Source organism: Bradyrhizobium jicamae, from assembly GCF_018130215.1.
GTDB lineage: Bacteria > Pseudomonadota > Alphaproteobacteria > Rhizobiales > Xanthobacteraceae > Bradyrhizobium > Bradyrhizobium jicamae_A.
On record NZ_JAFCKQ010000018.1, the window covers coordinates 1 to 55,839 of the forward strand.

The 55,839-nt window shown below is 64.4% G+C and carries 58 protein-coding genes and 1 tRNA gene; 28 read left to right on the plus strand and 31 right to left on the minus strand.

Annotation, left to right across the window (positions count from 1 at the left end; translation table 11 throughout):
- Window positions 1–162: 162 nt before the first annotated feature.
- Window positions 163–933: a gamma-glutamyl-gamma-aminobutyrate hydrolase family protein gene (locus tag JQ586_RS20085; RefSeq protein ID WP_212396343.1), complete on the minus strand. Its 771-nt coding sequence runs from the start codon at window positions 931–933 to the stop codon at window positions 163–165.
- Between the two features lie 232 nt (window positions 934–1,165).
- Here JQ586_RS20085 and JQ586_RS20090 point away from each other — a divergent pair, with 232 nt between their 5' ends.
- Window positions 1,166–2,296, plus strand: a complete 1,131-nt coding sequence (locus JQ586_RS20090) for an AI-2E family transporter (RefSeq protein ID WP_212396344.1) — start codon at window positions 1,166–1,168, stop codon at window positions 2,294–2,296.
- Window positions 2,297–2,363: 67 nt separating this feature from the next.
- Here JQ586_RS20090 and JQ586_RS20095 read toward each other — a convergent pair whose 3' ends face one another.
- From JQ586_RS20095 to JQ586_RS20120, 6 genes are all read right to left on the minus strand, one after another.
- Window positions 2,364–2,660, minus strand: a complete 297-nt coding sequence (locus JQ586_RS20095) for an antibiotic biosynthesis monooxygenase (RefSeq protein WP_212396345.1) — start codon at window positions 2,658–2,660, stop codon at window positions 2,364–2,366.
- A gap of 104 nt (window positions 2,661–2,764) precedes the next feature.
- On the minus strand, window positions 2,765–3,001 hold the full coding sequence (locus JQ586_RS20100; RefSeq protein ID WP_212396457.1) for a hypothetical protein: 237 nt from the start codon (window positions 2,999–3,001) through the stop codon (window positions 2,765–2,767).
- 48 nt (window positions 3,002–3,049) lie between these two features.
- Window positions 3,050–4,264, minus strand: coding sequence for a GGDEF domain-containing protein (locus tag JQ586_RS20105; RefSeq protein WP_212396346.1), 1,215 nt, complete (start codon window positions 4,262–4,264; stop codon window positions 3,050–3,052).
- Between the two features lie 237 nt (window positions 4,265–4,501).
- The gene (rpsI, locus tag JQ586_RS20110; RefSeq protein ID WP_212396347.1) at window positions 4,502–4,978 is read right to left on the minus strand and encodes a 30S ribosomal protein S9; all 477 of its coding nucleotides are present in this window, start codon (window positions 4,976–4,978) and stop codon (window positions 4,502–4,504) included.
- Window positions 4,979–5,443, minus strand: a complete 465-nt coding sequence (gene rplM / locus JQ586_RS20115; RefSeq protein WP_212396348.1) for a 50S ribosomal protein L13 — start codon at window positions 5,441–5,443, stop codon at window positions 4,979–4,981. It abuts the gene before it with no gap.
- A gap of 153 nt (window positions 5,444–5,596) precedes the next feature.
- The gene (locus tag JQ586_RS20120) at window positions 5,597–6,025 is read right to left on the minus strand and encodes a PaaI family thioesterase (protein WP_212396349.1); all 429 of its coding nucleotides are present in this window, start codon (window positions 6,023–6,025) and stop codon (window positions 5,597–5,599) included.
- Between the two features lie 86 nt (window positions 6,026–6,111).
- Between JQ586_RS20120 and JQ586_RS20125 the strand changes: the two genes are divergently transcribed.
- The 8 genes from JQ586_RS20125 (at window position 6,112) to nadC (ending at window position 13,928) form a co-directional block, all read left to right on the plus strand.
- Window positions 6,112–6,936, plus strand: coding sequence for an enoyl-CoA hydratase (locus tag JQ586_RS20125; RefSeq protein ID WP_212396350.1), 825 nt, complete (start codon window positions 6,112–6,114; stop codon window positions 6,934–6,936).
- 64 nt (window positions 6,937–7,000) lie between these two features.
- Window positions 7,001–7,585 (plus strand): CoA-binding protein, encoded by a 585-nt coding sequence (locus JQ586_RS20130; RefSeq protein WP_212396351.1) that lies wholly within the window; start codon window positions 7,001–7,003, stop codon window positions 7,583–7,585.
- 149 nt (window positions 7,586–7,734) lie between these two features.
- Window positions 7,735–9,015: an O-acetylhomoserine aminocarboxypropyltransferase gene (locus tag JQ586_RS20135; RefSeq protein ID WP_212396352.1), complete on the plus strand. Its 1,281-nt coding sequence runs from the start codon at window positions 7,735–7,737 to the stop codon at window positions 9,013–9,015.
- Between the two features lie 128 nt (window positions 9,016–9,143).
- Window positions 9,144–9,521, plus strand: a complete 378-nt coding sequence (locus JQ586_RS20140) for a hypothetical protein (RefSeq protein ID WP_212396353.1) — start codon at window positions 9,144–9,146, stop codon at window positions 9,519–9,521.
- Window positions 9,522–9,535: 14 nt separating this feature from the next.
- Window positions 9,536–10,492: an NrtR DNA-binding winged helix domain-containing protein gene (locus tag JQ586_RS20145; protein ID WP_212396354.1), complete on the plus strand. Its 957-nt coding sequence runs from the start codon at window positions 9,536–9,538 to the stop codon at window positions 10,490–10,492.
- Between the two features lie 54 nt (window positions 10,493–10,546).
- The gene (gene nadA / locus JQ586_RS20150) at window positions 10,547–11,533 is read left to right on the plus strand and encodes a quinolinate synthase NadA (RefSeq protein ID WP_212396355.1); all 987 of its coding nucleotides are present in this window, start codon (window positions 10,547–10,549) and stop codon (window positions 11,531–11,533) included.
- Window positions 11,530–13,080: an L-aspartate oxidase gene (locus JQ586_RS20155; RefSeq protein WP_212396356.1), complete on the plus strand. Its 1,551-nt coding sequence runs from the start codon at window positions 11,530–11,532 to the stop codon at window positions 13,078–13,080. The genes nadA and JQ586_RS20155 overlap by 4 nt, the downstream gene beginning before the upstream one ends.
- Entirely contained in the window at window positions 13,077–13,928 is an 852-nt protein-coding gene (gene nadC, locus JQ586_RS20160; RefSeq protein ID WP_212396357.1) for a carboxylating nicotinate-nucleotide diphosphorylase, read from the plus strand. The genes JQ586_RS20155 and nadC overlap by 4 nt, the downstream gene beginning before the upstream one ends.
- A gap of 4 nt (window positions 13,929–13,932) precedes the next feature.
- On the opposite strand, the gene JQ586_RS20165 is transcribed toward nadC, so the two are convergent.
- Window positions 13,933–15,018 carry a COX15/CtaA family protein gene (locus tag JQ586_RS20165; RefSeq protein WP_212396358.1) on the minus strand — a complete coding sequence of 362 codons (1,086 nt, stop codon included), beginning with the start codon at window positions 15,016–15,018 and terminating at the stop codon, window positions 13,933–13,935.
- A gap of 93 nt (window positions 15,019–15,111) precedes the next feature.
- Here JQ586_RS20165 and JQ586_RS20170 point away from each other — a divergent pair, with 93 nt between their 5' ends.
- Window positions 15,112–15,327 carry a DUF2842 domain-containing protein gene (locus tag JQ586_RS20170; RefSeq protein ID WP_212396359.1) on the plus strand — a complete coding sequence of 72 codons (216 nt, stop codon included), beginning with the start codon at window positions 15,112–15,114 and terminating at the stop codon, window positions 15,325–15,327.
- A gap of 78 nt (window positions 15,328–15,405) precedes the next feature.
- Here JQ586_RS20170 and JQ586_RS20175 read toward each other — a convergent pair whose 3' ends face one another.
- Complete coding sequence (locus JQ586_RS20175; protein WP_212396360.1) at window positions 15,406–16,458, minus strand: polysaccharide deacetylase family protein; 1,053 nt, start codon at window positions 16,456–16,458, stop codon at window positions 15,406–15,408.
- A gap of 127 nt (window positions 16,459–16,585) precedes the next feature.
- Here JQ586_RS20175 and JQ586_RS20180 point away from each other — a divergent pair, with 127 nt between their 5' ends.
- The gene (locus JQ586_RS20180; protein WP_212396361.1) at window positions 16,586–17,782 is read left to right on the plus strand and encodes a GNAT family N-acetyltransferase; all 1,197 of its coding nucleotides are present in this window, start codon (window positions 16,586–16,588) and stop codon (window positions 17,780–17,782) included.
- Between the two features lie 4 nt (window positions 17,783–17,786).
- Here JQ586_RS20180 and JQ586_RS20185 read toward each other — a convergent pair whose 3' ends face one another.
- Window positions 17,787–18,722: a LysR family transcriptional regulator gene (locus JQ586_RS20185; RefSeq protein WP_212396362.1), complete on the minus strand. Its 936-nt coding sequence runs from the start codon at window positions 18,720–18,722 to the stop codon at window positions 17,787–17,789.
- On the minus strand, window positions 18,719–19,069 hold the full coding sequence (locus JQ586_RS20190) for a hypothetical protein (protein WP_212396470.1): 351 nt from the start codon (window positions 19,067–19,069) through the stop codon (window positions 18,719–18,721). Before JQ586_RS20190 ends, JQ586_RS20185 begins: the two co-directional genes overlap by 4 nt.
- Here JQ586_RS20190 and JQ586_RS20195 point away from each other — a divergent pair.
- A complete protein-coding gene (locus JQ586_RS20195) occupies window positions 19,068–20,357 on the plus strand; it encodes an MFS transporter (RefSeq protein WP_249147824.1) in 1,290 nt (429 codons plus the stop codon). The genes JQ586_RS20190 and JQ586_RS20195 overlap by 2 nt on opposite strands.
- Before the next feature lie 23 nt (window positions 20,358–20,380).
- Here JQ586_RS20195 and JQ586_RS20200 read toward each other — a convergent pair whose 3' ends face one another.
- Window positions 20,381–22,702: an exopolysaccharide transport family protein gene (locus JQ586_RS20200; RefSeq protein ID WP_212396364.1), complete on the minus strand. Its 2,322-nt coding sequence runs from the start codon at window positions 22,700–22,702 to the stop codon at window positions 20,381–20,383.
- Between the two features lie 182 nt (window positions 22,703–22,884).
- Between JQ586_RS20200 and JQ586_RS20205 the strand changes: the two genes are divergently transcribed.
- The 4 genes from JQ586_RS20205 (at window position 22,885) to JQ586_RS20220 (ending at window position 27,266) form a co-directional block, all read left to right on the plus strand.
- Window positions 22,885–23,112 carry a hypothetical protein gene (locus JQ586_RS20205; RefSeq protein WP_212396365.1) on the plus strand — a complete coding sequence of 76 codons (228 nt, stop codon included), beginning with the start codon at window positions 22,885–22,887 and terminating at the stop codon, window positions 23,110–23,112.
- Between the two features lie 3 nt (window positions 23,113–23,115).
- Window positions 23,116–24,255, plus strand: coding sequence for a glycosyltransferase family 4 protein (locus tag JQ586_RS20210; RefSeq protein ID WP_212396366.1), 1,140 nt, complete (start codon window positions 23,116–23,118; stop codon window positions 24,253–24,255).
- A gap of 117 nt (window positions 24,256–24,372) precedes the next feature.
- Window positions 24,373–25,926, plus strand: coding sequence for an undecaprenyl-phosphate glucose phosphotransferase (locus JQ586_RS20215; protein ID WP_212396367.1), 1,554 nt, complete (start codon window positions 24,373–24,375; stop codon window positions 25,924–25,926).
- A gap of 71 nt (window positions 25,927–25,997) precedes the next feature.
- On the plus strand, window positions 25,998–27,266 hold the full coding sequence (locus JQ586_RS20220; protein WP_212396368.1) for an O-antigen ligase: 1,269 nt from the start codon (window positions 25,998–26,000) through the stop codon (window positions 27,264–27,266).
- Here the strand turns inward: JQ586_RS20220 and JQ586_RS20225 are convergent.
- Complete coding sequence (locus tag JQ586_RS20225) at window positions 27,241–27,711, minus strand: MarR family winged helix-turn-helix transcriptional regulator (protein ID WP_212396458.1); 471 nt, start codon at window positions 27,709–27,711, stop codon at window positions 27,241–27,243. The genes JQ586_RS20220 and JQ586_RS20225 overlap by 26 nt on opposite strands.
- A gap of 144 nt (window positions 27,712–27,855) precedes the next feature.
- On the opposite strand from JQ586_RS20225, the gene JQ586_RS20230 reads away from it, so the two are divergent.
- Window positions 27,856–29,055: an NAD(P)/FAD-dependent oxidoreductase gene (locus JQ586_RS20230; protein ID WP_212396369.1), complete on the plus strand. Its 1,200-nt coding sequence runs from the start codon at window positions 27,856–27,858 to the stop codon at window positions 29,053–29,055.
- Window positions 29,056–29,208: 153 nt separating this feature from the next.
- On the opposite strand, the gene JQ586_RS20235 is transcribed toward JQ586_RS20230, so the two are convergent.
- The 3 genes from JQ586_RS20235 to JQ586_RS20245 all read right to left on the minus strand — a co-directional run bounded on the left by JQ586_RS20235 (window position 29,209) and on the right by JQ586_RS20245 (window position 32,155).
- A complete protein-coding gene (locus JQ586_RS20235) occupies window positions 29,209–30,387 on the minus strand; it encodes a trans-acting enoyl reductase family protein (protein WP_212396370.1) in 1,179 nt (392 codons plus the stop codon).
- Window positions 30,388–30,478: 91 nt separating this feature from the next.
- Window positions 30,479–31,264: a DUF169 domain-containing protein gene (locus tag JQ586_RS20240; protein WP_212396371.1), complete on the minus strand. Its 786-nt coding sequence runs from the start codon at window positions 31,262–31,264 to the stop codon at window positions 30,479–30,481.
- Between the two features lie 90 nt (window positions 31,265–31,354).
- The gene (locus JQ586_RS20245) at window positions 31,355–32,155 is read right to left on the minus strand and encodes a YdcF family protein (protein ID WP_212396372.1); all 801 of its coding nucleotides are present in this window, start codon (window positions 32,153–32,155) and stop codon (window positions 31,355–31,357) included.
- Window positions 32,156–32,221: 66 nt separating this feature from the next.
- Here JQ586_RS20245 and JQ586_RS20250 point away from each other — a divergent pair, with 66 nt between their 5' ends.
- From JQ586_RS20250 to JQ586_RS20265, 4 genes are all read left to right on the plus strand, one after another.
- The gene (locus JQ586_RS20250) at window positions 32,222–33,163 is read left to right on the plus strand and encodes an acetamidase/formamidase family protein (RefSeq protein ID WP_212396373.1); all 942 of its coding nucleotides are present in this window, start codon (window positions 32,222–32,224) and stop codon (window positions 33,161–33,163) included.
- Window positions 33,164–33,300: 137 nt separating this feature from the next.
- Window positions 33,301–35,124, plus strand: coding sequence for an AMP-binding protein (locus tag JQ586_RS20255; protein WP_212396374.1), 1,824 nt, complete (start codon window positions 33,301–33,303; stop codon window positions 35,122–35,124).
- A gap of 164 nt (window positions 35,125–35,288) precedes the next feature.
- Window positions 35,289–35,489, plus strand: a complete 201-nt coding sequence (locus tag JQ586_RS20260; RefSeq protein WP_066514059.1) for a hypothetical protein — start codon at window positions 35,289–35,291, stop codon at window positions 35,487–35,489.
- 51 nt (window positions 35,490–35,540) lie between these two features.
- Complete coding sequence (locus JQ586_RS20265; RefSeq protein ID WP_212396375.1) at window positions 35,541–36,017, plus strand: GcrA family cell cycle regulator; 477 nt, start codon at window positions 35,541–35,543, stop codon at window positions 36,015–36,017.
- Between the two features lie 62 nt (window positions 36,018–36,079).
- Here the strand turns inward: JQ586_RS20265 and JQ586_RS20270 are convergent, their stop codons facing one another.
- The 3 genes from JQ586_RS20270 to JQ586_RS20280 all read right to left on the minus strand — a co-directional run bounded on the left by JQ586_RS20270 (window position 36,080) and on the right by JQ586_RS20280 (window position 39,364).
- Window positions 36,080–37,042: an SDR family NAD(P)-dependent oxidoreductase gene (locus JQ586_RS20270; protein ID WP_212396459.1), complete on the minus strand. Its 963-nt coding sequence runs from the start codon at window positions 37,040–37,042 to the stop codon at window positions 36,080–36,082.
- 210 nt (window positions 37,043–37,252) lie between these two features.
- Complete coding sequence (locus JQ586_RS20275) at window positions 37,253–37,411, minus strand: hypothetical protein (protein WP_212396471.1); 159 nt, start codon at window positions 37,409–37,411, stop codon at window positions 37,253–37,255.
- A gap of 411 nt (window positions 37,412–37,822) precedes the next feature.
- A complete protein-coding gene (locus JQ586_RS20280) occupies window positions 37,823–39,364 on the minus strand; it encodes a porin (RefSeq protein ID WP_212396376.1) in 1,542 nt (513 codons plus the stop codon).
- 454 nt (window positions 39,365–39,818) lie between these two features.
- Between JQ586_RS20280 and JQ586_RS20285 the strand changes: the two genes are divergently transcribed.
- The 6 genes from JQ586_RS20285 to JQ586_RS20310 all read left to right on the plus strand — a co-directional run bounded on the left by JQ586_RS20285 (window position 39,819) and on the right by JQ586_RS20310 (window position 44,671).
- Window positions 39,819–40,331, plus strand: coding sequence for a MarR family transcriptional regulator (locus JQ586_RS20285; RefSeq protein WP_212396377.1), 513 nt, complete (start codon window positions 39,819–39,821; stop codon window positions 40,329–40,331).
- 533 nt (window positions 40,332–40,864) lie between these two features.
- Complete coding sequence (locus JQ586_RS20290) at window positions 40,865–41,050, plus strand: hypothetical protein (protein ID WP_212396378.1); 186 nt, start codon at window positions 40,865–40,867, stop codon at window positions 41,048–41,050.
- A 501-nt stretch (window positions 41,051–41,551) separates the two neighbouring features.
- Complete coding sequence (locus tag JQ586_RS20295) at window positions 41,552–41,740, plus strand: hypothetical protein (RefSeq protein ID WP_212396379.1); 189 nt, start codon at window positions 41,552–41,554, stop codon at window positions 41,738–41,740.
- Between the two features lie 493 nt (window positions 41,741–42,233).
- On the plus strand, window positions 42,234–42,491 hold the full coding sequence (locus JQ586_RS20300) for a hypothetical protein (RefSeq protein WP_212396380.1): 258 nt from the start codon (window positions 42,234–42,236) through the stop codon (window positions 42,489–42,491).
- A 244-nt stretch (window positions 42,492–42,735) separates the two neighbouring features.
- Window positions 42,736–43,020, plus strand: coding sequence for an HdeA/HdeB family chaperone (locus JQ586_RS20305; RefSeq protein WP_212396381.1), 285 nt, complete (start codon window positions 42,736–42,738; stop codon window positions 43,018–43,020).
- 208 nt (window positions 43,021–43,228) lie between these two features.
- Window positions 43,229–44,671 carry a DUF1254 domain-containing protein gene (locus JQ586_RS20310; RefSeq protein WP_212396382.1) on the plus strand — a complete coding sequence of 481 codons (1,443 nt, stop codon included), beginning with the start codon at window positions 43,229–43,231 and terminating at the stop codon, window positions 44,669–44,671.
- A 212-nt stretch (window positions 44,672–44,883) separates the two neighbouring features.
- Here JQ586_RS20310 and JQ586_RS20315 read toward each other — a convergent pair.
- The 7 genes from JQ586_RS20315 to JQ586_RS20345 form a co-directional block, all read right to left on the minus strand.
- Window positions 44,884–44,961, minus strand: a tRNA-Pro gene (locus JQ586_RS20315).
- Between the two features lie 185 nt (window positions 44,962–45,146).
- Window positions 45,147–45,737, minus strand: coding sequence for a MerR family transcriptional regulator (locus JQ586_RS20320; protein ID WP_212396383.1), 591 nt, complete (start codon window positions 45,735–45,737; stop codon window positions 45,147–45,149).
- Between the two features lie 129 nt (window positions 45,738–45,866).
- Entirely contained in the window at window positions 45,867–46,202 is a 336-nt protein-coding gene (locus JQ586_RS20325; RefSeq protein ID WP_212396384.1) for an integration host factor subunit alpha, read from the minus strand.
- 131 nt (window positions 46,203–46,333) lie between these two features.
- Window positions 46,334–47,311, minus strand: a complete 978-nt coding sequence (locus tag JQ586_RS20330; RefSeq protein WP_212396385.1) for a beta-ketoacyl-ACP synthase III — start codon at window positions 47,309–47,311, stop codon at window positions 46,334–46,336.
- Window positions 47,308–48,369, minus strand: a complete 1,062-nt coding sequence (gene plsX, locus JQ586_RS20335; protein ID WP_212396386.1) for a phosphate acyltransferase PlsX — start codon at window positions 48,367–48,369, stop codon at window positions 47,308–47,310. The genes JQ586_RS20330 and plsX overlap by 4 nt, the downstream gene beginning before the upstream one ends.
- 292 nt (window positions 48,370–48,661) lie before the next feature.
- Complete coding sequence (locus JQ586_RS20340; protein ID WP_212396387.1) at window positions 48,662–49,273, minus strand: DUF177 domain-containing protein; 612 nt, start codon at window positions 49,271–49,273, stop codon at window positions 48,662–48,664.
- A complete protein-coding gene (locus tag JQ586_RS20345; RefSeq protein ID WP_212396388.1) occupies window positions 49,270–49,821 on the minus strand; it encodes a ubiquinol-cytochrome C chaperone family protein in 552 nt (183 codons plus the stop codon). The genes JQ586_RS20340 and JQ586_RS20345 overlap by 4 nt, the downstream gene beginning before the upstream one ends.
- Before the next feature lie 134 nt (window positions 49,822–49,955).
- Here JQ586_RS20345 and JQ586_RS20350 point away from each other — a divergent pair, with 134 nt between their 5' ends.
- Window positions 49,956–50,432 (plus strand): outer membrane protein assembly factor BamE, encoded by a 477-nt coding sequence (locus JQ586_RS20350; protein WP_212396389.1) that lies wholly within the window; start codon window positions 49,956–49,958, stop codon window positions 50,430–50,432.
- A gap of 37 nt (window positions 50,433–50,469) precedes the next feature.
- On the opposite strand, the gene JQ586_RS20355 is transcribed toward JQ586_RS20350, so the two are convergent.
- From JQ586_RS20355 to ribH, 5 genes are all read right to left on the minus strand, one after another.
- Complete coding sequence (locus tag JQ586_RS20355) at window positions 50,470–51,132, minus strand: hypothetical protein (protein WP_212396390.1); 663 nt, start codon at window positions 51,130–51,132, stop codon at window positions 50,470–50,472.
- A 221-nt stretch (window positions 51,133–51,353) separates the two neighbouring features.
- Window positions 51,354–53,474 carry a sodium-translocating pyrophosphatase gene (locus JQ586_RS20360; protein WP_212396391.1) on the minus strand — a complete coding sequence of 707 codons (2,121 nt, stop codon included), beginning with the start codon at window positions 53,472–53,474 and terminating at the stop codon, window positions 51,354–51,356.
- A gap of 213 nt (window positions 53,475–53,687) precedes the next feature.
- Window positions 53,688–54,689, minus strand: coding sequence for a thiamine-phosphate kinase (thiL, locus tag JQ586_RS20365; RefSeq protein WP_212396392.1), 1,002 nt, complete (start codon window positions 54,687–54,689; stop codon window positions 53,688–53,690).
- 154 nt (window positions 54,690–54,843) lie between these two features.
- Complete coding sequence (gene nusB, locus JQ586_RS20370; protein ID WP_212396393.1) at window positions 54,844–55,338, minus strand: transcription antitermination factor NusB; 495 nt, start codon at window positions 55,336–55,338, stop codon at window positions 54,844–54,846.
- A gap of 2 nt (window positions 55,339–55,340) precedes the next feature.
- Complete coding sequence (ribH, locus tag JQ586_RS20375; RefSeq protein WP_212396394.1) at window positions 55,341–55,832, minus strand: 6,7-dimethyl-8-ribityllumazine synthase; 492 nt, start codon at window positions 55,830–55,832, stop codon at window positions 55,341–55,343.
- Window positions 55,833–55,839: the final 7 nt, after the last annotated feature.

Below are 55,839 nucleotides of genomic sequence, written 5' to 3' on the forward strand. Positions count from 1 at the left end.
GTGGTCCTACCCCCGTGCTTTCTACATTGCACGGGGCCCATGGGTGCGATCGGCACCCGGCTTTCCCTGCGCCCTCTTCACACAGAGCGGCGAAACGAGATGCAGGACTCGGACGATTCATGTCGCGAGAACGCTAGAGTGCGTCCCCCTCAACCGCGTGCGCTATGCCGCCCTGCGCCTTTCGCGGAGCGCATCACCGAACGCCTCGAACAGCGCGCGGTTGATCGGGTTGCGCTGCGGGTCGTATTCGGCATGCCACTGCACACCGAGCGCAAATCCCGGCGCATCGGCGATACGGATCGCCTCGATGGTGCCGTCCTCGGCAATTCCCTCGATCACGACCCGCTTGCCGGGTTGGAGGATGCCCTGCCCGTGCAGCGAATTGACGCGGATGGACTCGCGGCCGAGGATCGTCGCGAAGGCGCCGCCCGGCGTCAGGGTGACGTCGTGACGATCGGCGAACACGACCTTGGGGTCGGGATGGATCTCGCCGTTCTCGAGCCTCGGCATGCGATGGTTCATGCGGCCGGGAATCTCGCGGATCTCCGGATGCAGCGAGCCGCCGAAGGCCACGTTCATCTCCTGCAGGCCGCGGCAGATGCCGAAGATCGGCACGCCGCGCGCGACGCAGGCCTCCGACAGCGCGAGCGCGACGTCGTCGCGGTGCATGTCGTAAGGCTCATGCGCGGCACAAGGCTCGGTGTTGAACCGGGTCGGATGCACATTGGCGCGCGCGCCGGTCAGGACCACGCCGTCGACCACATCGAGCAAGGCTGCGATATCGGTGATTTCGGGGGTTCCCGCGAACATCAGCGGCACGGCACCCGAGACTTCGGCCACTGCGCGGAGATTGCGCTCTCCGACCATCTGGACCGTGAAACGATTCTCAATGCGATGGGCGTTTCCGATCACGCCGACCACGGGCCGTCTCATTATCTACGTCTCGCGCAATGATTCTTCTGAGTTTGCTACCGTTTGGAGACGATCTTGCCTCTGAGTTCCGCTCCGATCAACGTCAAAATCTGCACAGGTCGGCTTGCATCCCTGCACAATTCAGGGGCCAAGGTCGCTTTCCCCAAGGTATCTCCGGCCGCCCGCCAGCTTGATCCCGGTGGAATTTTCGCCAATGACTGGCTCGACACCTGCCCGACAGAGGGAATCACCCGTGACCGATTCGGCTGACGATCGCCTTCAGGCCCGCAACAACATGGCATGGGCGATTGCCGTCGGCGGCATCGGGATCGTGCTGTTCACTGCGCTGTTGGTGTTTGCCTGGACCTTCGCTGCGACCCTGTTCCTGCTGTTCGCGGGCATGCTGCTTGGCGTTGGCCTGAACGCGATGAGCACCCATCTCGGCCGGCTGGTCGCCCTGCCGCACGCGCTGCGGCTCGCCATCGTGTGCCTGGCGCTGGCGGGGCTGCTGTCCGGGATCGTCTTCCTCGGCGGCACCACGATCGCCGATCAGGCCAAGGTGCTGAGCAGCACCATCAAGTCGCAGCTCGGCACCGTGAAGGATTTCCTCGAGCAGCACGGCGTCGACACCAGCTATCTCGACTTCACCGATGCGAAGGGCGAAACGAAGCCGGAAGCCACCACAACGACGACGCCGGCGCAGGCTCCGTCGCACGGCCTGCCGGGCGCCGGCGCGCTGGCCTCGAGCGGCGGCGCCATCATCAGCCAGACCCTGAAGGTGCTGCTCGGCACCGTCAGCGTGGTCGGCAACTTCTTCATCGTGCTGTTCCTGGGGCTCGCCTTCGCCGCCCAGCCGAGCATCTACCGCGCCGGGCTGTTGTTCATCGCGCCGGCGAATTACCGCGGCCAGGCCACCATGATCGTCGACCGCATCGGCGAGACGCTGGAGCGCTGGCTGATCGCGCAGATCATCACGATGGCGGCGGTATTCCTCGTCACCTGGATCGGCCTGCTGATCATCGGCATCCCGAGCTCGTTCATCCTCGGCATCCAGGCCGGCCTGCTCGCCTTCATCCCGACGGTTGGTGCGATCCTCGGCGGGCTGATCGTGGTGCTGGCGAGCCTCGCCTCGGGGTGGATCCCCGCGCTCTCCGCCTTCGTCCTGTTCCTCGGCGTGCACGCGCTGGAGAGCTACGTGCTGACGCCGATCATCCAGCGCCAGGCGCTCGACATACCGCCGGCCACGCTGTTCGCGTTCCAGATCCTGCTCGGCGTCGTGTTCGGCATCTGGGGACTGGCGCTGGCGCTGCCGATGATGGCGATCGCCAAGGTGATGATCGACCACTTCAAGGCGGAGGATGCAGCGCCTGCGCATGCCGGATAAGGCGTTTTCGAGCGAAGCGGGCACCGGTTCGCGCGAGGAAAACGCGTCAAAACGACAATCGACCGTCTCAAGTCGACAGCACGGTCTCGGTGTGCTCGACCTCGGGGGGCGCCGCAAAGTACTGGCCGACGAGCGCGCGCCAGGCGGTAAAATCCTCCGAGCCGCGGAAATCGACCGTGTGGTTCTCGAGTGTCTCCCACTTCGCCATCAGCCGGTAGCGCGACGGCTTCTCGATCGAACGGTGCAGTTCAAACCCCTTGCCGCCCTTGGCGCGCAGGAACAGCGGCCGCGCCTTTGCCACTGCCGCTTCAAAATCCTTCTCGCTGCCCGGTTTGACGTCGATCAGTGCGATTTCCGTGATCATTGGGTTGGGACCTCCGCTGTCGAAGACACGTCTCTAGCGCATCCTGCCGCAACGAAAAAGGCGCCCCTGCGGGCGCCTCTTTCAATCGGGTGTTGCCGGTACTCTCAGCCGAAGATCGGACCGGCGCCGAAGACCACCACCATCGCGCCAATCAGCATCACCATCGGCCAACGGGTGCTGGATTGGTTGTAGCGGCCTTGCGCGCGTCGCTCGTCGATCAATGCCATTTCGTATTCATCCGAATTCGAGAACATGCAGGCAAATCCGCTTCGCGCCGAGGCTGCAGCAGCGTCAAGCGACATCAGGGCGGTCTGCGGATCGTGAATATGCGTCGACTCCATGCGCGCAAGCATGGAACCGCATGGCTAACGAGCGGTTACCGTGACCCGTCAGTGCACCGTCGCCGGCTTGTGGCGCGCCGCGGCCGGCAGGCCTGCGGTCTTGCGCCGCCAGTTCTCCAGCGACAGCGGCAGCTCCTCGGCGGCCTCGACGCGATTGCGACCGCTGCGCTTGGCCTGGTACAGCGCGGTGTCGGCCGAGGCGAGCAGCACCTCGAGCTCGGTGCCGGCCGGCCCGCCTGCGACGCCGATGCTGACGGTCGTGTCAACGGCGCCCTCCTCACAGACGATGCCGCTGGACTCGAAGGCCTCGCGCACGCGCTCGGCGACCAGGACGCCCTCTTCCAGCGAACACGGCAAAAGTGCTGCGAATTCCTCGCCGCCGATGCGACCGGACAGGTCGCTGATGCGGAGATTGCTGACCACGACGGTGGAGAACAGTTTCAGGACCTCATCGCCGGCCGGATGGCCGAAGCGGTCGTTGATCGACTTGAAATGGTCGATGTCGAAGATCATCACCGTGACCGGGCGGCCGGCATTGGCCTCGCGCTCGATCACCCGCATGCAGGCCTCGGTGAAGCCGCGCCGGTTGAGCATGCCGCTGAGCGGATCGATCGAGGCGGCCGTCTTGTGCACGGCCACCGCGCGGTCCGACACCATCATGAAGATCACGAACACCGTTCCGATTGCGTAGAGCACGAGCTCGACCGAGAACAACGTGACCCAGAAGCTGGTGGCGAAATTCTCGTCATGGGCGCGCAAGAGGTCGCCCACCAGGATCGGCAGCATCAGCACACAGCCGTGAACGACCGGCACGACGATCGCCGGCCAGCGCTTCTGCATGGCGCGGCGGCGCTCGTTCCACAGCTCGGCGGCGGTCAGCGCCGCGTAGATCGCGACGATCGCAGCGCCAAACGTCAGCCGCATCGCGGTGTCCTGCAGAATCGCCACGGCGCCGATCCAGGCGACCGGGCCGAGCATCAGGCCCGGCACATTGGGCTTGCGACCGTGGAAGACACGCGATGCGTTCCAGACCAGGCCGCAGGCGGCAAAGCCGACCGCGTTCAGCGCCAGCAGGATCGACGCACCGAGCGCGGCGCCTCCGACCGTGCACAGCGCGACCGACGCCGCGCCGAGCAGATAGGCGGTGCCCCACCATTTCAACGCGGGGATGTTCTCCTGCCTGCCGAAATACATCAGCATGGCACCGAGCATGCCCGCCACCATGGTTGCGAACAAATAAAGTGTCGACGTATCGAACGACATAAAGTCACCCCAGCCGGTGTAATGCAACGTTCGCAGGCGCGATTGTTCTATGGTGATGCAGCGCTTCTGCTGAAGTGCACGCTAGAGACCGCGAGTTCCAATTTCGTTTGCACGCATACGCAAGTTTTCGCGAAAAACTGCGTTAATTCAGCTCTAAACCGAACGCAAAAAGGGCGCCTCTCGGCGCCCTCTTTCGTTAGGTATTTGCGGCAATTGCCGCGAATTTTAGTTCGCGAATTAGCGCTTCGAGAACTGGAAGGACTTGCGGGCCTTCGCCTTGCCGTACTTCTTGCGCTCGACCGCGCGGGAGTCACGGGTGAGGAAGCCGCCCTTCTTGAGGACGCTGCGCAGTTCGGGTTCGAAGTTGGTCAGCGCCTTCGAGAGGCCGTGCCTGACAGCACCGGCCTGGCCCGACAGGCCGCCGCCGGCGACCGTGCAGATCACGTCGTACTGGCCGTTACGAGCGGCAGCGACCAGCGGCTGCTGGATCATCATGCGCAGCACCGGGCGGGCGAAGTAGACTTCGAACTCGCGGGTGTTGACCGAGATCTTGCCCGAGCCGGGCTTGACCCAGACGCGGGCGACCGCGTCCTTGCGCTTGCCGGTGGCATAGGCGCGGCCGTACTTGTCGACCTTCTTCACGTACTTCGGCGCTTCGGGAGCCGCCGGCTTGACCTGCGAGAGCTGGTCGAGGGACTGCAACGTGTCGGACATTTATGCGGCCCTCGTGTTCTTGCGGTTCAGCGCCGCGATATCGACCTTCTCGGGGTTCTGGGCTTCGTGCGGATGATCGGCACCCGCATAGACGCGCAGGTTGCCCATCTGCATGCGGCCGAGCGGGCCGCGCGGGATCATGCGCTCGATCGCCTTCTCGACGACGCGCTCGGGAAAGCGACCCTCGAGGATCTGCTTCGCGGTGCGCTCCTTGATGCCGCCGATGTAGCCGGTGTGCTTGTAGTAGGTCTTCTGGTCGCGCTTGCGGCCGGTCAGCACCACATGCGCGGCGTTGACGATGATGACATTGTCGCCGCAATCGACATGCGGGGTATAGGTGGGCAGATGTTTGCCGCGCAGGCGCATCGCAACGAGGGTGGCGAGACGGCCGACGACCAGACCCTTGGCGTCGATCAGCACCCACTTCTTCGTCACTTCGGCGGGCTTGGCCGAGAACGTGCTCATGTGAGAATCCGTGAAAATGGAAATCGGCGCCGTATGCGCCGAACTGGGCGGCTTTCTAGAGAAGCCGCGCGCACACGTCAACGTCCATGCGCTCAAATTACATTCATAAAAACAATGACTTATAAATATGGTGCAATAATACCAGAGAAAAGTTCATGTGTTTGGAATGGAATAGGTCGCCGTGACATGGGCGATCGGATCGGGCGACGTGCCGGACAACAGGTTTACCTCGCCGACGGCCAGCCGCTTGCCAAGCTTGAGCAGCCTCGCCACCGCAAGCACGTCCTGCCCCGGCTGGCCCTTGCGCAGGAAGTTGATGTTGAGATTGGCGGTCACGGCGAGACCGATCGGCCCGATCGCGGACAACAGCACGACATACATCGCGAAATCGGCCAGCCCCATCAGGGTCGGCCCGGACACCGTGCCGCCCGGCCGCAGCATGCGTTCGCTGTAGCGCTGCCGCAGCAGGCAGGTTTCGCCATCGGCGCTCTCGATCCTGATGTCGTCGCCGCTGAAAGCCTGCGGAAATTCGCGATGCAGGAACTCCTCCAGTTCAGCCACGCTCATTTTCGCAATAGCCATGCCGTCCCCACCCTCGCTTCACCCTGCCTGTTACATTAAGTTGTCATAGACACCCTAGTGGAATTTTCATCAGTGGAAACTTCGCCATGTCTGCCCAAGCCGCCCGCGCACGAGCACCGCAAGCCCCGATCCTGCTGCGCGAGACCGTGGGCAGTATCACGGTACTCACGCTCAACCGTCCCGCAGCACGCAACAGCCTGTCCGAGGGGCTGATTGCCGAGCTGCATGGTGCGCTGGACGAGATTCGTGACGACAACAATGTCCGAGGCGTCGTGATCGCCGCGAATGGTCCGGCCTTCTCTGCCGGCCACGACATGAAGGAGCTCACCGCGCGTCGCAGCGATGCCGATCGCGGCCGCGCATATTTCGCGCAGATCATGAACGCATGCAGCGCGATGATGCAGGCAGTCGTGAATTTGCCGAAGCCGGTGGTCGCTGCCGTCCCGGGCATTGCGACCGCCGCCGGCTGCCAACTCGTCGCCAGCTGCGATCTTGCTGTCGCGTCGGAGACCGCGACGTTCGCGACGCCGGGGGTCGACATCGGCCTGTTCTGTTCGACGCCGATGGTCGCGCTGTCGCGCAACGTGCCGCGCAAGCAGGCGATGGAGATGCTGCTGACGGGCGAGCCGATCACGGCTGTCGCCGCGCAGAACATCGGACTGATCAACCGCGTGGTGCCTGCGGGCACCGAGCGCGACGCTGCGATCGCGCTGGCACAAAAGGTCGCGCTGAAATCCGCATACACCGTCAAGCTCGGCAAGGAAGCATTCTATCGCCAGGCCGAGATGAGCCTCGCGGAGGCGTATCGCTATGCCGCCGAGGTGATGACCGAGAACATGATGGCGCGCGACGCCGAGGAAGGCATCGGCGCCTTCCTCGAGAAGCGCGATCCGAAGTGGCAGGACAAGTGACGTTCCTTCATTGCGAGGAGCGAAGCTTCGCTCCTCGCAATGACGCAATTGAAAAAGACGAGTGATGAACCACGACGCCTACGACGACAATTACATCCGCAGCATCCTCAACAACGTCAAATCGATCGCGATGGTTGGCGCCTCGCCGGTCAATGTGCGGCCGAGCTACTTCGCCTTCAAATATCTGGCGCAGCGCGGCTACGACATGATCCCGGTCAATCCCGGCCATGTCGGCAAAGAGCTGATGGGCAAGCCGTTCGTGGCTTCGCTCGCCGATATCGGCCGTCCGATCGACATGGTCGATATCTTCCGCAATTCGAGCCACATCATGCCGGTCGTGGACGAGGCGCTGAAGCTGTCGCCGCCGCCGAAGGTGATCTGGATGCAGCTCGGGGCGCGCGACGATGCCGCCGCCGAGAAGGCGGAAGCCGCGGGGCTGAAGGTCGTGATGAACCGCTGCCCGAAGATCGAGTATGGCCGGCTGTCGTCGGAGATCTCATGGATGGGCGTGAATTCGCGCACCTTGAGCTCCAAGCGGGCACCCGTACCGACGCAAGGCATGCGGCTGTCGCTCAATCGCTCGAGCTTCGGCGGCGGCCAGACCGCGGCCTCCGACCGCGCCGCGAAAAACAAAACCGAGACGACCTGAGGCCATTGCGGAATATTTGCGTCGATCACCAGACAATGTGCAGCACGGCATTTCAAACACGCGGGCGCTCGCCAGGCTGCCTTGACGGCGGAGCGCCGTGCCCCCAGCATGCCGCGCATTTCGAACAGGCCACAAACAGGACTTAGAGAATGACAGATCGCCTTCCGGGGTTTTCCACCCTCGCCGTGCATGCCGGTGCGCAGCCTGATCCCACCACCGGCGCGCGGGCGACGCCGATCTACCAGACCACGTCATTCGTGTTCAACGATGCCGACCATGCCGCCTCGCTGTTCGGCCTGCAGGCGTTCGGCAACATCTATACGCGCATCGGCAACCCGACCAATGCGGTGCTCGAGGAGCGCGTCGCCGCGCTCGAAGGCGGCACCGCGGCGCTGGCGGTTGCCTCCGGCCACGCGGCGCAGGTCATCGTGCTGCAGCAGCTGATGCGGCCCGGCGACGAGGTGCTCGCCGCGCGCAAGCTCTATGGCGGCTCGATCAACCAGTTCACCCACGCCTTCAAGGCGTTCGGCTGGAACGTGGCCTGGGCCGACCCCGACGACGTCGCAAGCTTCGAGCGCGCGGTGACGCCGCACACCAAGGCGATCTTCATCGAGTCGATCGCCAACCCCGCCGGCAGCATCACCGACATCGAGGCGATCGCCGCCGTGGCGCGCAAGGCCGGCGTACCGCTGATCGTCGACAACACGCTGGCTTCGCCCTATCTGATCAAGCCGATCGATCACGGCGCCGACATCGTCGTGCACTCGCTGACCAAGTTCCTCGGCGGTCACGGCAACTCGCTCGGCGGCGTCATCGTCGATGCCGGCACCTTCGACTGGTCGAAGGACAACAAGTATCCGATGCTGAGCGAGCCGCGCCCGGAATATCACGGCATCCGGATCCAGGAGACGTTCGGCAACTTCGCCTTCGCGATCGCCTGCCGCGTGCTCGGCCTGCGCGACCTCGGCCCCGCGCTGTCGCCGTTCAACGCCTTCATGATCCTGACCGGCATCGAGACGCTGCCGCTGCGCATGCAGAAGCACTGCGACAATGCCAAGGCGGTGGCGGAATTCCTCTCCTCGCACCCTGCAGTCTCGGCCGTGAACTATGCCGGCCTGCCCGACGACCGGTACCACCAGCTCCAGCGCAAGTATTCCCCGAAGGGCGCCGGCGCAGTGTTCACCTTCAGCCTCAAGGGCGGCTACGACGCCGGCGTCAACCTGGTTTCGAACCTGAAGCTGTTCTCGCATCTCGCCAATGTCGGCGACACGCGCTCGCTGGTGATCCATCCGGCCTCCACGACCCACAGCCAGCTCGACGACGAGGCCAAGGTGAGGTCGGGGGCAGGCCCCGACGTGGTGCGGCTGTCGATCGGCATCGAGGACAAGGAAGACCTGATCGCCGACCTCGACCAGGCCCTGCGGGCCTGATCACCCGCCCTGTCCGGAGCGCTGCGCCGCATCGCTCCGGCTATTTGTCCGGAAAGGACCGGTCTCTCGTTAACGCACCTTCCGCCATAAAATGGCAGTGATAGGCTCCGTGATTCGGGAGACCATTGATGTTGCGCCGGATACTGCCAATTGCGATCGCACTTTCAGCGATCCCGCCCGCCGAGGCCGCCGACGGCCCCACCCCCGCCAAATCCGCGACCGTCCGCGCCGCGCGGCAGCTTCCGCCCGGCCTGCCCCGCCGCCACTACGCCTACCGCACCACGGTCGCGCCGCCGACCTACGTGCATCCCAGGGTGATCCCGCTCAATTCCGAGCCATTAATCGTCCGTTTGCCCGGCGAGCCGCTGCTGCCGGGATCGGCGTCCCTGCCCGGCTATTACGGCAATGCCTACTCCTACAGCTACACGGGCCCCTATTACGGCGGCGCCTATGTGGATTATTGGGATCGCCTGCCCTACGCCTGCGGCATCTACGGCTATTGCTAGCGCGGGACGATCGCGTGGCAAGATCGGCGCAGAAAACCCGCGCATCGGCTTCGGGGAACGCAATCACCGCCGACCTCGTCGCGGTGCTGGTCGCCGTCAGCGACGGCGTGCCTGACATCATGACCATCGCCGGCGGATCGGCGCTGCCGAGCGGCCCGTTCGAGTTCACGCATCGCTCGCTGCAGACCGCTCTCCGCGCCTGGGTCGAGGCCCAGACCGGCCACCCGCTCGGCTATGTCGAGCAGCTCTACACCTTCGCCGACCGCGGCCGGTCCGGCGACAGCAAGGCGCCGCACAGCATCTCCATCAGCTATCTCGGCCTCACCCGCGAGGACAAGGTGGGCGAAGGCTTCGAGGCCCATTGGCACGGCTGGTACGAGTATTTCCCCTGGGAAGACCATCGCGCCGGCGCGCCGGCGTTTCTCGCCAAGGCGGTCGCACCGAAGCTAAGGGCGTGGGCGAAATCGGCGCCTTCACCGACCCTGCAGCGCGAACGCTGGCAGCGCTGCGCCATCACCTTCGGCCTCGACGATCGCGACTGGAACGAGGAGCTGGTGCTGCAGCGCTACGAGCTGCTCTACGAGGCCGGGCTGATCCCCGAGGCCGGTCGTGACAATGGCCGCGATGCTCCTATCGTGCCCGGCAAGCCGATGACCGCGGATCATCGCCGCATCCTCGCTACCGGCATCGCGCGGCTGCGCGCCAAGATCAAATATCGTCCCGTGGTGTTCGAGCTGATGCCGTCCGAGTTCACCCTGCTGCAACTGCAACGCAGTGTTGAGGCGCTCGCAGGCCGGCTGGTCCACAAGCAGAATTTCCGCAGGCTGATCGAGCAGCAGGAACTCGTTGAAGAGACTGGCGCAATCGCGACCGATACCGTCGGCCGCCCGGCCAAGCTGTTCCGCTTCCGTCATGCCGTGCTGGCCGAACGGGCCGTCGCCGGTACCAAGCTCCCGCTTTCCCGCACTTGACAGCCCTTATGCTCAGGATAAGTATAAGCCATCTTATGCTCAAGGAGAGTATAAATGGCCTCACTCGATACCGCACTGCTCGACCGTACCGCACCACTCTATGAGCGCGTCAAACGCGTGATCCCGCCCTTCGAATGGGCCACCTTCGCCGAAGACGTCGATGCGATCCTCACCCTGAAACGCCGCCGCAACGCGGTTGTGCTGGCGCACAACTACCAGACGCCGGAGATCTTCCACGGCGTCGCCGATATCGTCGGCGACAGCCTGCTGCTCGCACGCGAGGCGACCAAGGTCGATGCCGACATCATCGTGCTCGCCGGCGTGCATTTCATGGCCGAGACGGCCAAGCTGCTGAACCCGGCGAAGACCGTGCTGATCCCCGACCTCAAGGCCGGCTGCTCGCTCGCCGATTCCATCACGCCGGAGGACGTCCGGCTGATGCGCTCGCGCTACCCGGACGCGCCTGTCGTCGCCTATGTCAACACCTCGACCGCCGTCAAGGCCGAGTCCGATATCTGCTGCACTTCAGGCAACGCGCTGAAGGTCGTGGAATCGCTTCGTACCGAGCGCGTCATCATGCTGCCGGACGAATATCTTGCGAAGAACATCGCCAAGCAGACGGACAGGAAGATCATCGCCTGGAAAGGCCATTGCGAGGTGCATGAGCTGTTCACCGCCGACGACGTGCGCCAGCTGCGCGAGGATCATCCTGGCATCACCATACTGGCGCATCCGGAGTGCCCGCCCGAGGTCGTGGCGGAAGCGGATTATTCCGGCTCGACGGCCGCGATGTCGTCGTTCGTGGAGACCAGGCGTCCCCCGCGCGTCGTGCTGCTGACGGAATGCTCGATGAGCGACAACATCGCCGCGCAGCATCCGGATATCGACTTCGTCCGCCCCTGCAACCTCTGTCCGCACATGAAGCGGATCACGCTGAAGAACATCCGTCACGCGCTGGAGACCAACCAGCACGAAGTGACTGTTGATCCTGCGATCGCCGACCGCGCGCGGCGGAGCGTTGAAAGGATGCTGGCGCTATGACAACAGATATGTCCAGCCTGACAGGCCGCCCCGTCATCATCGGCGGCGGCGCCGCCGGGCTCATGACCGCGCTTTGTCTCGCACCCGAGCCGGTGGTGCTGCTGTCGAAATCACCTCTCGGCGCGGAAGCCTCCAGCATGTGGGCGCAAGGCGGATTGGCGGCAGCGGTCGGCGAAGACGATACGCCGGCCCTCCACTTCACCGATACGATCGCGGCCGGTGCCGGGCTGTGCGACGAAGCCGCGGCATGGCGGATCGTCCATGAGGCGCCGGCAGCGGTGGAACGGCTGACAGCGCTCGGCGTCGCCTTCGATCGGCGGCCCGACGGACGCTGGCGCCTCGGGCTCGAGGCCGCGCATGGCCGCAAGCGCATCGTGCACGCTACCGGCGACGGCACCGGGCGCGAGATCATGCGGGCGTTGATCGCGGCAGTCCGCCGCACGCCGTCGATCACGCTGCTTGAAGGCGTCGAGGCGCGCCGGCTTCTCGTCGAGGACAATGCGGTCAGGGGCGTGCTGGCGGCGAATGACCGCGGCGTCCTGACGCTCTCCACCAATCGCGTCGTGATCGCAACCGGCGGCATCGGCGGATTGTTCGCCGACAGCACCAATCCGGGCGGATGTTTCGGCCAGGGGCTCGCGCTCGCGGCACATGCCGGCGCAAAGCTCTCCGATCTCGAATTCGTTCAGTTTCATCCCACCGCCTTCGACGGGCCGTCGCGGCCGATGTCGCTCCTCACCGAGGCGATCCGCGGCGACGGCGCGGTGCTGATCGACGAGACGGGACTGCGGTTCATGGCGGACGAGCCCGGTGCCGAGCTTGCGCCGCGCGACATCGTCGCCCGAGCGGTGTGGCGCCACCGTGCCGCCGGACATCGCACCTTCCTCGATGCGCGCAAGAATCCGGGCGCGGATTTCCCGCAGCGCTATCCTATGATCAGCGCCTTCTGCAAGATGGCCGGCATCGATCCTGCCAATGATCCGATCCCGATCCGGCCGGCGGTCCACTATCACATGGGCGGCATCGCCGTTGACGGCGAAGGACGCAGCAGCGTGCAGGGCTTGTGGGCCTGCGGCGAAGCGGCCCGCACCGGGCTGCACGGCGCAAACCGGCTCGCAAGCAACTCGCTGATGGAGGCGATCGTCTGCGCGCGCTGGGTCACCGAAAGCATCGACGGCCTCGGTGCCGGTCCGCGCGCGATGCTGCGGGACCAGGCCCATGCGGCCCCAGCCGATCCCGCGATCGTGCGTCCGATCCTGACACAAGGGCTCGGCGTGCTGCGCGACCGCGACGGGATCGCACGCGCGATCCGCAGCCTTCATCCGCTCGCGCGCGCCCAGAGCACGGCGTCCGACGCAGCCCTGGTCGGATTGATGATCGCGGTTGCCGCCATCAGGCGCGAGGAAAGCCGTGGTGGCCATTTCCGCAGCGATTTTCCGGAGAGCGCCCCATCCGCCCAATCCTCATCCCTCACCCGCGCGGACGCCCTCGCTACCGCGCGCGATATCGTCGAATCGATCCCATCCGCCAGGAGTGCCAAATCATGACCCTCAATCCGTTGTTGCCGCTGATCTACGAGTCGATCGTGCATACCGCCTTGCGCGAGGATCTCGGCCGCGCCGGCGATATCACGGCCGATGCCATCGTGCCGGCGAGCCAGCAGGCCCGGCTGGTAATGCGAGCCCGCCAAAGCGGCGTCGTTGCCGGGCTCGACGTCGCGGGCTGCGCGTTCCGGACGATATCGTCCGCAATCGAGCTTCGCGCCGAGCGCCCCGACGGCAGCACCGTCGAGCCCGACCAGGTGATCGCGATCATCGATGGCCCGGCCCGCAGCCTGCTCACCGCGGAGCGGACCGCGCTCAACTTTCTGTGCCACCTCAGCGGCGTCGCGACCGCGACCGCGACCCTTGTGAAAGCAGTCCAGGGCACGCGCGCGCAAATCGTCTGCACGCGCAAAACCACGCCAGGACTGCGCGCGCTGGAAAAATACGCGGTGCGCGCCGGCGGCGGCGGCAATCACCGGTTCGGTCTCGATGATGCCGTGCTGATCAAGGACAATCACATCGCGCTCGCCGGCGGCATCCGCACGGCGGTGGAGCGCGCCAAGGCCAACACGGGCCACATGGTCAAGATCGAGGTCGAGGTCGATACGTTGTCGCAACTCGAGGAGGCATTGTCGCTCGGCGTCGATGCCGTGCTGCTCGACAACATGACCACGGAGCAACTCGCACGGGCCGTGGAGATGGCGCGCGGCAAGGCGATCACAGAAGCCTCCGGCCGCATCACCGCGGCAACCGCGGCGGCGATTGCCGCGACCGGCGTGGATTTGATCTCGGTCGGCTGGGTGACCCACAGCTCCGCCGCGCTGGATATCGGTCTCGACTATTTGCCGTGAATGATCAGCCGGGCTGGCCGACCGGAACCAGCTTCGGCTGGTCCCGTGCGGTCCGGCGCGCGGCGAGCCGCTCGGCCTGCAGGACGGCAAGCGTCAATACCGCGATCGCGACCGCCTGGTGCGTCAGCGCCAGATCGATCGGCACCTGATGCAGCAGTGTGAGGATTCCGAGCGTCGCCTGGACTGTGATCGCCCCGACCAGCCACCAGGCGCCCGCGACCACGGAGCCTTCGGCGCGCGAACGCACTGCGTCGATCGCGTGCGCGATCGCCAGTGCGAACAGCAGATAGGCGGTCATGCGATGCTCGAACTGCACGGTCAGCGTATTGTCGAACAGATTGCGCCACCACGGCGTCTCGAACCACAGCCGGTCGGCGGACGGAACGAACGCTCCGTCGATTTCGGGCCAGGTATTGAACACCCGGCCCGCGCGCAGGCCCGCGACCAGCGCGCCGAAATAGAGTTGCACGAAGGTGAGCACCAGCAGCACCGCGCTCGTGAGCTTCAGCCTGATCGTCGCGACCGCAGGCGGACGCTCCGTCAAACGGCGCAGCGTCCAGACGATCGCGGCGAAAATCAGGAGCGCCAGCACGAGGTGCGTCGCAAGCCGATACTGCGACACCTCGACGCGCTCCGACAGTCCCGAGGCCACCATCCACCAGCCGACGGCGCCTTGCAGTCCGCCAAGGGCGAAGATCAGCCACAGCCGCCGCTTCAACTCGCCGCTCATCCCACCGCGCCAGAGGAAGTAAAGAAACGGCAGCAGATAGGCGACGCCGATGAAGCGGCCGAGCAGCCGGTGGCTCCATTCCCACCAGAAGATCGTCTTGAATTCGCCGAGCGTCATCCCGGCGTTGAGCTCGCGATATTGCGGGATCGCCTTGTAGCCCTCGAATGCCTGGGTCCACTGCGCTTCGGTCAGCGGCGGCAGCGCACCTGTGACGGGCTTCCATTCCACGATCGACAGGCCGGATTCGGTGAGCCGCGTGGCGCCGCCAACCAGCACCATCAGCGCAATCAGCGCGGCAACCGACATCAGCCATATCCTGACCGCGCGGTACTGGGTGGTGCTAGCGGAAAGACCGGCCATTTCGCCCTGACTTGATTGGATTTTCGCGCCCCTTATAGTCCGACCTATCAGCCACGCAAGCTCCGCCGAGATCACGAGTCGCACATATCCGCCATGGCCATACGTACCCGCAAACTGCTCGGAACCATCGCCCTGCTGATCCTGGTGCTGGTGTGGTCGCTGCTCGGCATGACGGTGGCACAGACGCCGTGGCTCGCCAATTCCGGTTGGCTCCAGGCGATCTTCTATGTCGTGGCCGGCCTCGGCTGGGTGCTGCCGGCAATGCCGATCGTCGCCTGGATGTCACGGCCCGACCGCGCTGCGGGCTGATTGTAACGGACCGACGGCTCACATCGCATTGCGCGCGACGCTCGCACGCCAGGCCTGCCGATCCGGGGCAATTACAGCTCAGTTTCGCGCGCTGCGTGTTGGCTGCACCGGCGCGAACATGACGCCCGAAAGCAGCACCCGCATCACCCGCAGCGAGCGAACGCGGCCGTCCCAGGCGATGCGCGGCAGCGCGTGGAGGTTGGTGCGTCCCTGCGCTCCGACGATGCCTGGCAATGTGGACACCGCGCTGGCAAAGCCGGCTTCCTCCGCCATCACCACGTGCTGGCGGCGGAAAGAGCCGCGGTCGCCGAACGGAAACGCGAAGTGGCTCACATCGCGGCGGAACGCACTCTCGGCGACCGCCTTCCCCATCTTCATCTCGCGCCGCGCGTCCGCGTCCCTGAGATTCGACAGCGCGGGATAGTTCACGGTGGCGCAGCCGAACGTGAGCCTCGGATCGCCAGCGAGTTTCGCCAGATCGGCCCAGTCCAGCGACGCGCTGCGCGACAGCCCGGCGAGATCGACGGCATAGCGCCTGCAGAGGTCGTTGATGGCGAGCGAGAGGTCCGGAGGCGGCAGCTTGCGCATCCAGGCGAACAGATAGTCGAACAGCTCGTATTTGTCCGAGAGCTCCGAAACCACGAAATGCCGCTCGGCGCCGTCGATCATCAGGCTGATGCGGCTTTCGCGGCCGATGACGTCCTCCAGCGCCAGCCACCAGGCCTCCCCCACGCCGTCGGGAAAGGCCGTCGACAGGTACAGGGTGGCGGAAACGCCATGCCGCGCCAGCACGGGATAGGCGTGGGTGATGAAATCCTTCGCACCGCTATCGAAGGTCAGGCAGACAAAGCGCCGCCGCTCCGGCAGCGTCACGGCGCGCCGGCACGCCTCGTCGATGCCGACGATATCGTAGTTCCAGCGCTTCAGCGCGCCGATCGCACGATCAAGGAATTTTGGCGTGATCTCGCCGGACCTCAGCGGCTGGAACCGCGCGCTCGCGGGCGGCCGAACCCGCTCGAAGCGCAGGATCGCGCCGGCGCCGCCGGCCTCGCGCTGCTTCAGGAGGAATGCGCCACTGAAATAGGCGAACTCGATCTGCGCCCGCCGCAAAAACCTGTTGTCCGACGCCACCGTCCCGCCCCGCCCGGCGGTTCCCACGACCCCCGACGCGGCATTGTTATTACTTTTTGTTGACATTTCCCTGCGAAGGTCGCCCCGCGGGGAACTGTAAACAAAATCTTACAAAATGGGTTCTGAGATGACCATGGCTGCGGCGATCGAAGGCCAGACGGCCGATGCACGGGCATGGCCAACGACAGCTCGCCGCATCGCCGGCGTCGACATCTTCCATGATCTCTCCGCAGCCGAGGCGATCTGGCGCGGCTTCGAGACATCCACCCATTCCTTCACGCCCTATCAGCGCTTCGACTTCCTTGCCGCCTGGCAACGCCAGGTCGGCGAGCGCGAGCGTCTGCGCCCGTTCATCGTCGTCGCTCACGACAGCGAACGCCGGCCGCTACTGCTGCTGCCGCTCGCGATCGAATCCGGTTGGGGCGCGCAGCGCGCGAGCTTCATGGGCGGCAAGCACGCAACCTTCAACATGGCGCTGTGCGACAAGGACTTTGCTGCCAACGCCACCGAAGCGGACCTTTCCGCACTGGTCGGCTTGATCGCCGAGCGCTCGCGCGTCGATGCGCTGGCGCTGCATCAGCAGCCGCTGCGCTGGCAGGACCAGCCGAACCCGCTGGCGCTGCTGCCGCACCAGCCCTCGGTAAACGATTGCCCGCTGCTGGTGATGGAGCCGGGCGCGGCGCCCGCGACATTGATCAGCAATTCGTTCCGCAGCCGGCTGAAGGGCAAGGCACGCAAGTTGCAGCTGCTGCCCGGCTTCCGCTATTACATCGCGACCGAGAGCGCCGACATCAGCCGGCTGCTCGACTGGTTCTTCCGCGTCAAGCCGCAGCGGATGGCCGAGCAGAAGCTGCCGGACGTGTTCGCCGAGCCCGGCGTCGAGCAGTTCATCCGTGCCGCCTGCCTGACGCCGCTCGGCGACGGCCCCCGCCATGTCATCGACATCCATGCGCTGGAGTGCGACGAGGAAGTGATCGCGATCTTCGCCGGCGTCGCCGACGGCCATCGCTTCTCGATGATGTTCAACACCTACACGATGTCGGGCAACTCGAAATACAGTCCCGGCCTGATCCTGATGCGCGACATGATCGATCGCCATGCCGGCGAGAACTACCGCGCGTTCGATCTCGGCATCGGGGCGGACGAGTACAAGCGGCTATTCTGCAAGGATGATGAGGCGATCTTCGACAGCTTCATCCCGCTCAGCCTGCGCGGACGGTTGGCCGCCAGCACCATGTCGAGCCTCAATCGCACCAAGCGCGCGGTCAAGCACAACGCGGCCCTGCTCGAGATCGCGCAGAATCTGCGCAGCATGTTCCGCTGACGCCTCAGGCCTGCTCGCTCGATGCATCCCGCCCGTTCGGCACGCCGAGCCGCATCATTGCGTCGAACACCAGCGAGGCGGCGGGCGACAGCCTTCGTTTCCGGAGCTTGATCAGGCCGTAGCTCTCCAGCATCAGCCGGTCTCGAATGCGCAGTCTCCGGAAGCGCTGCGGATCGACCAAATCGAAAACCAGCATCGGGACCGGCACGATGGCGTCGATCCCCGCCGCGATGCCGACCGATGCGAGAAACGACTCGGTGTTGATGATGCGGCGAGGCGGTGTGACGCCACGGCTGTAGAACAGGCGCTCCAGCGCCTGGCGCATGAAGGATTCTCGCGGCTGGCAAATCCACTGCTGGTCGGCCATCTCCTCGAGATCGACAATCTCGCGGCAGCCCAATGGATGCTCGGCACGAACGAGCAGCGCGGCCTCCTCAGCCCCGATCTCGTGATAGTCGAATTGACGCGGGTCGACGTCGGCGGGAATCCGGGCGACGACAAAATCGAACTCCAGCGCGAGCAGACGCTCGACGAGCGGCGGGCTGGTGCTGACATCCAGCGAGATATTGACCCGGTCAAGCTTCTTGCCGAGATACTGGATGACGTCGATGACGAGGTCTTCGCAGGCTTTGGCCACAGTTCCGACGGAGACCGTGCCGAGTTCGCCCGACCGGTAGCCGGCGAATTCGTCGGTTACCTGATCAAGGTCGGCCAGCACGCTCTTGCCGCCCCGGACCAGGATCGCACCGTAGGCGGTTGGCTCGACGCCGCGTGCCGTGCGCTCGAACAGCGGAACCCGCGCCAGGGCCTCGATCTCGGCCAGCATCTTCGATGCCGCAGATTGGGTAATGTTCAGGCGCTCCGCAGCCAGTTGCAGCTTGCGCTCGCTGTCGAGCGCGACCAGGAGGCGGAGCTGACGTAATTTGAGATCCCTGATCACGGCCCTTCTGCTCTCGTCGTCTGAGCATGATCCTTGCCGTTGCCCGGCAAGGTTCCGGCCGTCATGCCGCGATGCACCATGACCATTTCGCCATGGCTGCATTCCCAAATGCCATTAGTCACCGGTCCCTCGATTACACAACAATGAACGCGTTGCTTGCAAGGGCAAGCGAGCGGTACCGTCGGCTGCATGCGTGCGGCCGCCGACGACGCCGTCTCGCCGCGCGCCCGGCCAATGACAAGCCGGGCAAATGAAAATCCGGGCAAACGACAATCCGGGCCAATGACAATATGAGGGATGGGAACGATGATTGATGATGTCGAGAAGCGCGCAATCGGAAAGATCATGCGGCGGCTGATCCCGTTTCTCATCCTGTGTTACTTCGTAGCCTATCTCGATCGCGTCAATGTCGGCTTCGCCAAGCTGCACATGAACGAATCGCTCGGACTGAGCGAAGCCGCGTACGGGCTCGGTGCCGGCCTCTTCTTCATCGGATACTTCTTCTTCGAAGTGCCCTCCAACATCCTGCTGGAGCGTTTCGGCGCGCGGCGCTGGATCGCGCGCATCATGATCAGCTGGGGCATCGTCTCTGCGGCATTTGCCTTCATCCCGTCGATGTCGGCGGCGAGCGGCCTGTCGAGCGAATGGATCTTCTATTTCCTCCGTCTGCTGCTCGGCGCCTGCGAGGCCGGCTTCTTTCCAGGCATCATATTTTATCTGACGCTGTGGTTCCCGGCGGTGTATCGGGCCCGCGTCATCAGCCTGTTCATGCTGGCGATCCCGATCTCGAGCATCGTCGGGTCGCCGATCTCGGGACTGCTGCTCAACCTGTCGGGGCTGAGCCTGCAAGGCTGGCAATGGCTGTTCATCTGCGAAGCGCTGCCGTCGATCCTGGTCGGCTTCGCCGTCCTGATCTTCCTGCCCGACTTCCCGCGCCAGGCCCATTGGCTGCAACCGGACGAGATCAACTGGGTTCAGAGCACGCTCGAACTGGAGCGGAAGCGAACGGTGGATCACGAGCATATTTCGGTGCTCCAGGCGCTGACCGACCTGCGCATCCTCGCCTGCGCGGTGGTGTATTTCTGCCTCAACGCGGCGAGTTACGGCGTCGCATTCTTCCTTCCCACCATCATCAAGGCGTTCGGCGTCACGGACACCCAGACCGGACTGATCGCGGCGCTCCCCTTCGTATTCGGCGCGATCGGCATGGTGCTGCTCGGCAGGCATTCCGACCACACCGGCGAGCGAAAGATGCACGTCGCCGGGGCGCTGATCCTGGCCGCTGTCGGAATCGGCCTCGCCGGGCTGGTGTCGAGCCCGGTGTTGATCGTGGGCCTGCTCTGCCTCGCCCAGATCGGCGTCTCAGCAGTACCGCCGATGTTCTGGCCGATGCCGGCGGGCATGCTGACCGGCGCCTCGGCCGCCGCCGGAATCGCCGCCATCAATTCGCTCGGCAATCTGTCGGGCTTCGCCGGTCCCTTCGCGATGGGATATCTGAAGGATCTGACCGGCGGATTCACAGCCGGGCTGCTGCTGCTCGCCCTGATGGGCCTGATCGGCGCGCTCGTCGCGATCAGGCTGCGGATCGATCCATTGCTCGAGCGGAGCGCGCGTGAGCCGGTTATGGCGCACTGAGTGGCATTTGCTCGCGGGACGGGTCAGGCGGCCACGCCCCGCGGGCCCGGCACGACGGTATCCGGCTTTACGGACGGCTTGGTCAGCATCGTCACCTCGGAGAAGCCCGCGGCCCTGAGCTGATCGACCATCAGCAGGCGCGCATCCTGCGCCATCGCGGCGTCCGGCACGACCACGGCCTGCGCTCCGGCGGTCAAGAGCTCCGCCGGCAGGTCGACGGCCGAGCCGGCGTCGAGCAGCACGTGGTCGTAGACCCTGAGCAAGGCATCGATCGCGAGTGTCAGCCGCGGCGACTGCAGATGTGCGCGGTCGAAGCCGGGACGTCCCGCGCTGACCAGCTGCACGCGCGAGAGCCGGTCCTTGGTGATGATCTGCGCAAACGAGGCGTCACCCTCCATCAGCTCGGCGAGCCCCGGCGCGGCCGGATCGACCGAGGCCGCCGTCAGCGCCGGTGACGACGCGACGAGATCGATCAACACGACCTTGGCCTGACGCGCCATCAGGCGGGCCAGCGCCAGCGCGGTCAGCGTGACACTCTCGCCATCAGCGGTGCCGAGGATCGTGATCTTGTGGGCGGCGGCACCGGCCCCGACGAGGCGCGTCGCAAGCTCTTCGATCTCGTCGGCCGGCGGCGCAGGCGCCAGCGGCGGCGCGCTGACGGCCGGTTCGCGCGCAACCACAGGCTCCGGCGTCAGTGCCGGCTCGGACATCAGCTCCGGCTCGGGCGCCAGTTCCGGCTCGGGCATCAGCTCCGGTTCCGGCTCCGGCTCGTTCGCGACCATGGTCTCCATCACAGGTTCGCGTCGGCGGACCGTTGCCGCAACCGGTGCGAAAGCACGGGCGACCGCTGACGGTGCAGAGATGCGCAGCAGCTCGCCGGTGATGATGATTCCCGACGACAGCAAGAGCGTCGCCAGGGTTGCGATCAGCACGATCGGCAGCTTCTTCGGATAGGCCGGCGTGTTCGAGACGGAGGCGCGCGAGATGATGCGGCCGTCGGTCGGTGCCGCCTCGATGTTCTCGCGGGCGGTCGCCTCGCGATATTTGGCAAGATAGGTTTCAAGCAGGTCGCGCTGCGCCTTGGCCTCGCGCTCCAGCGCCCGCAGCTGCACGTCCTGGCCGTTGCTCGACGAGGCCTGCTTCTTCACCTGATCGAGGCTCGCGGACAATGCGTCGACCCGGCCGCCGGCGACACGGGCGTCATTCTCCAGCGAGCGCGAGATTTTCGCCGCTTCCTCGCGCAACTGGCGGTCGAGATCCGCGACCTGCGCCTTCAGCTCCTTGATGCGAGGATGATTGTCCAGCAAGGTCGAGGATTGTTCGGCGAGCTGCGCGCGCAGCGTGCCGCGCTGCTCGGCGAGCCTGCGGATCAGCTCGGAATTGAGCACTTCCGAGGCCTCGATCGGCTTGCCGCTCTGGAGCATCTCCCGGATCAGCCGTGCCTTGGTCTCGGCGTCCGCCTTCAGCGCACGGGCGTTGTTGAGCTGCGTGTTCAGCTCACCCATCTGCTGGTTGGACAGCGTGGTGTTGTTGGTGCCCATGAACAGGCTCGACTTCGAGCGGAAATCCTCGGCTCGCGATTCGGCCTCCGACACCTTCTTGCGCAGATTGTCGATCTCGCCCGCCAGCCAGGCGCTGGCGGCCTTGGCCTGATCCTGCCGCGCCGCCTGCTGCAGCACGAGATAGCCGTCTGCGATCGAATTGGTCACACGCGCGGCAAGGTCGGGATCCTGCGACTGGAATTCGATGACGATGACGCGCGACTTGTCGACCGCGTAGGCCTGCAGGCGGTCATAATAGGCATCGAGCACCCGTTCTTCCGGGGTCAGCGAGAACGGATCACGGCCGATGCCGAACAGCGCCAGCAGGGATTTCAACGGCGAGAAGCCCCGCAGCACCGGATCGAACTCCGGAAGCTCGGCGAGCTTGTTCTTCTTGATGATATCGCGGGCGAGGTCGCGCGACAGCAACAGCTGCACCTGGCTGGTGACAGCCTCGGCATCCATCGAGGTGCGCTCCTGATCGCGCTCGCCGTTCGGCCGCAGGAAGGCGTTCTCGCGATTATCGACCAGGATGCGCGCTTCGGACTTGTAGCGCGGAGTGACGACATTGACCGCGGCCAGCGACAGCGCGAACACCAGGATGGTGGGAACGATGATCCAGCCCCGCTTGCGCCGTAACGCGCTGCCAAGCGAGCTCAGATCGAGATCGGCCGCTCCGGATGATGCAACCGCCTTGGCGGGAACGGGCTCGGCAAATGCCTCCGCGACAACGGGTGCCGATTTCGGCAGCGCCCGTTGCGCGACGGTCTTTTCCCCAAGCTTACGCCACAACGCAAAGCGCATTGCATTCTCCCGCGGACGCCGCGACTCCACCACAACCGGGGTGATCACACTCCATTAAGGTTGCCGCTGGGTTAATCCTGCGCTGCCAACGCGCAAGACATCCGTAGCAGCACGGACGCCGTCATCCTTTGTTAACCATGAGTGCCGTTAATCGAGGCTGATATCTTCCAGGATTCCTTGCAATGCGCGGCACGCGCACCGTCATCGTCGACCTGATCGCTGCACTCGGCTTGTCGGGCTGCATGGGCCGGACCACGCCGTTCGCCGTCGATCCCGGCCTTGCCTACGGTCTGCCCTACGCTGCGCCTGTCGCCAATGCCGAGCCCGCGCCAGGCGACAGCGCCTACCATCTGGATGCCGGCGACAAGCTCGGCGCCGACACCGCGTTCGTCGGCGGGCGCTGGTTCTGATCGATGGCGCAAGCGCAGAATCAGGACCAGCCGCTCCGCATCCTGCACGTCGTCCGCGCGCCGGTCGGCGGAATCTTCCGTCACATCCTCGACGTCGCCAATGGCCAGATCGAGCGCGGTCATCATGTCGGCATCGTCGCCGACAGCCTCACGGGCGGCACCCGCGCCGACGCGGCGCTCGCCGAGATCGCGCCGCGCCTCAAGCTCGGCGTGCACCGCGTCGCGATCCGACGCGAGCCGCGTTTCGCCGATGCCGCGGTCTGGGGACATATCGTGCGCCTGATCTGGCAGATGAAGCCGGACGTGCTGCACGGCCACGGCGCCAAGGCCGGCGCCTATGTCCGCCTGCGGCCCCGCTCGAAGAAGACGATTCGGGTCTATACGCCGCATGGCGGCTCGCTGCACTACCCGCTCGAAACGATGAAGGGCCGGTTCTACAGCCAGCTCGAGCGCACGCTGAAGGACAGCACCGATCTGTTCCTGTTCGAGAGCGCGTTCGCTCGCAACACCTATCAGCGAACCGTCGGCGTGCCGAGCGGGCTGGTGCACTGCGTGTTCAACGGTGTGACTTCCGACGAATTCGAGCCTGTGCCCACGGCCGACGACGCCACCGACATCGCCTATGTCGGCGAGTTCAGGCACATCAAGGGCGCCGACCTGCTGATCGACGCGGTGGCGAAGCTGCGCGGCGACGGCAAGCCGGTGACGCTGACGCTGGGCGGCGATGGCGAGGAAACCGAGAAGCTGAAGGCGCAGGTCAAGCGGCTGGCGCTCGACGACGCGGTTCGCTTCATCGGTCACGTCAAGGCGCGTTACGGCTTCTCCAAGGGCCGCCTGCTGGTGGTGCCGTCACGCGGCGATTCGATGCCTTACGTGGTGATCGAGGCGGCCGCCGCCGGTGTTCCCATGATTGCCGCCAATGTCGGAGGCATCCCGGAAATCTTCGACGTCAACACCGACGCGCTGTTCGCGCCGAGCAACGCGGCCGCGATGGCCGACGCCATCAAGGCTGCACTCGACAATCCCGCAGTCACCGCGGCCCGGGCCGCCAGGCTCCGTGAACGCATCTCGCAGCATTTCTCGCAGGGAGCGATGGTCGAGGGCGTGCTGGGCGGCTATCGCGACGCGTTTGCCAAACGTTAACCATTTTTTGCACGCGTAACCGTTTCTTCCGAATTGTCCCGCTATCTCCCGCCCTGGGGGAATTTCGCCCTGCACTCGCATGCCTATCTGCATGCGCAGGAATGGACGTGGACACACGTGGAACCGCTCAACGCACGCTCGATGCTGGATGCCGCTGCTTCGGCAACGATCGGTCACCAGCAGGCCGACCAGCCGCAGGTCGAGCGCCGCCGCCGCCTGTCGCCGGCTGCGCTCGCCGTCACCAACCAGAAAGTTCGCGCTGCCTACTCGCCGATCGTGATCGCCGGCGCGGTCCGTGTCGCCGACTTTGTGCTGCTCAGCCTGATCGGCGTCGGTATCTACCTTGCCTATGTGAAGCCGCAGGCCGGCTTCCACTGGGAATACATCGGAGCAATCGCCGGCATGTCCCTGGCCGCGGTGGTCTGCTTCCAGGCCGCCGACATCTACCAGGTTCAGGTGTTCCGCGGCCAGCTCCGCCAGATGACGCTGATGATCTCGTCCTGGTCGTTGGTGTTCCTGCTGTTCATCGGCGTCTCCTTCCTGTTCAAGCTTGGCGGCGAGGTGTCGCGGCTCTGGCTGTCGTCGTTCTTCTTCGTCGGCATCGCAGTCCTGATCATCGGACGTCTCGCCTTGCGCACGATGGTGCGCGCCTGGGCGCGCGACGGCCGGCTCGACCGCCGCACAATCATCGTCGGCGCCGATCAGGACGGCGAGCAACTGGTCGAAGCGCTCAAGACGCAAGAGGATTCGGACATCCACGTGCTCGGCGTGTTCGACGACCGCAACGACAGCCGCTCGATGGAGACCTGCGCCGGCAGCCCGAAGCTCGGCAAGGTCGACGACGTCGTCGAATTCGCCCGCCGTACCCGCATCGACCTCGTGCTGTTCGCGCTGCCGATCTCGGCGGAAACGCGCATCCTCGAGATGCTGAAAAAGCTGTGGGTGCTGCCGGTCGACATCCGCCTGTCGGCGCACACCAACCGGCTGCGCTTCCGGCCCCGCTCCTATTCCTATCTCGGCGAGGTGCCGACGCTCGACGTGTTCGAGGCGCCGATCACCGACTGGGACCTGGTGATGAAATGGCTGTTCGACCGCGTCGTCGGCGGCCTGATCCTGCTCGCCGCCCTTCCCGTGATGGGGCTGGTCGCGCTCGCGGTGAAGCTCGACAGCCCGGGCCCGGTACTGTTCCGCCAGAAGCGCTTCGGCTTCAACAACGAGCGGATCGATGTCTACAAGTTCCGCTCGCTCTATCACCATCAGGCCGATCCGACTGCCGCGAAGGTCGTCACCAAGAACGACCCGCGTGTCACCCGCGTCGGCCGCCTCATCCGCAAGAGCTCGCTCGACGAGCTTCCGCAGCTGTTCAATGTGGTTCTGAAGGGCAATCTCTCCCTGGTCGGTCCGCGCCCGCACGCCGTGCAGGGCAAGCTCGCGAACCGTCTGTTCGACGAGGCCGTCGACGGCTATTTCGCCCGTCACCGCGTCCGGCCAGGCATCACCGGCTGGGCGCAGATCAACGGCTGGCGCGGCGAGGTCGACACCGACGAGAAGATCCAGAAGCGTGTCGAGTTCGATCTCTACTACATCGAGAACTGGTCGGTGCTGTTCGACCTCTACATTCTGCTCAAGACGCCGTCCTCGCTGCTGACCAAGAACGAGAACGCCTATTGAGCTCCTCGGGATTGCACTCCTCGCAATGACGGGGGGAAGCAAGTTGTAGCCTTGGGTTGCGTGAGTATCTGATGGCCTATGCGGCGACAGCCGGGATATCCCACCCGCCGATCACGGCGCCGCCCGGCGTGCTGGCGCTGCAACGGGGGCTGTTGTGGCTCGCCGGCGCGTCCTGCGCCATCGTCTTCGTCGAGCCGAGCCCTTACGAACTCGTCACGCTGATCTCCTGCATCCTGTTCTTCGCCACGGGAGTGCGGATGCGGCTGGTGTTCATCCCGCTCCTGTTCTCGCTGATCGTGCTCAATGTCGGATACAGCATCGGCTCCGTGCCGTTCCTCGACAAGCCGGAGGTGGTGAACTGGGTCTTCACCTCCTGGTACATGGCGATCACCGTCATCTTCTTCGCCATGGTGATGTCTGATGATACCGAGGCGCGCCTCGACATGCTGCGCCGGGGCCTGATCGTCGGTGCGATGATCGCATCGGTTTCCGGCATCGCGGGCTATTTCCATCTGGTGCCCGGCGGCTACGAGTTGCTGACGCTGTATGACCGCGCCCGCGGCACCTTCAAGGATCCGAACGTGCTCGGCGCGTTCCTGATCCTGCCGGCGCTGTTCGCGCTGCAGAGCGTCGTTTCCGATCGCTTCGGCAAGGCGTTTCGCAATGCGATCGCCTTCGGCATCATCTCGCTAGCGATTCTGTTGTCGTTCTCCCGTGCCGCCTGGGGCGGCCTCGTCATCACCGCGGCCTTCATGCTGCTGCTGATGGTGCTGACCAGCCGCTCGCAGGCGCAGCGCTCGCGCATCATCGTGATGGCGCTGACCGCCGCCGTGCTCGCGGTTGCGCTGGTTGCGGTGCTGCTCTCGATCGACACGGTCGCGGAGATGTTCAAGCAGCGCGCGAGCTTCGACCAGAGCTATGACGAGGGCCGCTTCGGCCGGTTCGGTCGCCACATCCTCGGCGCGCAAATGGCGCTCGAGATGCCGTTCGGCATCGGGCCGCTGCAATTCCACACCTACTTTCCCGAAGACACCCACAATTCATTCCTCAACGCCTTCATGTCGGGCGGCTGGATCTCGGGCATCTGCTATCCGGCGCTGGTCTTCGTCAGCGCAATCGTCGGCTTCCGCTACGTCTTCCTGCGCGTGCCGTGGCAGCGCGCCTACCTCGCGCTATTCTCGGCCTTCCTCGGCACCGTCGGCGAAAGTTTCATCATCGACACCGACCACTGGCGCCATTTCTGGATGATGCTGGGCACGATGTGGGGCATGTATGCGGCGGCGGAGCGCTTCCGTGCCGCAGCGGCACCGCCCGTCAACGCCGGGACTTCGGCGATTTGAGAGGGACCCGCTTCTCGGGCGGCGTGTCGATCACTCCCTTCAGCGCTTCCGTCGCCTCCAGCACGCCCTTGTAGCCGTCATTGGCGAAGCGCAGCAGCAGGCGCAACTCCTCGTCGGTATAGCCGCTCCACAACTTGTGCATCGCCGCCTGCATCGGCACGTAGAACTTGCCGATCTCGGCCGCCTTCTCCTCCACCACCGATATGAAGACCTTGCGCCGGTCGCTTTCATCGCGCTCGCGGCGCACGTAGCCCGCCTTCTCCAGACGATCGATCACCCCTGTGATGGCACCGGTGGTCAGTCCCGTGACTTCCGCAAGCCGGCCCGCGGTCACGCGCCCCTCGAGATTGAGGAAGTCCATGCAGTCCATGTCGGAGTTGGAGATTCCCGCCACGTTTGCAACGGCTTGGCCGTACATCACCCCCTGCGCCGACGACCGCCGCATCGCCTCCTCGAGTTCCTGCATCAGCGCCGCGCGCGACGTCTTGCTTGACAAAGCCGCTCCTGTATCTTACCAGCTATATATCTTAGTCACTAAGATTATTAGCGAATGACCTTTCCTAACCTAGACACATGCACGGAGCAAGGCATGACGAAACGTCCCCGTAAAGCCCTGATCATCGGCGCTGGTATCGCAGGTCCGGTGACGGCGATGTTCATGAAGCGCGCCGGCATCGAGGCCGAGCTCTATGAGGCCTGGCCATACTCCAAGGGCATCGGCGGCGGCCTTCAGATCGCACCGAACGGCATGCACGTGCTCGCCGAGCTCGGCCTCGCCGACGACCTGATCCGCCGAGGCTCGATCGCCGAATCCTTCGACTTCTATTCGCAGGACGGCAAGAAGCTCGGCTCGCTCAATCGCAACATGCAGCAGCGCTTCGGCCAGCCCGCGGTGAACATGTGCCGGGCGATGCTGAACGAGACCCTGCTCGACAAGGCCTGGTCCTCCAGCGTCTCGGTGTTCTTCGAGAAGCGGCTGGTCAAGATCGAGGACCGCGGCGACCAGCCCGTGATCGCCTATTTTGCCGACGGCACCACCGCCGAGGGCGATCTGGTGATCGGCGCCGACGGGGTGCACTCGGCGACGCGGCGTCATGTGATCCCGGACGGACCGACGCCGTTCGACACCGGGTTGATCGGCTTCGGCGGCTTCGTGCCACGCGCCGTGATCGAGAAGCTGCCGATCGGCAGGCGTGTGGAGAGCACGTTCGGGCAAAGCGGCTTCTTCGGCTACGGCCTCTGCAGCCCGGATCCGGACGACGGCGCGATGTGGTGGAGCACGCAGCCCTCGCACGGGATGACCGCGGCGGCCTACCGCGTCATGGGCCAGGAGACGATGAGGCAGCATCTGAAGCGCTTCCACGCCGGATGGCACGATCCGATTCCAGCGATCATCGAGGCCGCCGAGAACATCGGGGTGACCGACACGCTCGACGTCGCGACGCTGCCGACCTGGTCACGCAAGCGCACCCTGCTGATCGGCGATGCGGCCCACGCCACCAGCCCGCATGCCGGACAGGGCGCGTCGCTGGCACTGGAGGACGCGATGCGGCTCGGGATCCTGATGCGCGACGGCCAGGAGCTCGCCTTGACGTTCCAGGCCTTCGAGCATGAGCGGCGCCCGCGCGCCGAGAAGATCGTGGCGATCGCCCGCCGCAACGGCAACAGCAAGCGCGAGTTCAGTCCGACCGGCGCCTGGATCCGCGATCACATGCTCAAGCTGCTGCTGCCGCTGTCCTCGAAGGGGATGGATTTCATGTACGCCTACGATCCCCGCGCGGCGGCGTAGTCCGCGATCCTCCCCCCTTTCACCGCCCTTGCGGGGAAAGGGTTGCGGGACCTCACCACGAGCAATCCCCTTGGACGGACCGTACCCCCTCACCCGGATCGCATCTGACGATGCGATCCGACCTCTCCCCACAGGCGGGGCGAGGTGAAGGGGTTACCTCACGACCTCGAACGTCAGCCCGGCATTGTCGACCAGCCGCTTGATCAGCTTGTCCTGCATCGCAGCTCCCGGGGTCCAGAAGCCGGCCGCCACGTCAGGCGTGTCGCGGAGCAGACAGATCGCGCATTCGGAGATCATCTTCGAGGTCGATCCGTAGCCGGGATCGCGATCGCCCTTGATCGCCGCGCGGACCTCGCGGCCGTCGGGGGCAACAGCGACGTAGAGCAGATCGTAGAGCCCGTTCTCGCGCTCTTCCTTCGACGGCCCTTCGCCGGGCTTCGGTGCGCCCGGCCCGGTCTTCTCGGCATTTGCGGCCATCACGCGCTTTGCGATCGCCTCGCCCCGCTCGCCGGGACCGGTCAGCACCATCTCGTCGTAGACGAAGTCGCGGCCGTACGGGAAGCCCATCAGCATGTTCGAGCGGTGCACGTTGCGGGTGTTGATCAGCGCCATCATGAACGGAGCCGCCCAGGATTGCAGGTCGTCCTCGTAGGCCGGCTTGTTGCCGCGCGGCTGCTTTGCGCCCTCGAAGCCCGGCGTCAGCGCGAACGGGTTGTTGAGAATGGCAACGAGGCTGAGATCCTTGGCAACGGCGTCGAAGGTCGCCTTGGCGCTCGCCGCGGTGCCGCCGGACAGGGTGCCGCGCATGTCGCGCACCCGGCCCTTGACGCGCGGTGCCATCGCGCCGAACACGCGCCGGGCCTCCTGCTGGACGAAGAAGGTGCCGAGCTCGAATGGCACCGAATCGAAGCCGCAGGAGAACACGATGCGCGCGCCGCTCGCCTTGGCGGCCGCCTCGTGCCTGTCGATCATCTGGCGCATCCACACCGGCTCGCCGCAGAGATCGAGATAGTCGGTGCCGGCCTCGACGCAGGCGGCGATCAACTCGTTGCCGTAGAGCTGGTACGGGCCGACCGTGGAGATCACCGACCTGGCCTGCGCCGCCATCGCCTTCAGCGACGCGACATTGCCTGCATCGGCGACGATCAGCGGCGTATCGGCCGGCGCGCCGACGGCGTCACGCACCGCGGCGAGCTTGTCCTTGCTGCGCCCCGCCATCGCCCATCTCAGCGCCTTGTCGCCCTTGTACTGCGCGGCGATGTATTCGGCGACGAGCTGGCCGGTGAAGCCGGTGGCGCCATAGATGACGATGTCGAATTTCGACGAGGACATGATCGAGCTTTCCTGGAAGGCGATTTTGGTCCCTTTTGTCACCGCGCGCGCGGCGAGGCAATCCGCTATTTCTTGCCGCAATTAGCTGCCGTTATTTCTTCCCGTAGGACACGCCCATGCCCGCGCGCACGTCGGCCTGGATGCCATAGGGCGCGATCGGATAACGCAGCCCGTTCTTGGCAAGCTGCTTCATGCCGGCAATGGCCTTGGCGAGATGGGCCGGCAGCAACGCCATCAGCATCTCCTCGTCAGGCACGCCGCCATACCGGCGCTCGGCGAAGCACGGCAGCGACAGGCTGGGCTCTCCGGTCTTCAGCGCCCGCCCCCACGAATCGGCGCACGCGGTCTCGCCGACCACGCCCCATTCGAACTTCTTGTAGCCGGTGTACTGAAGGCCGTTGATCAGGATGATCATCTGTCCCGGCGTCGCGTAGACGAGGCAGATGTCGGGCGGGTTGAGCCGGCCGCTGGTCAAGGGGCTCACGGCCATCGCCTGGTAGTGGCCGTAAGGCACGACGTCGAGTGCTTCCTGGCGCTTGCGTGCATCCTCCGCCGTGCCGTGCCACACGCCGACATAGTTTTCGCCGGCGAGCCACTTCTCGTCCTGCGGCGCCAGCCCGATCACCGCGCGGCATTGCGCGCCGACCAGATCGTCGGCGGTGATGCCGACCGTCCAGCCGAGCCGCGAGGCCATGCTGACGATCTGGTCGGTGGTATGGACCGCCGTCGGGCGGCGGATCTTCGGGATCGCCGCCATGTCCTCGACGCGGGCAAACATCTTGATGCCGATCACCGTCGTCTTCAGCCGCAACAGGCTGTTGAGATCGGCCACCATTGCGGCGAGGTCGAATTGTTCCGGCGGCGACTGCTGTTGCATGGCGTGAGCTCCCGTGGTCGGCGGCTTCAAGCCGCCTGTTATCTGGATGTTAGCCGGATTGACCGATGGATGCGACACGCACCTCGCGCATCAAGGCTTCTCCGGCCCCGGGAACAGGGCATCCGTCTTGCCGTTCAGCCGATAGGCGACCAGCCCGAGCCATTCGCGAATGGCGATGTCGGTGCGCGACAGCCCATCCATCGCCATGTTGACGACGAAGAGTTCGTCGAGCTTTCCGACGCGCCAATCGACCGGATAGGGTTCAATCGGAAACCCCGCCTTGCGAAACAGCCCGACCGAGCGCGGCATGTGATAGGCCGAGGTGACGAGCAACCAGCGCTCGCCCGGCTTCGGATGAACCAGCGCCTTGGAGAACTCGGCGTTCTCGAGCGTGTTGCGCGACTGCCGCTCGACGATCAGGCGCGATTTGGCGACGCCAAGGCTCTCCAGTACCTCGCCCGCATAGTCGCCTTCCTTGGCGTCGTTGGCGACCAGATTGGCGTTGCCGCCCGAGAACACGATGCGGGCATCCGGATATTTGCGCGCGAGCTCCGCCGCGACGATCAGGCGATCCGCCGACTGCCGCACCACCGGGGTGTGATGCGCGAGGGAAATATCCGGATCGATCGAACCGCCGAGAATGATGATGCCATCTGGCGCCCCGCTCGCCGGATTCCACGGCGGAAAGCGCTGCTCCAGCGAATAGATCAGGAGATTACCGACCGGCGAGAATGCGATCACCGCAAGCATCACGGCGGCGGTAATCATCATCCTGCGCCCGAGCACCGTGAATCGCGTCGGCAGCAGGGCAGCACCGAGCAGGCCGACACCGATCAGGAGATTCACCGGCAGCAGCATGATGCCGATCGTCTTGGAGAGTACAAAAAACAAGGGAAGCCTCTGGGAAGTTCTGCCATCACGTCATACGCTGCCGGGGCAGCAATCAAAAGACGTCACATGACCCACCATCTCCTGAAGTCCAGTCCCGAAACCTGCCATTGGGGCTTTTTTGAAGCGAGGCTGAAGCCGGTTCTGACCGTCGCGAGCGGCGACGAGGTTACGGTCGAAACGGTCAGCGGCGGCCCCGACGTGGTGCCCGACCGCGCCAAATTCCACGTTCCGCCGGAACTCGCCGACATCCACGCCAGGAACGAGCGGATGGTGCCCGGCCACATCCTCACCGGTCCGATCGCCGTCACCGGCGCCGAACCCGGCGATGTGCTCGAGGTCGACATTCTCGACGTCCGCCTCCGGCAGGACTGGGGCTACAACCTGATCAAGCCGCTGTCCGGTACGCTGCCCGACGATTTCCACGAGACGCGTATCCTCAACATCCCGCTCGATGGCGAGCGGATGGTCGGCCGGATGCCCTGGGGGCTCGATCTGCCGCTGAAGCCGTTCTTCGGCGTGATGGGCGTGGCGCCGCCACCGGCCTGGGGCCGGATCTCCTCGCTGATCCCGCGCGCGATGGGCGGCAATCTCGACAACAAGGAACTCGGCGCCGGCGCAAGGCTCTATCTGCCGGTGTTCGTGCCGGGCGCGCTGTTCTCCTGCGGCGACGGCCATGGCGTGCAGGGCGACGGCGAGGTCTGCGTCACCGCGATCGAGACCGCGCTCACCGGCCGCTTCCGCCTGACCCTGCGCAAGGACATCAAGCTCGCCTATCCGCGCGCCGAGACGGCGGACCATTACATGACGATGGCGATGGATCCCGACCTCGACCAATGCGTGGTGCGGGCGCTGCGCGACATGATCGCGCTACTTGGCGAGAAGCGCAATCTCTCCCGCGAGGACGCCTACACGCTGTGCAGTCTCGCCGCAGATTTGCGGGTGACGCAGACCGTCAACGGCTCCAAGGGTATCCACTGCATGATCGCCAAATCGGTCGTGCACGGCTGATCGCCCGCCCCGTCATTCCGGTTTCGATGCTGCGCATCGCCCCGGAATGACCGAGTGATGAATCGCCGCACTTGTGCTTCGCAGTCGCCGCTCGATACACTCCGTCCCAACGAACACAAAACTGGACGGGACGGGACATGCTGAAGGACAGGCTTTCGCCGGCCGACGAGGCCGCACGCGACAAGGAGATGCAGGAGACGCTGGCCGCCTGCCCGCGCATCCTCGATCTCATCGCCCGCGGTCCGCTGGGCGCGCCGGACGCCGAAGCCGCGATCTATCTGCGCTCGCCGCTCGATCCGAGCCCCGTCGTGATCTCGAACGATCATCTGATGGGCTGCGTCAAGGCGGCCGAGACCTATTTCCGCGCCCAAGGCATCGGCAGGGACGACCCGGTTGCGGTGCTGCTGCCGGCCTGTCCTGCGACCGTGGTCGCGATCTTCGGCGCGGCGGCCTGCGGCATCGCCGAGCCGCTCAATCTGCTGTTCACGCGCGAGGCCATCGTCGCCCAGCTCAATGCCATCAAGGCGAAGCTGCTGCTGGCGCCGCCGCCGGGCATGCCGGGCGGGCTCTATGAGCGGATCGAGGGCCTGCAGCGCGAGGTGCCGAGCCTGAAGCGCATCGTGATCGTGCCGCTCGACGGCAGCATCGCCTTCGACGGCGAGGTGCTGCAACCAGATCCGGCGTGGCGCGACGATTACGGCCAGTCGACCGATATGCGCGAGGCCGATCGCGTCGCGGTGATGCTGCCGACCGGCGGCACCACCGGCCATCCCAAGGTGGCGCGGCTCACCAATCGCGCGATGGTCGCTTCCACGCTCTCCTCCCGGATGGCGCTCGACTTCCATCGCGGCGAGCGCGCGATGATCACGCTGCCGCTGTTCCATGTCGGCGGCCTGTTCTGCACCACGGCCAATTGCCTCTCCGCTGGCACCACGATGTTCATCCCCGGTCCGGCCGGCGCGCGCGATCCGGCCCTGGTCACCCATTTCTGGAAGATCGTCGAGACATACCGCGTCAACATCGCCGGCAATGTGCCGACCACGCTCGGCGCGCTCGCCGACGTCCCGGTTGCCGGCAGCGACATTTCGAGCCTGCGCGTCACCGCGACCGGCGCCTCGGTCTGCCCGCCGGAGATCGAGCGGCGCTACCTTGCAACCTGGGGCGGTCCCTGCATCCAGCAGCTCTACGGCATGACCGAGCTTGCCGGCGCCATCACTCATGACGTGCACGGCGTGAAGCCGCGTGCGGAGAGCGTCGGCACCCGCAATCCGCTGGTCGAACTCGCGATCCTCGAAGGCGGACGGCTGCACACGGGGCGGTGGCCCTCGCCGATCGGCGAGTTGCTGACAAGGGGGCCGCAGGTGTTCGCCGGCTACGTCGACAGCAAGCAGACCGAGGAAGCCTTCCACGACGGCTGGCTGCGCACCGGCGATATCTGCCGGATCGACGCCGACGGCTTCGTCTACATCATGGGCCGCGCCAAGGACGTCATCATCCGCGGCGGCCACAACATCGATCCGCGCGCGATCGAGGATGCAGCATTGCAGTTCCCCGGCGTCGCGCTGGCCGCAGCGGTCGGGCGTCCCGACGCCTATGCCGGCGAGGTGCCGATGCTGTTCGTCTCGGCGCAGCCCGGCGTGCATGTCGATGCGCAGGCACTCGCCGCCTTCGTGCAGGACAACATCCCCGAGCCGCCGGCGCGGCCGCGGGCGGTGTCGGTGATTGCGGAGATGCCGGTGACGCCCGTCGGCAAGATCTTCAAGCCCAAGCTGCGCGAGATCGCCGCCGGCGAGGCGGCGCGAGAGCTGTTGAGGCTGGAGGGACTGAGCGAGGTCAGCGTCGACGCGATCACCGACCCGTCCCGCGGGCTGTATCTCAGCGTCAAGGCTTCGCCCGAGAAGGCCGAGACTGCGGAGCGGCTTCTGAAGAAGTTCCCGGTCAAGGTTGAACTGCGGACTTAAGACCTTCTTCTCGCTTGATAATCCGATTGCCGCACCACGCCGGGAACTGATCCCCGGCGCACGATCGGCTGCGACCTCGATCCGGCTTGACGAACTACCTCATTACTAAATAGACTCTAAATAGATACTTTTCAGTACACGCATTCAGAGTTAAGCGTTGTTTCATGGCTACGGAAAAGGCCGAAACCGACCGCGTCCCGGTCACGTTGGCGCTCTCGACGATCGGATATCTCGAGAAGCTGGTGAGACAGGGCACCCACGGCACGAGCGTCCCGGGCGTTGCACGGACACTGATCGAGGAAGGCATTCGGCTCGCCATCAAGGACGGGCTGCTTGCAATCCGCGACAACGGCCGCGCGCCCTGACGGCGCGCGCCCCGGCACGCGGCGGTTCAACACAGAACGTGGAACCGTCAGATGATCGCCATCCAAACGTCTCTTCAACCGACCTGGACGCCCGAGCGTATCGAGCTACTCAAGAGCTACTTTGAATCGGGCCTCTCCTGCCGCGACATTGCCGTCAGTATCGGTGTCAGCCGCAATGCCGTGATCGGCAAGCTCTCCCGGCTCAACCTGACCCGCACGACGCCCGGCGAGCGCCGGGCGCGCCGCAGGAAATCCGCAGGGCTCACGGCGCCGAGGGCGACCGCGAAGCAACAACTCCGGATGCTGCAGGCCGTCTACGAACCTGAAGCCGACGACGCGCCGATCGTCAGCAGCAACAGCTGTTCGCTGTTTGAATTGAACGAGCAGCGCTGCCGCTGGCCGATCAGCACGCCGGGCGCCGACGATTTCTGTTTCTGCGGCAACACCCCGCTTGGCGGCATGCCCTATTGTTCAGGGCATTACCGCCTCGCCTATCAGTCAGGGCCGCGGCAGCGCGTGGCGCGATAGCGCTTTCGAGCGAAGTCGACACCGGCTCGCGCAAAGAAAACGCGTCAGGCGGGAAGCTCAGATCAGCCGATCTTCCAGCCGGTTGCCGCCACGATCCGCTGATAGAACTCCGGCGTGTAGGCCTCTTCGGGGGTCTTGCGCACGTGCTCGTCCAGCCTGTGCGCATCGTCGCCGACCAGGATACGCCAGCGGTCGGCCTTGACGCCGCCGAGGATGATCCTGGCGGCGGCCGCCGCGGTGGTCGGCGCCTCCTCGAGGAAGGTGCGCGCACGGTCGAGCGCGAGTTTCTGGATGTCGGCATCCGACAGCTTTGCGACGTCGACGCCCTGCCCCTGCAGGCGCTGCCGAGCCTGCTTGAGCTCATCGGCGGTGAGTTCGTCCGATCCGTTCTGCACCAGGCGCGAATTGGACACGATCGAGGTCCCGATATGCCCTGGCATCACGACCGAGCATTTGACGTGCGGGGCATTGAGTCGGAGATCGTTGATCAGCGCCTCGGTGAAGCCCTTCACGGCGAATTTTGCCGACGCATAGGCGGTGTGCGAGACGCCCATGCCGACCGAGGCCCAGAAGCCGTTGACGCTCGACGTGTTGATGATATGGGCCTCGTCGGCCTTCACCAGCAGCGGCAGGAAGGTGCGGACGCCGAGATAGACGCCGCCCCAGCAGATATTGAACGTGCGCTCCCACTGCTCGCGGGTGTTGGTGAACAGGCTGCCGCCACCGCCGATGCCGGCATTGTTGAACAGCAAGTGGATCTTGTCGGTCGCCTGCTGCTCGATCAGTTCGTCGCGAAAGCGTTTGTAGTGATCCTCGATCGAGACGTCGGCGACGTGGGTGGTGATGCGGAGCCCCTGCGGCAGCTTCTCGACCTCGCATAGCCGCTTGGTCTCGGCCATCGCCTCGGCCGAGACGTCGCACATCGCGACGTTGCAGCCTTCGGCGACGAGCTGGCGCGCGAGCTCGCGCCCCATGCCCGTGCCACCGCCCGTGATCACGGCAATCTTCCCTGCAAAATCCCTCATGTCAGTTCCGTTTCCATCCTCGTTGTTGCTGTTGTTTCGCGCGCCGCCAAACGCCGCGTCATCGTCCCTGCCGACGCCCGGCATCTCGCGGCGGTGCTGTCGATCGGTGAAGCCAGCGTACTGATTGTCGCTCGGCAGTCCAGTTGCGCGGTGGCGGAACTGGTCCATGGCAGGCTCATGGCAGGCGCGAAACGCCGCCGGATGTCCGTGCTACGGAAAGAACAGCCTCAGGAGGCCGCGCCAGGAGAAGTCGAGTATCACCTCGTGATGCCGCAGCCCCTTGCCGCCCTTCACCAGGCCGAGATCCCGTATCAAGCAGTAGTGGCCGCTGCTCATGCGAGCCAGGCGGCTGCCCTTGAAGCGTCCCATGACGGCGAGAATGCATTGCGTGTCGATTCCGTCAAATCTTGACGGCGTCGAATCGGTCGCCCGCGACCCGGCGTTGCGCCGCCGCCACAGCCGTATCGGGGAATCAAAAACCTCCGGCAGGGCATTGCCGGAGGTTTGGAGGGCGTGAAGCTAAGAGCCATCATTCAATGTGTTGGCCGCGCCCTATATAGTTTAGTAAATCAGCTAAGTAAATAAGATTGGCCGCAAATGAATCGCATGGCTAATTCTCGTCACCGGCGTGGACCCAACGCATGATCCGAAACCGCGCGGAGCGGCTGCTCGAGCTTCCACCAGTTCCGATCGCGCTCACGTGGCACGCATGCAGGCAACGAAAAACCCCGGCAGTTACCTGCCGGGGTTCTGTTTTGGATCGTGATCAGATCAAACGGCTCACCAGTTGCGCTGAGCGCGCAGCAGCAGCATCACGGTGTCCTGGTCCTTCAGCTCGTAGACCGCGGCCGGCTTGCCGACCGAGGCTGCCGACGTCGTGATCGTGCCGGCATACTTCTGATCGAGGTGGCTGTAGGTCACGTCTGCCGAGAAGGTCAGGTTCTTGACCGGGGTCCAGCGGGTGATCACACCGATCTGCGAGAGGTTGTAGTCGGGGTTGCAGGCAGTGACGCCCGCGCCGCCGGCGAACGCCGTACGGAAGGTGCCGCCCACGCCACCAACGCCGCAGATGTACGACTTGGACGTGTCGTTGTACATGATCGCAGCATAGGCGCCGTAGATGCTGGTGTTCCAGTACGGATCCCAGTTGTGGGTGTACGCACCGCGGAAACCCCAGGTCTGGATCAGCTGCTGCTGACCACCGGCAATGAACACCGTGTCGGGTGCCGTGCCGAAGCCAACGCTGCCATAGGCGCCCGGCAGGTTCGAGCCGCTGTAGATCGCGATCGCGCCGGCCTGGGAGGCCAGGTCCTGGATATTGTAGCGGGTCGCACCATCCGTATAGACGCCCTGGATGTTGATCACGTCGCCGGCGCCGGTCGGGATGTTCTTGATCGACAAGGCCAGCGCGCCGGCCCAGCCCCACTTGTCATCCGGATGACCGGTGACTTCGGTGGCGCCGTAGTAGGCCGCGTGGTTGTCATGCGCCGCAAACGACGCCTGGAACAGACCCCAGGCCTGCTCGACCTTGAGCGCGGCGATCAGGTCCGGAGCAATCGAACCGGCCAGGTCGCTGGCGCCGTAAGCACCACCGGCACTGAGGTTGTTGGTGCCGGCCTGACCGTAAGCCACCTGGTCCTGAGCCGACAGCGACAGCGATACGCCGTTGCCGAACTGCGCCGTGTAGCTGAACTGGTTGACACCGGTGGTCGTGTTGATGCCGCCGACGAGACCGTCGAAGTTGTTGCCCGGATAGGCGGTCCAGGGAGCAGCGAACTGCGAGACCGACTTACCCATGGTGAAGCCGGCGAACTGGATGAAGGCGAAGTAGACACCGAGCGCACCGCCGGCGACGTTGCCTGAGCTGGCATTGCCGGGCGCAGAAGCCGTGCCGATCGGCGAGTAGATGGTTGCTCCCGGAGCAGCCGTGTTGGCGCCGTAGGTGTCCGACGTCCAGGTGAACACCGCGTCGAAGTAGGTACGGACCACGCCGTATTCGGTCGCCGTGCGGGTGTCGATGTTGAAGTCTTCACGCGAGCGCCAGGTGTAGCCGTTCGTGAAGCGGTTGTTGGCACCGTTGGCGCCGTTGTAGTTCGGGCCGGCGACGGAGTTCGTGTTCGCCAGCACGTCGGCGCGCAGGTAGCCGCCCAGCTTGATGCAGGTGTCGGTGCCGGGGATGTAGTAGAAGCCGGGACCATACAGGGAGCAGATCTTCACGTACTCGACCGCCTTGGCCTTGACGGGAAGATCAGCCGCCTGAGCGCCGCCGACCGCGACGAGCGCCGCCGCCGAGCCCAGGATTAGGCTCTTCACCAAATTCATATTAAACCTCCAAGTTGCTCATATGCGGAGAGTCCGGGCCGTGAGCGCCCCGAGATCCCCCCGCCTATTCGCCAACCGCCCGGCCTTGTTCGCACCCTCAGACACAACTTGAGGAGCGCGATGGACGCGAGCGATCAACACAACGGGTCGATCGAGATTCCCCTACCGCCGAGGTCCAATATGCATGTGCGGGTTCGCTAATCAAAATAGTTTATAAAGTCAGCTATACGAATGGGGCCACACTGTGTCCCGGCGGCAACGCCACCCGCAGAGACCATTGCAGACACATGAGAATTTGTCGCACCTCAACGATGACGCGCGTCATACAAGTATCATAAATCATCGCGCTTCCACTTGCGTCAGCGTCAAGTTGTGTCAACAATCGCGACAGCCGCAAGAGCAACAAGAATCAAATCAGCGAAAAGATGCTGCCGGCGACGAGGAAGGGAAAACAGTGTCCGCGACCAGGAAGGATGCGACGCGCCAGCGCGCCATCGAGAATCTCGACATCATCAAGCGCTTCACCCTGGAGATCTCCTCCATCAACTGCCACCTCGAGGAGGTCCGCCAGCTCTGGGGCAAGACGCTCGGCATCACCGGACCGCAGTGGATGATCCTGATGGCGGTCTCCGACCTCGACAAGGACGGCGGCGTGCCGGTCAACGTGGTGTCGAAGCTGCTCCATGTCGACCCCTCCTTCGTGACCACCCAGTCGAAGATCCTGGAGCAGAAGGAACTGCTGTTGCGCGCCCCCTCGCCGTTCGACGCCCGGGTGGTCCGGCTTTCGCTGACCGACAAGACCAGGAAGCATCTGGCGAGCCTTGCCGAGCAATACAAGACTTTCAGGAAATGCGTGTTCGACGAATTCAGCGAGCGGGAGCTGGCGGAGTTCACTGGCAAGCTCGCGACGCTCAACGCCAAGCTCGAGAAGGCGTGCATGAGCGTTGCACTGACCTACAATCTTTGACACCCGATCCTTGCCACCGCCAGTTTTTGATTTCACCCATTTTTTACATCGCCATTTGAGACGGCAAGCCGGTCCGGCCGCCGCCCCGCTCTGCTCTGTCCGGCGTGCAGGACATGTTCGATTGGGGCGATATCAACGGCAGCTCCTGGCACCACCGTCGGCGAGGTCCTCAACGTCAAGCAGACCGCACAAACCGTTCAGCTCGGCATCAACTACAAGTTCCACTGGGACGGCCCGGTGGTTGCGAAATACTGAGGTCGCGATACCCGCGTTCCAGCGTCTCGTTCCAGCGCAATTGAGCCCCGGCTTCGCCCGGGGCTTTTTTTGCGGCGCTCATCGGCCATTCGAGGCTGTCCCCGTCGATTCCAGCTTCGCCATGACCGGTCGCGATGGTCGGGGTGTTCGATGACGTCGTGAGGCGCCCCCGGGCTGCACCAGAATGCCCCCTCCGCAACCCGTCCGCTTCTGTCGAGGGGAACAACATTCCAGAACTGACGTTTCTGGATGGAGGCAGGTCCCAACAGGACGAATCGATGCACGGTTACACGGCGTATGTCCTCAGCCCCGACGATCGCATCTTGTGGCGGATGGACCTGTTCTGCGGCAGTGACGATGACGCAAGGGAGCAAGCCCAGAGCCTGGCCGCCGGCAAGCCTGTGGAACTCTGGGATGGCGCGCGCAAGGTCGGAAAGTTTGCCCCGTCAAAAGCGCTGAATTGAGCGCCCGTGCCCTTCGGCAGCGTTCCCGTTCCAGCGCACTGAGCCCGGGTCGTCAGCGACTGTTTCAGCAGAAGCCTGGAATAGCGCGGCTTACCGCGTCCGAAGCTAACCTGCGTTGGCAACATCACACTTTTGGCACGCCCGATGCGTACTGGCGGCGGCGGTCTGCGGCAAGCGAATGAGAGATCGGGAGTTTTTCCCGATTCCCCTCGAGAGCACTTTTCCTTTCACACGTCGTGGCCGAGGCTCCCATCGCAAATCGGGGTGTGTCGCGCTCGCAACGTCACGACAGTTCCTGTTGTGGATGGACTTCTCAGGACTTCTCGTCGCCGCGAATTCGCTGTCTAATAATGCCAGGGCTATCGGCGGAAATTTCAGTTCTTAGTCATTTGAGATCGGGCCCAAGAGGCCGCCGATGCGGTCTTTGCGTCATTGATGGCAAATCGGATCGTCCGACGCTAAGCCGCGTCAGTCGGACTTCATTAGGTCATGGGGACTGCAATGGTTGAAGGGCTCAAACCCTACGTCGCGTTCGGCGTCGACCCGGCTGGCGTTGCACGCGCAACGTATGAATTTCGTTGCACTGACGATGAAGAGGCGAAGCGCCGAGCTGAGCATTACCTGAACTCACACGAGTTTATTGAGCTGTGGATCGACTACAGACGGATCGCTCGTCTGAAACGCGGCTAGGTGGCCTTCTGCGCCGTACCCGGCAGCATCAGCCAATCATTGCGTTGCGTTGGTCGGATGCGGGACTCAACGCGGCTGGCGCCTCTTGGATGAGAGCCGGTCGCTTCCCGGTCCGGTTGCCAACACGGATTTTCCCGATCGTCTCATCCGCCGGCGACGGAGCCGAACAGCGGCGAGCTGCTACGTGTCGGGGGTGCGGATGACGGGCTCAACGGGCCGCGCCGCGGGATGCGCGGGGCGACATCTGACCTAGCGGGGTAATCCTGTTTTTCCGATTGCGGGCCCGCTGGACTAGCCGTCTAATAGGGCTGCGAGCAAAGCTGGCTGGAGCAAGCCTTCCTCCAATCCAGTTCTCGAAGCGGGCCGTCTACCTCGGAAGTACAGGCGGGCGGCCCGCGAGGGCGCGCTACCGTCCTGTTGTGCCTATCTCAACCCGATCCCGATCTAGTCGTCGGATGTCACCCCGGCGGCAACCCACAGGGAAACAGCTTCTGTGTCACAGGCTATCCGAAATTCCTTCGCCACCACGATCCGCAAAGTCGAACCCATGGGCCATGGTGCGGTCAGGCTCTACTTCGCGGTCGAGAAGAACGGCGGCTGGGAAGACAGGGCGGTGATCGAGATGCCCGCAGCTTCGCTCCCCGACAACTGTGCTTTCGTGGTTCAAGCGGTGCGATCGATTGCGGCAGCGGAAGCGGAAGGTCCCCGCCACGACATCCAGCACTTCCCGCTCGCGGGTTCGGTCAACTGATTTCGGTCGATCGACCATGACGACCAGGTGCCGGGCCAGGCCCGGGCATCACGTCCCTTTGGCCGCTTTGGGCGGTCGCCGGAAAGTATCAGGACGCTGCACCCGAGCGTACCGGCGCCGAAGACGTGCGCGCGTTCACGTTCGGCGGCGTCACGGACTGCGACGTGACTGCGGCCGATGTCCAGAGATTCGCGAAGGCCATTTTCTATGGAGAACCGCAGTTATGCGCTTTTATAGGGTCGGCATGGCATTGCTTGTTACGTTGCTTTGCACTTCGCTCGCCGAGGCACAAGTTACGATAGAGGTCGCAAAGATCACATGTCGACAATTTGCCGGCGGCGAAATTGGCCAACCGAGAAACGTCGCAGCTTGGCTTAGCGGCTATTATCACGGCAAGAAGAACAGCACGTCGCTTGACAAGCAGGCATTCGAGGACAACCTGACCAGGCTTATGAACTTCTGCCGTAAGGGGGATAACGGCAAGATTCTGGTCCTGAAGGCCATCGAGCAGATTTCAGGTACGCCATAAGACGCGAAGTAGTTGTTTTTCGTCAGCGCGAACGATCGTCACGCGTAAGAAGCCTTACACTGGTTATACTGAGGCGACGTAGAAGCCGGCCTGAATGAACACTGGCCTTGGGCCAAGCGGACTTGCCGGGTCAGCCACCCTTTGATCTTGATCAAGGCTTGCATGGCTAATCGTGACAACCTGATCCTGAATTGCGATGAGGGTCACCATGCTGACGAAGCGAGATTTTCTTCATTCCGCCGCTCTTGCCGCCGTAAGTGCTGCGGCGGTTAAATCTACCCCGGCGCCGGCCCAGTCGACCAGCGAGCGTCCCCGCTTCTTCAAGGCCAAGGACATTGCCGAAGCTGGCTTCGTCTACGGCCTCCCCATCGTGATGAACTATGCAATCATGTACGAGTACGCCATTGACCGAAACTCGGGTCAGTTCAAGGCTCCGTTCAACCAGATCAAAAACGAAGCCAACACCTTCACCTACAAAGACACCGCTATCGTTACGCCAAACAGCGACACGCCGTACTCGTTCGCATGGTTGGATTTGCGTGCAGAGCCGATCATCCTTTCGGTCCCGGCAGTGGACCCGAAGCGATACTACTCGCTCATGCTTTGCGACGGCAACACGTACAACTATGGCTACATTGGTAGCCGCGCGACGGGCCATGAACCGGGCGACTACATGGTGGTCGGGCCTACCTGGCAGGGCACCACGCCTCCCGATATCAAGAAAGTCTTTCGTTCGAGCACGCAGTTCTCGGTGATCGGGTATCGCACACAGCTTTTCGGCCCCGACGACCTCGAGAACGTGAAGAAAGTGCAGGCTGGCTACAAAGTGCAGCCGCTCTCAACCTACCTGAACGCGCCGCCACCGCCGTCCGCTCCCGCGATCGACTTCCCGAAGATCGACAAGGAACTCGTGAAGAAGAACTTCTTCGAGTATCTCGATTTCGCGCTTCAATTCGCGCCTGCACAAGCAAACGAAGCGGAGATGCGTGCCCAGCTTGCAAGGATCGGCATCGGTCCCGGCAAGACGTTCGACTTCAAGACGCTGTCGATTGAGGACAAGGCGGAGATCGCCCTCGGCATGAAAGAAGGCGACCGAAAGGTCGATGAAGGCGTTGCCAGTGCCGGGAAGTCGATCAATAGCTGGCGTGTCGCGGGTCTGCCCGGCGACAGCGCCCACTACAACGGCAATTGGTTGAGCCGCGCCGTCGCGGCGAAGGCGGGCATCTACGGCAATAGTCCTGATGAAGCGATGTATCCCTACACATACGATGACGTCGATGGCGAGAAGCTGGACGGCAGCAAACACAACTACTCGCTGACGTTTCCCGCAGGTCAACAGCCGCCTGTAAATGCGTTCTGGTCACTGACGATGTATGACGGCAAGACGCAGTTGTTGATCGAAAACCCGATCAATCGGTATCTCATCAACTCACCAATGCTTCCCGCCATGAAGACCAATGCGGACGGGTCGCTGACGCTCTACATCCAGAACAAGTCTCCGGGATCTGACAAGGAGGCCAACTGGCTTCCAGCTCCGAACGGGCCGATCTATCTTGTGATGAGGCTCTACTGGCCCAAGGCCGAACCGCCGTCCGTTCTGCCACCGGGCGAAGGAACTTGGCAGCCTCCGGGAGTGAAGCGAACCTCGTAGAAATCGGTGACACGACCCAATGTCAGCACTGGGTGCGCCCCCCGGTTGCGCTTCGCGCCACGAATTCGCCGGGCATGCTACGGCCGTGGTTTTCCCCAGGCGCGAATTGCCTCGTTGGTACCCACCTTTCGGTCACCGTGCTTACATGCCGCCAGACACGAAAGCGGGCCTTGAAGGCCCGCGACGCAACACGATGAAATCATTATTAGATTTGGTCGGAGCGAGAGGATTTGAACCTCCGACCCCTAGTCTCCCAGACTAGTGCGCTAACCGGGCTGCGCCACGCTCCGATGCCGTTCCATTAGCCGCGATCCCGTGTTCGCGCAAGGCGGCAGGCGGCCCCAGGGGTCTCAATCGGTACACGGGTTCCCGGCCCCGGAGCTTCGGCTCCACATGAAGCAGAGCCGAAGCTCTGGATCCTCGTTTTGACCGCGTCTTCTTGACGCGAACCGGGTCCACTTCGCTCGAAAACGCTTCAGCCCTGGCCATCCTTCATCGCCGCATCCAGCATTTGGCGGCAGGCCACCAGATCCTGGAGTGCGCGCTCGAGCTTCTGGCGGTCGGCGGCTGCGACCCGCGCGGGTGCCGGGGCCGGCGCTTTCGCCGGCTGCGCGTGGCTCTTGTAGGTCGACAGGATGGCGTCCTCGTCGGGATCGACGAAGCGGTAGTCGATGCCCTTCTCGTCGCCGTCGCCCTCCTCGCCGTCGAGATCAAAGCCGTCGGCCTCGGCATCGTCGGGCTCGGCCATGCTGTGGCCGACCGCCTCTTCGACCGCGCCGAACGAGACGGACGCGCTATGGTCGGCGATGCCCTGCACGGACTTGATGCCGTGCTCCTTCAGGATCCGCTGCACGCCCCGGATGGTGTAGCCCTCGCCGTAGAGCAGCCGGCGGATGCCCTTGAGCAGGTCGACGTCGTCGGGGCGGTAATAGCGGCGTCCGCCGCTGCGCTTCATCGGCTTGATCTGCGCGAAGCGCGTCTCCCAGAACCTCAGGACGTGCTGGGGAATGTCGAGCTCGTCAGCGACCTCGCTGATGGTACGGAACGCATCCGGCGCCTTGTCCAAATGCCCGCTCCTCTTTGACTAAAGCATGTTCCGGAGACGCATGACGCGGCATTCCGGAAGGATCGCGCTCAAACGAGAATCACGCGCGATGGCGATCCAGCCTAATCTCATCGCGCTGCAGGATAAAGATCAGTCGTCCTTGCTGGCGTCGCCATTGGTGGGCGCGTGGCCGTTGATCCGCTGTTTCAGGATCGCCGACGGCTTGAACACCATCACGCGGCGCGGCGAGATCGGCACCTCGGTGCCGGTCTTCGGATTGCGTCCGATGCGCTGTCCCTTCTTGCGCACCATGAAGGAGCCGAACGACGACAGCTTCACCGTCTCGCCCTTCTCCAGGCAATCGGTGATCTCCTTCAGCACAAGCTCGACGAACGCCGACGATTCGGTGCGCGACAAACCTACCTTCTGATAGACCGCCTCGCACAAATCGACACGTGTAACTGTTTTTCCGGTTCCCGTGGTCATCGCCTGCCCCGCACTCTCGGCGAACAATTTCTTGACTGAAATTAAAAGCTTAGCGCGCAATGGTCAACAGCGACCATAGCTCGCAGGCGAGAAAGAAACCGGCAAAACGCCAGCGATTTTTAGCGATTCCCTCACCAGCGCACGAGCGCCGAGCCCCACGTGAAGCCGCCTCCCATCGCCTCGAACAGCACGAGGTCGCCTTTCTTCACGCGGCCATCCTTGACCGCGACCGACAGCGCGAGCGGGATCGAGGCGGCCGAGGTGTTGCCGTGCCCGTCGACCGTCAGGACCACCTTCTGCGGCGCAATATGAAGCTTGTGCGCCGACGCGTCGATGATTCGCTTGTTGGCCTGATGCGGAATGAACCAGTTGATGTCCTCGGCGGTCAGGCCGGTGGCATTGAAGGCATCGACGATCACGTCGGTGATCATGCCGACCGCGTGCTTGAACACCTCGCGACCTTCCATCCTGAGATGCCCGACCGTCCGGGTCGAGCCGGGACCGCCGTCGACGAACAGTTTCGCCTTGTGGCGCCCGTCGGAGCGCAGATGCGTGGTCAGCACGCCGGGATCATTGATCGTGCCGGCATGCGGCTGGGCCTCGAGCACCACAGCGCCGGCCCCGTCGCCGAACAGCACGCAGGTACCGCGGTCTTCCCAGTCGAGGATCCTCGAGAAGGTCTCGGCGCCGATCACCAGCGCCCTCTTGTGCGCGCCGGCACGAAGGAAATTGTCGGCGGTGGCCAGCGCAAACACGAAACCGGAGCAGACCGCCTGCAGATCGAAGGCCACGCCATGATTGATGCCGAGCCCGTGCTGGACCGCAACCGCGGTCGCAGGGAAGGTGTTGTCGGGGGTCGAGGTGGCCACCACGATCAGGTCGATCGCCTGGGCGTCGAGCCCTGCATGGGCGAGCGCGGCGCGGGCGGCGTTGATGGCGAGATGCGAGGTGAACTCGTCGTCGGCTGCGATGTGGCGCTCGCGAATGCCGGTGCGCTGCACGATCCATTCATCCGAGGTGTCAATTCGAGCCGCCAGCTCGGCATTGGTCAGAACCCGCTCCGGCAGATAGGAGCCGCAGCCAAGCACGACCGAACGTATCGCAGTCACGAAACAGCCTCCTGCGCGGTCGGCGCCTGCACCAGTGCGCTGCCGTCGCGGTTGAGCATCTGATTGATCTTGGTAAGGAGATCGTAGTGGGCCATCTCATAGCCAACATCCACCGCATAGGCAAAGCCTTCCGCGTTGGTACCGCCATGGCTCTTGACCACCACACCCTTCAGGCCGAGCAGGATGCTGCCGTTCGACTTGTTGGGATCGAGCTTGTCGCGCAGCTTCTGGAACGCGCCACGGGCGAACAGATAGCCGATGCGCGCCAGCCAGCTCGACGACATGGCTTCGCGCAGCAGGCCGAACATCTGCCGCGCGGTTCCCTCGGCCGTCTTGAGCGCGATATTGCCGCAGAAGCCTTCCGACACGATGACGTCGGCGAGCCCCTTCCCGATGCCGTCGCCCTCGACGAAACCGATATAGTTGAACTGGGTCGAGTTCATCGCCCGAAGCATTCCGGCCGCCTCGCGGATTTCCTCATGGCCCTTGATCTCCTCGGACCCGATATTGAGCAGGCCGACGGTCGGCCGTTCGAGGTCGAACAGCACGCTCGCCATGGCGCTGCCCATCACGGCCAGCGCCGTCAGATGGCGGGCGTCGCCGCCGATCGTGGCGCCGAGGTCCAGCACGACAGAGTCACCGCGCAGCGTCGGCCACACCGCTGCGAGCGCCGGGCGGTCGACGCCGGGCAGCGTCCGCAGATTGAGGCCCCCCATCGCCATCAACGCGCCGGTGTTGCCGGCGGAGATCGCGACATCGGCCTCACCATGCTTCACGGCATCGATCGCAAGCCACATCGACGAGGCCCGGCGGGTCCGCCGCAGCGCCTGGCTCGGCTTCTCGTCCCCCTTCACCGCGACGTCAGTATGGATCACCTTCGATACCGCCTTCAGCGCGGGATGCCGGGCGAGCTCCGGCTCGATCTTCGCCCGGTCGCCGACCAGCAGAAATTCGCTGCCGGGATGACGGCTCAAAGAGATCGCGGCGCCGGGAATGACGACCGATGCGCCGACATCGCCACCCATGGCGTCAAGCGCGATGCGAACCTTTTGAGGCATGAACGTCCCGGAAACCTGCTCTCCCGCGGCCCCTGCAGACAAGGACCGCGGGCTTGAAGTCACCGCTGTCGACGGCGCACGGCGAAACGCCATTCCTGCGTCCCGGCCGGGCCGCGACAATAGCGTGTCCGCGGTCCGACACAACCTCTTGACCGGGGATAGACACTTCGCGGAACTCGCACCGCCAGCACCCATATCATCGCACAAATTCTTGATATTTCAATGCGATATAAGTATGACCTAAAGTGAAGGCAACGCCCTCTGGTGTGGCGGCGCAGGCACGTCGTCCCCTTCAATTATCGCCCTTGGGCCCCTTCGGCTTCCGATCCTGCAACGCCTTCAGCGCGGCGAAGGGATGATCTTCCGGATCAGGCACTTCAACCGTCTGCTCAAAGACCGCATCCGGCTTGCGAGGATACGGATCGATTCCAAGAAACAGCGCGTCGGTCGCAAGTCGTCCGATGTCGATGAAGCCGTTCACGATCGGCTCCGGCGGGTCCGGCGTCTCCTCGTCGCTGTCCTCAGCGTCATCGACGAGATCGGCCATCTGCGGAATCTGCTCCGGCGGCGCAAAGATCAGGTCGATCGGTTCGTCGATGTCATTCTCGATCGGATCGAGCGTTACCACGCAGGTCTGGCCGATCCGCGCCTGCACCCGGCCGGTGACATGGAAGCGCCCGTCGCGCTTCGGCATGAGGTCGAAGGCCGCGCGCGCGGAAATCACCTCGCGCAGCTCGGCGATTTCGGCCATCCCCTTGCGCACCGTCTCGTCGGCCACGATCTCGCGATGCAGCCCGGTCTCGGGGATCTGCGCCACGTTGACCAGCACGCGCCAAGGATCTCGGGATGTATCTCGGGATGTATCTCGTGATGTGCCTGGCCGCGCCGGCGTATCTCCGCTCATGCCGTGGCTCCTGCGATCCGGGGTGCGGGAAAACGCCAATTCCCCTGCTCCAGCGCGGCGGCATCGGTGCGCGAAAGCACGGCCATCGCGTCCCTCGCATAGGCGGCGAGCTCGCGCGCCTTGTCGAGGCTCTCACCGTTCAGGATGTTCTTGCAGAACGACTGCGCCAGCGCCTCGTCGCTGTCGGTCAGCGCGAGATCATAGGCTGCGGTCCGGCCGTAGAAGGCCTCGCCGAACGCCTTCATGCGCCTGGGCACCCCCTGATCGCTGATGCCCATCTCGCGCAGATTATCGTCCATATCGGTGCAGAAATGGTCGAACAGCGCCTGCGATAGGTCCGGACCGGCCTCAACGTGCCTGAGCCGTTGCAGCACCAGCCACAGATGCATCAAGAGCAGGTCAAATCGGCCATTAACCGTGTCCGGAACGCCCAAGTCACGGTAAAACAACGGTTCTCGTGCCTGCGTCACGATCATGCCATAGATGGTCTCAATGGTGCCGCGCGGGGGTTTCAGGGGTTTTCTGAAGTGATTGAACGGCCAAAGCATGGTGGGTTCCTGGGAGCCCCAATGATCCCTCTGTCGAGGGATCGCCTGTCGGAGGCTCGGCAATATTGCAATCCTTTGGGCTGCCCGGTACGTCAACGCCTCGCGCGATGCAAGGGGACGGATCAGTTCCGCCGATGAACCAAGCGACTTTACGATCTTCAACCGTGGCCTCTGCACGCGGCTTTCTCTCGCGCTTGCGCGCGGTTGCCGCCGTGGGCCTCGTCTGTGCCGCGCTTGCCGGGTGCACCGGCGAGCAATTCCAGAAGGGCTACATCCTGCCCGAGGGCGCACTCGAGCAGATTCCGATTGGCGCCAGCCAGGACCAGGTGCTGATCGTGATGGGCACCCCGTCCACCGTCGCCACGCTCGACGGCGAGGTGTTCTATTACATCTCGCAGCGCGCCTCCCGTCCGGTCGCCTTCATGAACCAGCACGTGGTCGATCAGCGCGTGATCGCGGTCTATTTCGACAAGAACCGGCAGGTGCGCAGGCTCGCCAATTACGGCATGCAGGACGGCAAGGTGTTCGACTTCATCAGCCGCACCACGCCGACCTCGGGCGCGGAAATGTCGTATCTGACACCGTTGCTCAAGCTGATGAGCTTCAACTAGCGCTTCGGGCGAAGGCGACGCAGGCTCCTCGCCTGCGTCATTCGAACTGGGTGGCCCGCACGATCGCCAGGAAGTCGAAGAACAGGAACAGCAGATAGAACCCTGCGACCACCATGGCGCGGGTCAGCTCGTGGCCGGTCAGACAGTTGACCAGCAACACGATGGCGACGAGGGCCAGGTCGAGCAATATCCAGTGGTTCACGAATTGCCCGGGCGCTTCGTGCGTATCCCAGTGTTTCCATATGCCGCGAACGAATTTGTCGAGCACCGACCAGACGAAGCCTGCGAAGACGAACCACAGCGTTCCGTCGACAAACTCGTTGAACGTCTTTGCCTTCGCGGTGTGAACGGCAATCATGCCGAAAATCACGAGGAAGCACACGTCCTTGAACAGCAACAGGACTGAACAGGATCGCGGCCGCTCGGCCCAGATTTTCTTGACATAGACGTGGTTGAGGTGGACCGAGCTGCCGATGATGTAGCGCAGCAGCAATGAGGCGAGCGCAATGAACGCCCAGAAGCGCCAGCTCCGGAAATTCTCGATATCCGTGTTGTTGAGATAGGAGTTGATGGTGAAACCCACGAACACCGCGAAGGTGGAAATCACCGCCTTGACGACGTTCTCGAAATCCGGCGGCGGCGCGTCGGTGCCGTCATCTCTCTTCGCCAGGAAGAATTGCCTTGGCTTCATCAGCGGCACGGATGCACCTCCGTCGGCAATGAATGGAGCGCCCCTTCTGCGGGATCGCCAGAAAATGAATGCGAAAAATATTTCACCTAAAGATGTATCTTTTGTAATATACACGCAAGAGAAACAAGCTGTCTCGCTGTGAAGATGGCCGGACCGGACGGCATCCCCGTCCAACGAAAAACCCCGCGACTTTCGCCGCGGGGTTCTCGTTTCAGCCGATGGCTTGCCGTTCAGTGCGCCAGGATCGCGAGCAGCAGGAGCGCCACGATGTTGGTGATCTTGATCATCGGATTCACCGCCGGGCCCGCCGTATCCTTGTAGGGATCGCCGACGGTATCACCGGTCACCGCGGACTTGTGGGCGTCGGAGCCCTTGCCGCCGTAGTGGCCGTCCTCGATGTACTTCTTGGCATTGTCCCAGGCGCCGCCGCCCGAGGTCATCGAGATCGCGACGAACAGGCCAGTGACGATGACGCCGAGCAGCATGGCGCCGACGGCAGAGAATGCCGCCGACTTGCCGGCCGCGCCCCCGCCTGCGATCGCGTAGATCAGGAAGTAGACCACGATCGGCGACAGCACCGGCAACAGCGAGGGGATGATCATCTCCTTGATCGCCGCCCTCGTCAGCAGGTCGACCGCCTTGCCGTAGTCGGGCTTGTCGGTGCCCTGCATGATGCCGGGCTTCTCACGGAACTGACGGCGGACCTCCTCGACGATGGCGCCGGCCGCACGTCCGACCGCGGTCATGCCCATCGCGCCGAACAGATACGGCAGCAGGCCGCCGAACAGGAGGCCGACCACGACATAGGGATTGTTCAGGGAGAAGTCCGGATTGACGCCGGCGAAGTAGGAATGCGCGCCGGAGTCCGCGATGAAGAACTTGAGGTCCTGGTTATAGGCCGCAAACAGCACCAGCGCGCCGAGGCCGGCGGAACCGATCGCATAGCCCTTGGTGACCGCCTTGGTGGTGTTGCCGACCGCATCCAGCGCGTCGGTGGACTTGCGCACCTCCTTCGGCAGCCCCGCCATCTCGGCGATGCCGCCGGCGTTGTCGGTGACCGGGCCGAAGGCGTCCAGCGCCACGATCATGCCGGCCAGCGCCAGCATGGTGGCGGTCGCGATCGCGATCCCGAACAGGCCGGCCAGGCTGTAGGTGACCAGGATGCCGGCGATGATCACGATCGCCGGCAGCGCGGTCGCCTCCATCGAGACCGCGAGCCCCTGGATCACGTTGGTGCCGTGACCGGTGACCGAGGCCGAGGCGATCGACTTCACCGGGCGATAGTCGGTGCCGGTATAGTATTCGGTGATCCAGATGATCAGTCCGGTGACGACGAGGCCGACCACGCCGCACCAGAACAGTGCCATGCCGGTGTACTCGACGCCATCGAGCTTGCCGAAGCCGATCAGCCAGTTGATGACGACAGCGACGCCGACCAGCGAGAGCACGCCGGTGGCGATCAGGCCCTTGTACAGCGCGCCCATGATCGACTGGTTGGCGCCGAGCTTGACGAAGAAGGTGCCGATGATCGAGGTGATGATGCAGATGCCGCCGATCGCGAGCGGCAGCGTCATCATGTTGACCAGGATCGGCGTCTTGGCGAAGAAGATCGCCGCCAGCACCATGGTGGCGACCGCGGTCACCGCATAGGTCTCGAACAGGTCGGCGGCCATGCCGGCGCAGTCGCCGACATTGTCGCCGACGTTGTCGGCGATGGTGGCCGGGTTGCGCGGATCATCCTCGGGGATGCCGGCCTCGACCTTGCCGACGAGGTCACCGCCTACGTCAGCACCCTTGGTGAAGATGCCGCCACCGAGACGGGCGAAGATCGAGATCAGCGAAGCACCGAAACCGAGCGCCACCATGGCGTCGACCACGGTGCGGCTACCCGCCTCCAGCCCGAGGAAGTGGACCAGCACCATGAAGTAGATGGTGACGCCGAGCAGCGCGAGGCCGGCGACCAGCATGCCGGTGATCGCGCCCGCCTTGAAGGCGAGCTCAAGGCCGCCGGCGAGCGAGGTGGTCGCGGCCTGTGCGGTGCGGACGTTGGCGCGCACCGACACGTTCATGCCGATGAAGCCGGCCGCGCCGGACAGGATGGCGCCGATCAAGAATCCGATCGCGACAAGCAGGCCGAGGAAGTAGGCCAGCACGACGAAGATCACGATACCGACCATGCCGATGGTCGTGTACTGGCGGCGCAGATAGGCCTGCGCGCCTTCGCGGACCGCACCCGCGATTTCCTGCATGCGCGGACTGCCTGCATCCGCGTTCAAGACCGATTGCGTCGCCCAGATCGCGTAGACGATGGAAAGCGCCCCGCAGAGCACGATCACCCATAAAGCTGTCATTGAATGTTGCCTCAGATCCTTGATGTAACCCCCGCGCCTTTTTTGCCGGACGGCAGGCGCTTATTCTCGAGAGTGATCCCTCCCCAAAAAGGGACCGCCTCAAATCGGGCGCGACCTTGCCAAAATCGTACCTCACGCGCAACGGCACCATCGGCCGAAACGGCCGATATCGGCAGCTATTTGGAGAGAAAATCGAACGTTTTCGCGGGAATTCTAGAAATGGCTGTAGGACAGCCGTTGCAGCGCCAGTTCCCTGCCCTGGGCGTCGAGGAAGCTCGGCGGCGAATGCCCGGCAATGACACCGCCGATCGCGGTCACCGCGACGCCGGCCTGCCGCGCCTCGCGCGTGAAGGCGTCCATGCGATGGCCGGGGACGGCGCACAGGATCTCGTAGTCGTCGCCGCCGGCCAATAGCGTCTCGATGCCGATCACCTTGCGCGCCAACAGTCCCGCTGCCGCCTGCGACAAGGGGATGCTCTGCACGTCGATCACGGCGGTCACGCGAGACGCGGCGCAAAGCTTGGTCAGATCGCCGGCGAGCCCGTCGGACACATCCATCGCCGCGCTGGCGTGAGCGCGGACGATCCTTGCAAGCGCATTGCGCGGCTGCGGCACGCGGTAACGGGAGGCCAGCATCTCCCTCGCCACGGGGTCGCCGACAAGCGTCTCGGCCACCAGCCCGCTCCTGAGCACGTCGAGGCCGAGCGCAGCGTCGCCGATCGTGCCGGTCACCACCACGCGGTCGCCCGGATGCGCGCCACTGCGATGCACCATCCGCCCCTCCGGCACGCGGCCGAAGGCGGTGACCGAGATCATCAGCGGCCCCGGCGTCGACACCGTGTCGCCGCCGAGCAGCGGGCAGCCAAAATGCGCGGCATCCTCGCCCAGCGCCTCCGCGAACGGCTTGAGCCAGGCCTCGTCCGCCTGGCGCAGTGCCAGCGTCAGCACGAAGCCTGACGGCACCGCCCCCTTGGCCGCGATGTCGGACAGGTTCACCCGCAGCGCCTTGCGCGCCAGCGTGTCGGGCGGATCGTCGGGCAGGAAGTGGACGCCCTCGACGATCGCATCCGTCGTGACCACGATGTCCTCGCCGGCTGCCTTCAGCGCCGCGGCATCGTCGTCGAGATTGAACGCGCCCGGGTCGGTCGCAAGCGGCTTGAAATAGCGCGCGATGAGGGAGTCTTCGCCGGAGGTAGGATTGTTATTCTGCGCCACGATAACAGACCCGTCATCCTGAGGTGCGAGCCGTTGCGAGCCTCGAAGGATGCACGGCCAAGATGCGGCCACCGAGCCACGCCGCCGCCCTTCGAGGCCTCTGCTTCGCTCCGGCACCTCAGGGTGACGGCTACGAAGAGAAGCATCGTCTCAATTAACCCCGCACAAATTCGTCGCCGCGGAACTGGCGGGCGATCTGGTCGAGCACGGCGTTGACCATGCCGGTCTCGTCCTTCTCGACGAAGGCATGCGCCACATCGACATATTCGGAGACCACCACGCGGCCCGGCACGTCCTTGCGGTGCTCGAGTTCGTAGGAGCCTGCCCGCAGCACCGCGCGCAGGATCGCGTCGATCCGCTTCAGCGGCCAGCCCTTCGACAGCGCCTCGTCGATCAGGGGATCGAGCCTGGCCTGGTCGCGCACCACGCCGGAGACGACGTCGCGGAAGAACGCGGCCTCAGCCGGCAGGTACTTCTCGCCCTCGACCTCGTTGCCGAGCCAATGGCTCTCGAACTCCGCGAAGATGTCGTTGAGGCCGGCGCCCGCGATGTCCATCTGGTACAGCGCCTGCACGGCCGCGAGCCGCGCCGCGCCGCGCCGGTTGGCTTTCCGGTCAGGGCCTTTCACCGGCTTCTTGCTGTCAGCCATGATCATGCCTTCGCCAGGCGGCGCTTGATGCGCAGCATTGCGAGCGCCGCGCGCGCGGCGTCGCCGCCCTTGTTCAATTCGCTGGCGCGCGCCCGCGCCCAGGCCTGCGCCTCGGTGTTGACGGTGATGATGCCATTGCCGAGCGGGAATTTCCGGCTCACGGCAAGATCCATCAGCCCGCGCGAGGATTCCATCGAGACGATCTCGAAATGGATGGTGTCGCCGCGCACCACGCAGCCGAGCGCGATCGCCGCATCGTACGGCCTGCCGCTGGCTTCCGCCGCATCGATCGCGATCGCGATCGCCGCCGGAATCTCCAGCGCACCCGGGACGGTGATGATGTCATGGGTGACGCCGGCGGCCTTCAGTTCGGCCAGCGCGCCCTCCAGCATGGCATCCTGGATGTCGTCATAGAACCGTGCCTCGACGATCAGCGCGCGTGCGCCTGTGATGTCGGTCTGGTCCTTCAGAGGTGCGCGCCGCGCGTCAGCCATTCTTCAA

Coding starts and splice junctions, on each gene's coding strand:
- rpsI (WP_212396347.1), bottom strand. CDS start 4,978: ATGTCCGACACGTTGCAGTCCCTCGACCAGCTCTCGCAGGTCAAGCCG.
- JQ586_RS20100 (WP_212396457.1), bottom strand. CDS start 3,001: ATGGAGTCGACGCATATTCACGATCCGCAGACCGCCCTGATGTCGCTT.
- JQ586_RS20360 (WP_212396391.1), bottom strand. CDS start 53,474: ATGACAGCTTTATGGGTGATCGTGCTCTGCGGGGCGCTTTCCATCGTC.
- ribH (WP_212396394.1), bottom strand. CDS start 55,832: ATGGCTGACGCGCGGCGCGCACCTCTGAAGGACCAGACCGACATCACA.
- JQ586_RS20120 (WP_212396349.1), bottom strand. CDS start 6,025: ATGGCTATTGCGAAAATGAGCGTGGCTGAACTGGAGGAGTTCCTGCAT.
- JQ586_RS20085 (WP_212396343.1), bottom strand. CDS start 933: ATGAGACGGCCCGTGGTCGGCGTGATCGGAAACGCCCATCGCATTGAG.
- JQ586_RS20140 (WP_212396353.1), top strand. CDS start 9,144: ATGTTGCGCCGGATACTGCCAATTGCGATCGCACTTTCAGCGATCCCG.
- JQ586_RS20230 (WP_212396369.1), top strand. CDS start 27,856: ATGACGAAACGTCCCCGTAAAGCCCTGATCATCGGCGCTGGTATCGCA.
- JQ586_RS20210 (WP_212396366.1), top strand. CDS start 23,116: ATGGCGCAAGCGCAGAATCAGGACCAGCCGCTCCGCATCCTGCACGTC.
- JQ586_RS20310 (WP_212396382.1), top strand. CDS start 43,229: ATGCTGACGAAGCGAGATTTTCTTCATTCCGCCGCTCTTGCCGCCGTA.
- JQ586_RS20275 (WP_212396471.1), bottom strand. CDS start 37,411: ATGGGACGCTTCAAGGGCAGCCGCCTGGCTCGCATGAGCAGCGGCCAC.
- JQ586_RS20325 (WP_212396384.1), bottom strand. CDS start 46,202: ATGACCACGGGAACCGGAAAAACAGTTACACGTGTCGATTTGTGCGAG.
- JQ586_RS20345 (WP_212396388.1), bottom strand. CDS start 49,821: ATGCTTTGGCCGTTCAATCACTTCAGAAAACCCCTGAAACCCCCGCGC.
- JQ586_RS20220 (WP_212396368.1), top strand. CDS start 25,998: ATGGCCTATGCGGCGACAGCCGGGATATCCCACCCGCCGATCACGGCG.
- JQ586_RS20155 (WP_212396356.1), top strand. CDS start 11,530: ATGACAACAGATATGTCCAGCCTGACAGGCCGCCCCGTCATCATCGGC.
- JQ586_RS20165 (WP_212396358.1), bottom strand. CDS start 15,018: ATGGCCGGTCTTTCCGCTAGCACCACCCAGTACCGCGCGGTCAGGATA.
- JQ586_RS20135 (WP_212396352.1), top strand. CDS start 7,735: ATGACAGATCGCCTTCCGGGGTTTTCCACCCTCGCCGTGCATGCCGGT.
- JQ586_RS20225 (WP_212396458.1), bottom strand. CDS start 27,711: ATGCGGCGGTCGTCGGCGCAGGGGGTGATGTACGGCCAAGCCGTTGCA.
- JQ586_RS20235 (WP_212396370.1), bottom strand. CDS start 30,387: ATGTCCTCGTCGAAATTCGACATCGTCATCTATGGCGCCACCGGCTTC.
- JQ586_RS20265 (WP_212396375.1), top strand. CDS start 35,541: ATGATCGCCATCCAAACGTCTCTTCAACCGACCTGGACGCCCGAGCGT.
- JQ586_RS20280 (WP_212396376.1), bottom strand. CDS start 39,364: ATGAATTTGGTGAAGAGCCTAATCCTGGGCTCGGCGGCGGCGCTCGTC.
- JQ586_RS20270 (WP_212396459.1), bottom strand. CDS start 37,042: ATGAGGGATTTTGCAGGGAAGATTGCCGTGATCACGGGCGGTGGCACG.
- JQ586_RS20350 (WP_212396389.1), top strand. CDS start 49,956: ATGAACCAAGCGACTTTACGATCTTCAACCGTGGCCTCTGCACGCGGC.
- JQ586_RS20130 (WP_212396351.1), top strand. CDS start 7,001: ATGAACCACGACGCCTACGACGACAATTACATCCGCAGCATCCTCAAC.
- JQ586_RS20180 (WP_212396361.1), top strand. CDS start 16,586: ATGACCATGGCTGCGGCGATCGAAGGCCAGACGGCCGATGCACGGGCA.
- JQ586_RS20205 (WP_212396365.1), top strand. CDS start 22,885: ATGCGCGGCACGCGCACCGTCATCGTCGACCTGATCGCTGCACTCGGC.
- JQ586_RS20250 (WP_212396373.1), top strand. CDS start 32,222: ATGACCCACCATCTCCTGAAGTCCAGTCCCGAAACCTGCCATTGGGGC.
- nusB (WP_212396393.1), bottom strand. CDS start 55,338: ATGGCTGACAGCAAGAAGCCGGTGAAAGGCCCTGACCGGAAAGCCAAC.
- JQ586_RS20295 (WP_212396379.1), top strand. CDS start 41,552: ATGGTTGAAGGGCTCAAACCCTACGTCGCGTTCGGCGTCGACCCGGCT.
- JQ586_RS20105 (WP_212396346.1), bottom strand. CDS start 4,264: ATGTCGTTCGATACGTCGACACTTTATTTGTTCGCAACCATGGTGGCG.
- JQ586_RS20290 (WP_212396378.1), top strand. CDS start 40,865: ATGCACGGTTACACGGCGTATGTCCTCAGCCCCGACGATCGCATCTTG.
- JQ586_RS20340 (WP_212396387.1), bottom strand. CDS start 49,273: ATGAGCGGAGATACGCCGGCGCGGCCAGGCACATCACGAGATACATCC.
- JQ586_RS20095 (WP_212396345.1), bottom strand. CDS start 2,660: ATGATCACGGAAATCGCACTGATCGACGTCAAACCGGGCAGCGAGAAG.
- JQ586_RS20240 (WP_212396371.1), bottom strand. CDS start 31,264: ATGCAACAGCAGTCGCCGCCGGAACAATTCGACCTCGCCGCAATGGTG.
- JQ586_RS20305 (WP_212396381.1), top strand. CDS start 42,736: ATGGCATTGCTTGTTACGTTGCTTTGCACTTCGCTCGCCGAGGCACAA.
- plsX (WP_212396386.1), bottom strand. CDS start 48,369: ATGCCTCAAAAGGTTCGCATCGCGCTTGACGCCATGGGTGGCGATGTC.
- rplM (WP_212396348.1), bottom strand. CDS start 5,443: ATGAGCACGTTCTCGGCCAAGCCCGCCGAAGTGACGAAGAAGTGGGTG.
- JQ586_RS20195 (WP_249147824.1), top strand. CDS start 19,068: ATGCGGCGGCTGATCCCGTTTCTCATCCTGTGTTACTTCGTAGCCTAT.
- nadA (WP_212396355.1), top strand. CDS start 10,547: ATGGCCTCACTCGATACCGCACTGCTCGACCGTACCGCACCACTCTAT.
- JQ586_RS20260 (WP_066514059.1), top strand. CDS start 35,289: ATGGCTACGGAAAAGGCCGAAACCGACCGCGTCCCGGTCACGTTGGCG.
- nadC (WP_212396357.1), top strand. CDS start 13,077: ATGACCCTCAATCCGTTGTTGCCGCTGATCTACGAGTCGATCGTGCAT.
- JQ586_RS20125 (WP_212396350.1), top strand. CDS start 6,112: ATGTCTGCCCAAGCCGCCCGCGCACGAGCACCGCAAGCCCCGATCCTG.
- JQ586_RS20170 (WP_212396359.1), top strand. CDS start 15,112: ATGGCCATACGTACCCGCAAACTGCTCGGAACCATCGCCCTGCTGATC.
- JQ586_RS20200 (WP_212396364.1), bottom strand. CDS start 22,702: ATGCGCTTTGCGTTGTGGCGTAAGCTTGGGGAAAAGACCGTCGCGCAA.
- JQ586_RS20255 (WP_212396374.1), top strand. CDS start 33,301: ATGCTGAAGGACAGGCTTTCGCCGGCCGACGAGGCCGCACGCGACAAG.
- JQ586_RS20190 (WP_212396470.1), bottom strand. CDS start 19,069: ATGATCTTTCCGATTGCGCGCTTCTCGACATCATCAATCATCGTTCCC.